General features: G+C 73.9%; 49 protein-coding genes (1 of these 49 only partly in view). 27 read left to right on the forward strand and 22 right to left on the reverse strand.

Features of this window, described 5'->3' with window-relative positions; translation table 11 throughout:
* Positions 1–155: 155 nt before the first annotated feature.
* The 5 genes from folK to K7787_RS22535 all read right to left on the reverse strand — a co-directional run bounded on the left by folK (position 156) and on the right by K7787_RS22535 (position 5,332).
* Entirely contained in the window at positions 156–767 is a 612-nt protein-coding gene (gene folK / locus K7787_RS22515; protein WP_019982533.1) for a 2-amino-4-hydroxy-6-hydroxymethyldihydropteridine diphosphokinase, read from the reverse strand.
* Complete coding sequence (gene folB / locus K7787_RS22520; protein WP_019982532.1) at positions 764–1,123, reverse strand: dihydroneopterin aldolase; 360 nt, start codon at positions 1,121–1,123, stop codon at positions 764–766. The genes folK and folB overlap by 4 nt, the downstream gene beginning before the upstream one ends.
* Positions 1,124–1,383: 260 nt before the next feature.
* The gene (locus K7787_RS22525; protein ID WP_009189877.1) at positions 1,384–1,887 is read right to left on the reverse strand and encodes a nuclear transport factor 2 family protein; all 504 of its coding nucleotides are present in this window, start codon (positions 1,885–1,887) and stop codon (positions 1,384–1,386) included.
* Positions 1,884–2,864 (reverse strand): dihydropteroate synthase, encoded by a 981-nt coding sequence (gene folP, locus K7787_RS22530; RefSeq protein WP_223002720.1) that lies wholly within the window; start codon positions 2,862–2,864, stop codon positions 1,884–1,886. Before folP ends, K7787_RS22525 begins: the two co-directional genes overlap by 4 nt.
* A gap of 656 nt (positions 2,865–3,520) precedes the next feature.
* Positions 3,521–5,332, reverse strand: a complete 1,812-nt coding sequence (locus tag K7787_RS22535; protein WP_223002721.1) for a phosphatidylglycerol lysyltransferase domain-containing protein — start codon at positions 5,330–5,332, stop codon at positions 3,521–3,523.
* Positions 5,333–5,561: 229 nt separating this feature from the next.
* Here K7787_RS22535 and K7787_RS22540 point away from each other — a divergent pair, with 229 nt between their 5' ends.
* Entirely contained in the window at positions 5,562–6,689 is a 1,128-nt protein-coding gene (locus K7787_RS22540; protein WP_169439765.1) for an alpha/beta hydrolase, read from the forward strand.
* A 233-nt stretch (positions 6,690–6,922) separates the two neighbouring features.
* Positions 6,923–8,536: a hypothetical protein gene (locus K7787_RS22545; protein ID WP_223002722.1), complete on the forward strand. Its 1,614-nt coding sequence runs from the start codon at positions 6,923–6,925 to the stop codon at positions 8,534–8,536.
* A gap of 384 nt (positions 8,537–8,920) precedes the next feature.
* Here the strand turns inward: K7787_RS22545 and K7787_RS22550 are convergent, their stop codons facing one another.
* Together K7787_RS22550 and K7787_RS22555 are read right to left on the reverse strand one after the other, a co-directional pair.
* Complete coding sequence (locus tag K7787_RS22550; protein ID WP_308036434.1) at positions 8,921–10,291, reverse strand: PH domain-containing protein; 1,371 nt, start codon at positions 10,289–10,291, stop codon at positions 8,921–8,923.
* Positions 10,292–10,542: 251 nt separating this feature from the next.
* Complete coding sequence (locus K7787_RS22555; protein ID WP_169439768.1) at positions 10,543–11,046, reverse strand: PH domain-containing protein; 504 nt, start codon at positions 11,044–11,046, stop codon at positions 10,543–10,545.
* A 31-nt stretch (positions 11,047–11,077) separates the two neighbouring features.
* Between K7787_RS22555 and K7787_RS22560 the strand changes: the two genes are divergently transcribed.
* Positions 11,078–12,229, forward strand: coding sequence for an NADH-quinone oxidoreductase subunit D (locus K7787_RS22560; protein ID WP_009189884.1), 1,152 nt, complete (start codon positions 11,078–11,080; stop codon positions 12,227–12,229).
* Here the strand turns inward: K7787_RS22560 and K7787_RS22565 are convergent.
* Complete coding sequence (locus tag K7787_RS22565) at positions 12,194–13,267, reverse strand: SAM-dependent methyltransferase (protein WP_247721180.1); 1,074 nt, start codon at positions 13,265–13,267, stop codon at positions 12,194–12,196. The two genes, K7787_RS22560 and K7787_RS22565, sit on opposite strands and share 36 nt — an antisense overlap.
* Positions 13,268–13,607: 340 nt before the next feature.
* Between K7787_RS22565 and K7787_RS22570 the strand changes: the two genes are divergently transcribed.
* The 3 genes from K7787_RS22570 (at position 13,608) to K7787_RS22580 (ending at position 16,229) form a co-directional block, all read left to right on the forward strand.
* The gene (locus tag K7787_RS22570) at positions 13,608–14,813 is read left to right on the forward strand and encodes a sensor histidine kinase (RefSeq protein WP_009189886.1); all 1,206 of its coding nucleotides are present in this window, start codon (positions 13,608–13,610) and stop codon (positions 14,811–14,813) included.
* Between the two features lie 63 nt (positions 14,814–14,876).
* Entirely contained in the window at positions 14,877–15,548 is a 672-nt protein-coding gene (locus tag K7787_RS22575) for a response regulator (protein ID WP_009189887.1), read from the forward strand.
* Between the two features lie 48 nt (positions 15,549–15,596).
* Positions 15,597–16,229 (forward strand): AAA family ATPase, encoded by a 633-nt coding sequence (locus K7787_RS22580; RefSeq protein WP_164390963.1) that lies wholly within the window; start codon positions 15,597–15,599, stop codon positions 16,227–16,229.
* A gap of 126 nt (positions 16,230–16,355) precedes the next feature.
* Here the strand turns inward: K7787_RS22580 and K7787_RS22585 are convergent, their stop codons facing one another.
* A complete protein-coding gene (locus K7787_RS22585) occupies positions 16,356–17,462 on the reverse strand; it encodes a DUF5937 family protein (RefSeq protein ID WP_223002725.1) in 1,107 nt (368 codons plus the stop codon).
* A 252-nt stretch (positions 17,463–17,714) separates the two neighbouring features.
* On the opposite strand from K7787_RS22585, the gene K7787_RS22590 reads away from it, so the two are divergent.
* Positions 17,715–17,954 (forward strand): hypothetical protein, encoded by a 240-nt coding sequence (locus K7787_RS22590; RefSeq protein ID WP_223002726.1) that lies wholly within the window; start codon positions 17,715–17,717, stop codon positions 17,952–17,954.
* A gap of 122 nt (positions 17,955–18,076) precedes the next feature.
* On the opposite strand, the gene K7787_RS22595 is transcribed toward K7787_RS22590, so the two are convergent.
* A complete protein-coding gene (locus tag K7787_RS22595) occupies positions 18,077–19,303 on the reverse strand; it encodes a threonine aldolase family protein (RefSeq protein WP_223002727.1) in 1,227 nt (408 codons plus the stop codon).
* A gap of 173 nt (positions 19,304–19,476) precedes the next feature.
* Here K7787_RS22595 and K7787_RS22600 point away from each other — a divergent pair, with 173 nt between their 5' ends.
* From K7787_RS22600 to K7787_RS22645, 10 genes are all read left to right on the forward strand, one after another.
* Positions 19,477–20,502 (forward strand): Rossmann-like and DUF2520 domain-containing protein, encoded by a 1,026-nt coding sequence (locus K7787_RS22600; RefSeq protein ID WP_164390969.1) that lies wholly within the window; start codon positions 19,477–19,479, stop codon positions 20,500–20,502.
* A gap of 211 nt (positions 20,503–20,713) precedes the next feature.
* Entirely contained in the window at positions 20,714–21,805 is a 1,092-nt protein-coding gene (gene panC / locus K7787_RS22605; protein WP_223002728.1) for a pantoate--beta-alanine ligase, read from the forward strand.
* Positions 21,802–23,535 (forward strand): L-aspartate oxidase, encoded by a 1,734-nt coding sequence (locus K7787_RS22610; protein WP_223002729.1) that lies wholly within the window; start codon positions 21,802–21,804, stop codon positions 23,533–23,535. The genes panC and K7787_RS22610 overlap by 4 nt, the downstream gene beginning before the upstream one ends.
* Positions 23,536–23,540: 5 nt before the next feature.
* On the forward strand, positions 23,541–24,518 hold the full coding sequence (nadC, locus tag K7787_RS22615; RefSeq protein ID WP_043261126.1) for a carboxylating nicotinate-nucleotide diphosphorylase: 978 nt from the start codon (positions 23,541–23,543) through the stop codon (positions 24,516–24,518).
* A 7-nt stretch (positions 24,519–24,525) separates the two neighbouring features.
* Positions 24,526–25,323, forward strand: a complete 798-nt coding sequence (locus K7787_RS22620) for a type III pantothenate kinase (RefSeq protein WP_009189896.1) — start codon at positions 24,526–24,528, stop codon at positions 25,321–25,323.
* A 509-nt stretch (positions 25,324–25,832) separates the two neighbouring features.
* Entirely contained in the window at positions 25,833–26,534 is a 702-nt protein-coding gene (locus K7787_RS22625; RefSeq protein ID WP_223002730.1) for a serine/threonine-protein kinase, read from the forward strand.
* 54 nt (positions 26,535–26,588) lie between these two features.
* The gene (locus K7787_RS22630; protein ID WP_169439781.1) at positions 26,589–26,765 is read left to right on the forward strand and encodes a hypothetical protein; all 177 of its coding nucleotides are present in this window, start codon (positions 26,589–26,591) and stop codon (positions 26,763–26,765) included.
* 308 nt (positions 26,766–27,073) lie between these two features.
* The gene (locus tag K7787_RS22635; RefSeq protein ID WP_233359823.1) at positions 27,074–27,523 is read left to right on the forward strand and encodes a BlaI/MecI/CopY family transcriptional regulator; all 450 of its coding nucleotides are present in this window, start codon (positions 27,074–27,076) and stop codon (positions 27,521–27,523) included.
* Between the two features lie 9 nt (positions 27,524–27,532).
* Positions 27,533–28,066 carry an amino-acid N-acetyltransferase gene (locus K7787_RS22640; protein WP_009189900.1) on the forward strand — a complete coding sequence of 178 codons (534 nt, stop codon included), beginning with the start codon at positions 27,533–27,535 and terminating at the stop codon, positions 28,064–28,066.
* Between the two features lie 212 nt (positions 28,067–28,278).
* Complete coding sequence (locus tag K7787_RS22645; RefSeq protein WP_009189901.1) at positions 28,279–28,614, forward strand: histone-like nucleoid-structuring protein Lsr2; 336 nt, start codon at positions 28,279–28,281, stop codon at positions 28,612–28,614.
* 217 nt (positions 28,615–28,831) lie between these two features.
* On the opposite strand, the gene K7787_RS22650 is transcribed toward K7787_RS22645, so the two are convergent.
* Positions 28,832–29,650, reverse strand: coding sequence for an SCO3374 family protein (locus tag K7787_RS22650; protein ID WP_223002731.1), 819 nt, complete (start codon positions 29,648–29,650; stop codon positions 28,832–28,834).
* A gap of 442 nt (positions 29,651–30,092) precedes the next feature.
* Here K7787_RS22650 and K7787_RS22655 point away from each other — a divergent pair, with 442 nt between their 5' ends.
* Positions 30,093–32,618: an ATP-dependent Clp protease ATP-binding subunit gene (locus K7787_RS22655; RefSeq protein ID WP_009189903.1), complete on the forward strand. Its 2,526-nt coding sequence runs from the start codon at positions 30,093–30,095 to the stop codon at positions 32,616–32,618.
* Between the two features lie 85 nt (positions 32,619–32,703).
* On the opposite strand, the gene K7787_RS22660 is transcribed toward K7787_RS22655, so the two are convergent.
* Positions 32,704–33,390 carry an HAD family acid phosphatase gene (locus K7787_RS22660; RefSeq protein WP_223002732.1) on the reverse strand — a complete coding sequence of 229 codons (687 nt, stop codon included), beginning with the start codon at positions 33,388–33,390 and terminating at the stop codon, positions 32,704–32,706.
* A gap of 447 nt (positions 33,391–33,837) precedes the next feature.
* On the opposite strand from K7787_RS22660, the gene K7787_RS22665 reads away from it, so the two are divergent.
* Entirely contained in the window at positions 33,838–34,419 is a 582-nt protein-coding gene (locus tag K7787_RS22665) for a M23 family metallopeptidase (RefSeq protein WP_009189905.1), read from the forward strand.
* Between the two features lie 245 nt (positions 34,420–34,664).
* Here the strand turns inward: K7787_RS22665 and K7787_RS22670 are convergent, their stop codons facing one another.
* Positions 34,665–35,261, reverse strand: a complete 597-nt coding sequence (locus tag K7787_RS22670; RefSeq protein WP_164388965.1) for a TetR/AcrR family transcriptional regulator — start codon at positions 35,259–35,261, stop codon at positions 34,665–34,667.
* 151 nt (positions 35,262–35,412) lie between these two features.
* On the opposite strand from K7787_RS22670, the gene K7787_RS22675 reads away from it, so the two are divergent.
* On the forward strand, positions 35,413–37,002 hold the full coding sequence (locus K7787_RS22675) for an MDR family MFS transporter (protein WP_009189907.1): 1,590 nt from the start codon (positions 35,413–35,415) through the stop codon (positions 37,000–37,002).
* Between the two features lie 62 nt (positions 37,003–37,064).
* Here K7787_RS22675 and cseC read toward each other — a convergent pair whose 3' ends face one another.
* The 5 genes from cseC to K7787_RS22700 form a co-directional block, all read right to left on the reverse strand.
* On the reverse strand, positions 37,065–38,426 hold the full coding sequence (gene cseC, locus K7787_RS22680) for a two-component system sensor histidine kinase CseC (protein ID WP_009189908.1): 1,362 nt from the start codon (positions 38,424–38,426) through the stop codon (positions 37,065–37,067).
* Between the two features lie 11 nt (positions 38,427–38,437).
* Positions 38,438–39,139 (reverse strand): two-component system response regulator CseB, encoded by a 702-nt coding sequence (cseB, locus tag K7787_RS22685; RefSeq protein WP_009189909.1) that lies wholly within the window; start codon positions 39,137–39,139, stop codon positions 38,438–38,440.
* A 276-nt stretch (positions 39,140–39,415) separates the two neighbouring features.
* Complete coding sequence (locus K7787_RS22690; protein ID WP_019982503.1) at positions 39,416–40,111, reverse strand: hypothetical protein; 696 nt, start codon at positions 40,109–40,111, stop codon at positions 39,416–39,418.
* The gene (locus K7787_RS22695) at positions 40,099–40,638 is read right to left on the reverse strand and encodes a SigE family RNA polymerase sigma factor (RefSeq protein WP_019982502.1); all 540 of its coding nucleotides are present in this window, start codon (positions 40,636–40,638) and stop codon (positions 40,099–40,101) included. Before K7787_RS22695 ends, K7787_RS22690 begins: the two co-directional genes overlap by 13 nt.
* 468 nt (positions 40,639–41,106) lie before the next feature.
* A complete protein-coding gene (locus K7787_RS22700) occupies positions 41,107–42,069 on the reverse strand; it encodes an iron-sulfur binding domain-containing protein (protein ID WP_043261128.1) in 963 nt (320 codons plus the stop codon).
* 679 nt (positions 42,070–42,748) lie between these two features.
* Between K7787_RS22700 and K7787_RS22705 the strand changes: the two genes are divergently transcribed.
* On the forward strand, positions 42,749–43,573 hold the full coding sequence (locus K7787_RS22705; protein ID WP_223002733.1) for a hypothetical protein: 825 nt from the start codon (positions 42,749–42,751) through the stop codon (positions 43,571–43,573).
* A gap of 227 nt (positions 43,574–43,800) precedes the next feature.
* Here the strand turns inward: K7787_RS22705 and disA are convergent, their stop codons facing one another.
* Both disA and radA read right to left on the reverse strand, forming a co-directional pair.
* Entirely contained in the window at positions 43,801–44,925 is a 1,125-nt protein-coding gene (gene disA / locus K7787_RS22710; RefSeq protein ID WP_009189914.1) for a DNA integrity scanning diadenylate cyclase DisA, read from the reverse strand.
* 82 nt (positions 44,926–45,007) lie between these two features.
* Complete coding sequence (gene radA / locus K7787_RS22715) at positions 45,008–46,420, reverse strand: DNA repair protein RadA (protein WP_009189915.1); 1,413 nt, start codon at positions 46,418–46,420, stop codon at positions 45,008–45,010.
* A gap of 243 nt (positions 46,421–46,663) precedes the next feature.
* Here radA and K7787_RS22720 point away from each other — a divergent pair, with 243 nt between their 5' ends.
* A complete protein-coding gene (locus tag K7787_RS22720) occupies positions 46,664–48,370 on the forward strand; it encodes a BACON domain-containing protein (protein WP_223002734.1) in 1,707 nt (568 codons plus the stop codon).
* Between the two features lie 276 nt (positions 48,371–48,646).
* Here the strand turns inward: K7787_RS22720 and K7787_RS22725 are convergent, their stop codons facing one another.
* Positions 48,647–49,489, reverse strand: coding sequence for a DUF3109 family protein (locus tag K7787_RS22725; protein WP_372456678.1), 843 nt, complete (start codon positions 49,487–49,489; stop codon positions 48,647–48,649).
* Between the two features lie 127 nt (positions 49,490–49,616).
* Between K7787_RS22725 and K7787_RS22730 the strand changes: the two genes are divergently transcribed.
* From K7787_RS22730 to ilvD, 3 genes are all read left to right on the forward strand, one after another.
* A complete protein-coding gene (locus K7787_RS22730; RefSeq protein ID WP_169439788.1) occupies positions 49,617–50,549 on the forward strand; it encodes a Ppx/GppA family phosphatase in 933 nt (310 codons plus the stop codon).
* Between the two features lie 231 nt (positions 50,550–50,780).
* A complete protein-coding gene (locus K7787_RS22735) occupies positions 50,781–51,605 on the forward strand; it encodes a sugar phosphate isomerase/epimerase family protein (protein ID WP_009189919.1) in 825 nt (274 codons plus the stop codon).
* Positions 51,606–51,814: 209 nt separating this feature from the next.
* Positions 51,815–53,668 carry a dihydroxy-acid dehydratase gene (gene ilvD / locus K7787_RS22740; protein ID WP_223002735.1) on the forward strand — a complete coding sequence of 618 codons (1,854 nt, stop codon included), beginning with the start codon at positions 51,815–51,817 and terminating at the stop codon, positions 53,666–53,668.
* 375 nt (positions 53,669–54,043) lie between these two features.
* Here the strand turns inward: ilvD and K7787_RS22745 are convergent, their stop codons facing one another.
* Complete coding sequence (locus K7787_RS22745; RefSeq protein WP_223002736.1) at positions 54,044–56,194, reverse strand: serine/threonine-protein kinase; 2,151 nt, start codon at positions 56,192–56,194, stop codon at positions 54,044–54,046.
* Positions 56,195–56,377: 183 nt separating this feature from the next.
* On the opposite strand from K7787_RS22745, the gene K7787_RS22750 reads away from it, so the two are divergent.
* Together K7787_RS22750 and K7787_RS22755 are read left to right on the forward strand one after the other, a co-directional pair.
* A complete protein-coding gene (locus K7787_RS22750) occupies positions 56,378–56,701 on the forward strand; it encodes an SH3 domain-containing protein (RefSeq protein ID WP_009189922.1) in 324 nt (107 codons plus the stop codon).
* 114 nt (positions 56,702–56,815) lie between these two features.
* On the forward strand, positions 56,816–57,165 hold the 5' portion of the coding sequence (locus K7787_RS22755) for a hypothetical protein (RefSeq protein WP_009189923.1). Its footprint extends 157 nt past the window's final position; the window shows 350 of its 507 coding nt (coding positions 1–350); its start codon is at positions 56,816–56,818; its stop codon lies beyond the right edge, outside the window.

Raw genomic sequence — 57,165 nt, forward strand, 5'->3', positions numbered from 1 at the left:
CCCGCCACGACGAACACGCCGACCAGCACCCTGATGCGCAGCTCTTTCACGGTGTCCCTTCAGCTCCCCCGGACCGTGGTCGGGCGTGGGCGGCTCCCCGGCCGGACCCGCTCGCCGGGTCCGGCCGCGGCCGTACGTCGTCTAGACCTTAACGACTACTCGGGCAGCCGGAGTTCCAGGTCCGCGCGCGGTTCGACGCCCGCACGGGTGAGGGAGGCCAGCAGAGCGGCGACCGGGCCGCGGCCCGGGAGCTGCGCCTCGGGGTCCACGTCGTGCCACGGGGCGAGGACGAAGGCCCGCTCGTGGGCGCGCGGGTGCGGCAGCGTCAGCCGCGGGTCGTCGGAGACGACGTCGGCGTAGGCGACGATGTCGACGTCGATCGTGCGCGGCCCCCAGCGCTCGTCCCGCACCCGGTTGAACGCCTCCTCGACGGCGTGGGCGCGCTCCAGCAGGGAGGACGGCGGCAGCGTCGTCTTCAGGACCACCACCGCGTTGAAGTACGACGGCTGGGAGCCGGGCTCGACGCCCCACGGCTCGGTCTCGTAGACGGGGGAGACCGCCTTGATGCGCACGCCGGGCGTGTCCTCCAGGGCGTCGACAGCGCCCTGGAGGGTCTCCAGGCGGTTGCCGAGGTTGGAGCCGAGGGAGATGACGGCTCGTTTCGGGTTGCTCAGGGTGGTGTCGGCGGCGTCGACCTGTTCGACGACCGAGGCGGGCACCGGCTGGACGGTCGGGTCGCTGTGACCCTGGAGGAAAGGTCGGGTCATACTCGGCTCCGGGTGATGGTGACGGTCACGTCGTCGAAGGGAACGGTGATCGGGGCGTCCGGCTTGTGGACGCAGACCTCGACCTGTTCCACTCCCTCGTGCTTCAGACAGACCTGCGCGATGCGCTCGGCGAGCGTCTCGATCAGGTTCACCGGCTCGCCCTCCACCACGGCCACGACCTCCTCGGCCACGATGCCGTAGTGCACGGTCTTCGCCAGGTCGTCGTCGGCGGCGGCCGGCCGGGTGTCCACACCCAGGACGAGGTCGACGAGGAAGGTCTGGCCCTCCTCACGCTCCTTGGGGAACACTCCGTGGTGCCCGCGGGCCTTCAGGCCGCGCAGCGCGACACGATCCACGCGAATCACTCCTGCAGTCGTCGGTGACGGCCGGTGCGTGCCGCGTGCGGGCGGCACACCGGTCTCGGACGAATCTACCCGCGGGCACCGACAGCACCGGGCGGCGGGGACGGGTGCGGCGCCCGGAGCGGGAGGGTTTCACCGGGTGTTTCCCCTGGCGAACCCGCCTGCTCACGGGTCGGAGGGCCGCCCGGGTCCCCGCGGTCGTGATTCCGGCCACTCGTGGCGTCCGCCGTCGTTCCTGCGGTGCCCCTACCCACTCAGGCGGGCGTGTCGTCGTCCTCGTCGCCGTTGTTTTCGGCCAGAACCGGGGAGGCGTGGTGGGACCAGAGCTTCCAGCCGAGCGGGGTGCGCCGGAACACGTTCGTGGCGACCACGAGCTGTCCGACCAGCGGCCCCAGCTCATCCCCGCCCTCGGGGGCGGGGCCGCCGCTGAGGATGTTCTCGGTGCAGGTCACCAGGGCCGTGTCGCCGGTGACGGAGACGTGCACGTCGGTCAGGAAGAACTGGATGTAGTCGGTGTTCGCCATGATCAGCGCGTACGACCGCAGCACCTCGCCGCGGCCGGTCAGCGCCGGCCAGCCCGGGTGCACGCAGGAGATCACGCCGGCGTCGGCCGGGTCGTGGTACTCCTCGTCGACGCCCAGGTCGGAGGGGGTGAGCCAGAGCGAGGTCAGCTCTTCGAAGTCGCCGCGCTCCAGTGACTCGTAGTAGGCGGTGTTGGCGGCCTCGACCTGTTCGACATCGGTGTGGGGCGCGCTCACCGGGCTCCTTCGGCCGAGCGGTCCGCGCGGTCTGCGCGGTCCGCGCGCGCGGGGGCCGCGGAGGCCTCGGTGCCGCCGGGCGCGCCGTCGCCGGGCGTGGCGGCGGCCGGGGCGGCGGCGCGGGCCTGCTCCACGGCGCGGGCGACCCGTACGGCGTCGGCGGTGGCGCGTACCTCGTGCACGCGCACCGCCCACGCGCCGGCGTGCGCCGCGAGCGCGGAGACGGCGGCCGTGGCGGCGTCGCGCTCCCGCGCGGGCGGCGGCGCGCCCTCGGGGCCGGCCAGCACCCGGCCGAGGAACCGCTTGCGGGAGGCGGCGACCAGCACCGGGTGGCCGAGCCCCAGCAGCCGGTCGAGGCGGGCCAGCAGGGCGAGGTCGTGCTCGGCGTCCTTGGAGAAGCCGAGACCCGGGTCGACGACGACGCGGTCGGGGGCGACGCCGCCCTCCAGAACGGCCTCCACGCGCGCGTGCAGCTCGTCGGCGACCTCGGTGACGACGTCGGCGTAGACGCCCCGGACGTTGCCGCCCTCAAGGAAGCCGCGCCAGTGCATGACGACGAACGGTGCGCCGGTGGCCGCGACCACGGGGATCATGTCGGGGTCGGCGAGGCCGCCGCTGACGTCGTTGACGAGGGCCGCGCCGGCGGCGAGGGCCTGCTCGGCGACGCGGGCGCGCATGGTGTCGACCGAGATGGTGACGCCCTCGGCGGCGAGTTGGCGGACGACCGGGACGACCCGTCGCAGCTCCTCGGCCTCGTCCACACGGGTGGCGCCCGGGCGGGTGGACTCGCCGCCGACGTCCACCAGGTCGGCGCCCTGCGCGACCAGGTCGAGACCGTGCTTGACGGCGGTGGTCGTGTCGAACCAGCGGCCGCCGTCGGAGAAGGAGTCGGGGGTCACGTTCACGACCCCCATGACCGCGCAGCGGTCCCATACCGGAAGGCCCGCGACTCGCCCGCGCCCGCTCTGGTTGCTCATACGTTCAGCCTAGGGCCAGAAAGCGAGACAAGTTGCCCCCGGCCCGGGCCGGGGGCAGTCGCCCGCGGCCCGCCGCGCGGGCGCCGGTCCCGGGGGCGGGGCGTGGAGGGGAACGGGCGGTACCCGGCTGTTGTGCGAAGCGTGAACCCGGGCGCCGGGGCAGGACGGTTCCGGAGGGTTGCGGCGCGGGCGCCGGACCGGCGGTACGCGGACGGCGCCAGCCGGGGGCACGGGGCGAAGCCGCCCACGGCTCAGGTGCCGGACGGGCGTCCGGCGGTTCGCGGGGGGGGCGCACCGGGCCAGCAGGACCGTGGTCCGGGGCGCCTGGGGCGCGCCTGGGGCGTCCGGGGCGTCCGGGCGGAGGTGGGCAGGAGGTCCGGGGAGGCCGGCCGGTGTCCGGGCGGAGGTGGGCAGGGGGCCGGGGGAGCCCGGCCGGTGTCCGGGCGGAGGTGGGCAGGAGGGCGGGGGAGCCCGGCCGGTGTCCGGGCGGGGGCCGGGCGACTCCGGGCGGTGCCGGCGTGTCCGCGCCCGGCGGGAACCCGGCGCCGGAGGGGCGAGTCATGCGGCGTGGCCCCGCACCAGGGGTGCGGGGCCACGCCGTTGCTCCTGGGGGAGCGGGCCGAGCCCACCGGCTCCAGGGCCGGCCGGGGGTCGGGTCACGCCGCGCGCATGTCCCGTTCCGCGACCGCGTGCGCGCACGGGCGTTCGGTAGACCGGCGGCGGCGCAGGAAGCGGGGCAGCGGCAGCGCGAGGTTGACGAAGCCCTCCGCCTGCATGGTGGCGAAGCCGATCCGCGGCAGGTCCGAGGAGGCGCGGTAGACGATGTACCGCGGCTCCCAGCGGGGCTGGAACTTGGCGTTGAACTTGTACAGCGACTCGATCTGGAACCAGCGCGACAGGAACACCAGCAGCCCGCGCCAGGCCCGCAGCACCGGACCCGCGCCGATCTTCTCGCCGCGCGCCAGCGCGGAGCGGAACATCGCGAAGTTCAGCGAGATCCGCTCGATGCCGAGCTTCGGGGCGGCCTGGAGCGTGGCGACGATCAGCAGTTCGTTCATGCCGGGGTCGGCCGAGCGGTCGCGCCGCATCAGCTCCAGGGACGCGCCGTCCGGACCCCAGGGCACGAAGTGGATGATCGCCTTCAGGTCGCCGAACTCGCCGGGCTCGTCGTCCTGCTTGTGCGCGGTCGCTATCAGGCAGTCCCCGTCCGAGGGGTCGCCGATCCGGCCGAGCGCCATGGAGAAGCCGCGCTCGGTGTCGGTGCCGCGCCAGTCCTCGGCGGCCCGCCGGACCCGCTCCAGCTCGGCGTCGCTCAGGTCACGGATGCGCCGTACGCGGGTTTCGTAGCCGGCCCGCTCGATGCGCTTGACCATCTGGCGGACGTTGCGCATCGCGCGTCCGGCGAGCGAGAAATCCGCGACGTCGACCACCGCCTCGTCGCCGAGTTCCAGCGCGTCCAGCCCGGTCTCGCGGGTCCACACCTCGCCGCCGGTCTCGGAGCAGCCCACCACGGCGGGCGTCCAGGAGTGGGCCTTGGCCTCGTCCATGAAGCGCTCGATGGCGCCGGGCCAGGCCTCGACGTCGCCGATCGGGTCGCCGCTGGCGAGCATCACGCCGGAGACGACGCGGTAGGTGACCGCGGCCTTGCCGCTGGGGGAGAAGACGACCGCCTTGTCGCGGCGCAGCGCGAAGTGGCCGAGCGAGTCGCGGCGGCCGTGCTTGGCCAGCAGCGCGCGCAGCTTGCCCTCGTCCTCCTCCGACAGCCGGGCGGCCGGGTGTTCGGGGCGGAAGGCGAGGTAGGCGGTGGTGGCCGCGGTGATCCAGCCGAGGGCGCCGAGGGAGTAGGCGACGGTCCAGGAGGTGTTGCCCTGGTAGTCGACGGGCCCCTCGAAGCCGACCAGGCCGTACAGGACGTGGGTCAGCCGGTCGGCCAGGCTGGGGTCGCCGACCACGCGGTGCGGGTGGGTGCTGACGATCAGCATGCCCAGCGCCACCGAACCGGCGCTCATCAGCACGAAGTTGGTCAGCGCCCGCCACCTGCTGCGCGGGTCGGGCAGGGCCGAGAACTCCTTGCGGTGGAGCACCAGCGGCGCCAGCAGCGCGAGGGAGATGACGGCGCCGACGACGGAGTGCCGGTAGCCGAACTCGGCCGCCGCGCCCGCCGGGAGCAGCACCACGGCGGCCCGCCAGGCCCGCCGCTTGCGCCGCTTCAGGCCGTGCGCGAGCAGCAGCAGCAGGACGCCCGCGCTGAGCGAGAGCGCCGCGACGAACGGCCCGAACGACCCCGGCAGCACCTCGACCATGGCGTGCATCCGGCTGTGCCGGAAGCGCGGGAAGACGGCCGCGGCGATGTCGAGGAGACCGACGAGCGCGCAGGCCCTGCCGATGAACACGGGGACGGTCTCCGGGCGGGGGCCGCGGAGTATGCGACGCACCCGACCTGAGCGGCTCGGAACCCCGTCCGACATTTCCCCATCTACCCTGACAGACATCGCATCCCGTAGTTCTGCGAGAGACCTTGAATCCGGTGCCGATCGGGCATCCGGCGACATTGCGCCCTCTAGGACGGTGTCTAGGGGAGAGAGGTTCACTCCCCGCCGGAACTCCCGGTCGAAGTCCGGGGAAAGCCCGGGGCAAGTCCGCGCCAAGAGGCGGGGGCGGGCTCAGGGCGCGGAGCAGAGGCAGGAAAGAGCGCCCATGGGTCTCACGAGCAAGAAGGTGCTGGTACTGGCGGTCGTGTTCGCCGTACTGCTGTTCGTCGCCACGGTGTGGCTGTGGCCACGCCTGGCCCGCCGCAACTGGCTGGCCGTCAGCGGGCGCGTCGGCATCCTGCTGGCCACCCAGACGGCGATCTTCGCCTGCGTCGGGCTCGCCGCCAACCAGGCCTTCGGCTTCTACGCCAGCTGGGCGGACCTGTTCGGGCAGGAGACCGACCAGGGCGTCGTCATGGACCACGCCCCGGACGGCGGCCCCGCCGGCCCGCTCCAGGTGGTCGGCACCCAGCAGGTGCAGGCGGCGAACGGGACGCGGCCCCAACTGACGGGCCAGATCCAGAAGGTGGACATCGTGGGCCGGACGACCCACATCGCCTCGCCCGCGTTCATATACCTGCCGCCGGAGTACTTCCAGCCGCAGTACCGCACGCGTACGTTCCCGGCGACCGTCGTCCTCACCGGCTATCCGGGCACCGCGCAGGCGCTGATCAGCAAGCTGGACTATCCGCGTACGGCGCAGAGCCTGGCCAAGAAGGGCCGGATGCAGCCGATGATCCTGGTGATGCTGCGGCCGACCGTGGCGCCGCCGCGCGACACGGAGTGCGTGGACATCCCGGGCGGGCCGCAGACCGAGTCGTTCTTCGCCAAGGATCTGCCCGACGCCGTGCACGCCCACTACCGGGTCGGCAACCGGGGCAGCAGCTGGGGCATCGTCGGCGACTCCACGGGCGGTTACTGCGCGCTGAAGATCGCGATGCACCACCCGGAGGTGTACGCGGCGGGCGCGGGACTGTCGCCGTACTTCAAGGCGCCGATCGACCCGACGACGGGCGATCTCTTCCACGGCCAGGAGAATCTGAAGAATCGCGCCGACCTGATGTGGGCCGTCAAGCACCTGCCGGCGCCCGACACTTCGCTGCTCGTCACCAGCAGTCGGCAGGGCGAGAAGGACTACAAGAACACCCTGAAGTTCATCGACGCGGTCAAGGCGACGAACAAGACCCGTATCTCGTCGATCATCCTCGACAGCGGCGGCCACAACTTCAACACCTGGAAGCGCGAGATCCCGGGGACGCTGGAGTGGCTGAGCCAGCGGCTGTCCGAGCGCTGAAAATGATCTTGAAGGAGATCGCGACGGGAAAAGCAGCGGAACTCGGGGGGAACTCGGGCAGGCCGGCGGCCCGTAAGTCGGGAGCGTGCGGGGCGGGAAGTCGGGCGTCCGCGCGGGATCGGTGGAGGCGGTAGTGGAGGCGGAACTCCTCATGGCCGGCGAAGATTTCGGTATGGCCGCCTTTTTGCGGGGCGGGCGCCCATGTTTCGCCTACGCGCGGTAAGTTTCTGGCCATGCCACGTGGACGTCACCGCCATTCCCCTCCTTTGCACAGGCTGTTGCCGCCCTCGGCGATCGCCGGCGTCTCCCTCGTCTGCGCCCTGGGCCCCTGGGTGTTCACCGCGCCCGCCCTGCTGCGGTCCCTCGCGGCGGCGGCCGCGGTGACGGCGATCGGCGGCGCGTTCGTCATGCGCCGCTGGGACGCCCAGGCGGGCCGTCAGGTCGCCGACCTCACGCGCGCGCGGGCGAGCGACGAGTGGCGCTTCGAGGAACGGGTCGCCGAACTCGAGTCCGATCTCGAGGAGTCGCGGGAGCTGCGCGTCCGTCTCGAACAGAAGCTGCGGGCCAAGCGGACCGAACTCGCGGGCCTGCGCAACGAGCACGCGGCGCTGCTGCGGCGGTACGCCACGGCGGAGACCGAGCGGGCGAGCGCCCTGGAGGGACGCCGCCTGCTGGAGATCGAGGCGGCGCCGGACACCCGGGCCCTGCCCGCGGCACCGACGGCACCCGCGGCGCCGACTGCCCCCGTGGCGCCCGGGGCGTCTGGCGCGGCTACGGTGCCCGCGTCCGGGGCTGGTGCCTCCGGTCCGGCTACGGTGCCCGCGTCCGGGGTGGTTGCCTCCGGGGCGGTTACGGCGCCTGGGTCCGCGGCGGCGGCCGTGTCCGGTACGTCTGCGGCACCCGCCGCGTCGGCGGTGGCTGGCGACGCGGCGGCCGAGGAGACCGGGAAGCCGGCGGGCGTGGCTCCCGCCGTGTTCTCGCCCGAGGGCTCCCGGCTGTTCCGGGCGGCGGGGGTCGCGCTGGCGCGGCTGGCGAAGGACGAGGAGCCCGCGCCGGGTACGGCCGCCGAGCCGGCCCCGGAGCCCTCCGACGCCGCGGGGGCAGAGCCGACGGCCGAGCCCTCCGATGCCGCGGACGCGGACGCGGAGCCGGCGGCCGATGCGGCCGACGACGTGAGCGCCGAGCCCTCCGACGACGCGAGCGCCGAGCAGGCCGCCGAGGCGAGCGGGGACGCGGCCCCTGCCGCACCCGAGACGCCCACCGGGCCGCCCACCGGGCCGACCGGCGGGCCGACCACGGGGCCGTCCGGCGGTGTGCCCGCCGAGGCGACTGCGGCTCCCGGGACCGACATCGATGCCGAGGTATCTCCCGCGCGGGGCGACGACGTCGCCGAAGCGGCCGAGGGGCGGCCCGAGACGGCCGACGGGCACGAGCCGACCGCCGCCGCACCGGCCGAGGAGCCGACCGGCCGGGGCGGCGAAGCCGCCGACGCGGCCGTGCCGCAGGCGGGCGCCCGTCCCGCGCAGCGGCCCGCGGGGCACTTCACGGTGCCGACCGCCGTGGCCGTGGTGCCGCCCGCGCCCGTACGGCGCCCGGCGGTCGAAGGCGGGTTCGACTTCTTCGGCACGAAGAAGGGCGCGCCGCCCGCCGCGCTGGAGGCCGTGCAGAACGAGGACCTGGCGGACGTCGTGGGCCAGGAGGCCCTGGCCCTGCACAAGGCCGAGGCCGAGTCGCAGTACCGTCCGGCCGACGCCGGGACGCACGCCGTGGGCCAGGTCATCGACCTGACGGCGCACGACGAGACGGAGCAGATCGACGTCCAGAACCTGCGGAGCGCCGCGTCCTGACGACGGGATGGGGCCCGCGAGCGGGCGGCAAGACATGAGGGGCGCGGCACACGAGTGCCGCGCCCCTCGCTGCTGCGCCGCCTTGCGTCTCGCGCCGCGTTGCGGCACGGCGCTGTGCGGCAGCGTCTCCGCCGGCCGGCAGCGGCTCCGCCGGGACGGACGCCCCGCCGGGGGCGGCTCCGGGGCTCTGCTGCTCAGTCCCACGGACCGCGCCCGGCCGCGTCACCGCACCCGGCGGCCCCCGCCGAACCGGACGGCGTTCCCGCCCGCCGGCGGCTCTCCTCACCCTCGCTCCGACACCCCCGAACGGCTCCCCTCACCCCCGTTCCGACACCCCCGAGCGGCTCTCCTCACCCCCGTTCCGACACCCCCGAGCGGCTCCCCTCACCCCCGTTCCGGCGTCCCGGAGTGGCTCTGCTGAGCCGTCTCGGAGTGGTCCTGCTCCGTCGCCGCCGTCGAGGTGGCCTTCGTCATCCAGCGGTCCGGGGTGGCGCGGTGGCGGCCCGTGCGGGAGTGGTCGGCCTGGGTGTGGAGGAGGCGGGCCGCCTCCTCGGCGTCGCGCAGGCGGGCCGTGACCGTCTTGTTCGCCCCCGTGTCCACGTGCACGTCGGCGACCCGCCACGCCCGCAGCCACGGCCCCTGGGTGAGCCGTACGCTCTGCACCTTCGCGTGCGGCACCAGCGCGAGCCGGCGGCGCAGCAGCCCGTGCCGGGCGGCGAACACCGTGTCGGTCACGGCGATCCCGTGCCCCCGCCACCACACCGGCACGCACCACCGGGCGCGCCGCGGCGGCCGGGCCAGCGCGGCGTCCTCGGGCACCGTCACCCCGGGCAGCACCCGGGCGACCACCGCCTCGGCGATCTCGCGCGGCGCGACCGGCAGCAGCACCGAGTTCGAGGACCCGGCCACGTCCAGTTCGACCCGGACCCAGCCGCGCCGCCGCCACAGCAGCGGCTCCACGATCCGTACGGTCTGCACCCGGCCGGGCGGGACCGTCTCGTGGGTGCGGTCCAGCAGACCGCGGTCGATGCGCAGCCCGTCGGGCGACTCGCTCAGCGTCCAGTCGTAGGCGCCGAGGAAGCGCCCGACGCTGCTGGTCACGGCCCCGCCGACCAGCGGCACGGCGGCGGCGAGCACCGTCCACAGGCTGTGCGTGGCCAGCCACAGCAGCGGCGGCACCACGACGGCCGTCAGCAGCGAGCCCCAGGTCGCGCCGATCAGCAGCAGCGAGAGCGCGATCACGCGCGCGGGGACGCGGACCAGTTCCCGCGCGGGCGCCTCGCCGACCTCCTGCGCGGTCTCGGGCGCGAACCCGGCGGCGCGGGCGAGCAGTTCGGCGCGCAGCGCGCGGGCGTCGTCCTCGCCGAGGAAGGCGAGTTCGTCCTTCTTGTCGGCCCCTATGACGTCCAGCTTCAGCTTGGCCACGCCCGCGACCCGGGCGAGCAGCGGCCGGGTGACGTCCACGGCCTGGATGCGCTCCAGCCGGATGTGCGCGGTGCGCCGGAACAACAGGCCGGTGCGGATGCGCAGTTCGGAGTCGGTGACCGCGTAGTGCGTGAACCACCAGGACAGGAAGCCGTACAGCGCGGCGGCCGGGATCAGTACCGCGATGCCGAGCAGCAGCGTGGTCGTCGTCAGCCGGGTCAGCTGCCGCTGCGCCTGGTCGGGGTCGTGCACGGCCCAGCCGGCGAGGACGGTGACCGGCGCCCAGGCCCGCCGCAGCGGGGTGACGGGATGCAGCCGCCGCTCGGCCACGCCGGCCGCCGGTTCCTTCGCGGGATGCTCCCTCGCGGAGTGCTCCTTCCCGGCATGCTCGTCCGGAGCCGCCCCGTCGCCCGAAGCCACCCCGTCACCTGGAGCCGCCCCGTCGTCCGAAGCCACCCCGTCGGCCCGAGCCGCCCCGTCGCCCGAAGCCACCCCGTCGGCCCGAGCCGCCCCGTCGCCCGAAGCCACCCCGTCGTCCGGAGCCGCCCCGTCGCCCGGAGCCGTCCCGTCGTGCGCCGCCGTCACAGCCCCGCCGATCGTGCCTCGCCCAGCTCGGTGAGCCGGTCGCGCAGGCGCTCCGCCTCGGCCGGGTCCAGGCCGGGGATGGTCGCGTCGGTCGCGGCGGCTGCCGTGTGCAGCTGCACGGTGGCCAGCCCGAACCGCCGTTCCACCGGCCCGGAGGTCACCTCGACCAACTGCATCCGCCCGTACGGCACGACGGTCTCCTCGTGCCACAGCACCCCCCGGCTGATCAGCAGGTCGTCGGCGCGCTCGGCGTACCGCCAGGAGCGCCAGTTGCGCCCGAGCACCCGCCAGCCCCACACCGCCCCCGCCACCGGCAGCAGCGCGAACGCCGACCAGAGCGGCCCGGCGGTCAGCCCGAGCACCACTCCCGCGGCCACGGCGATCAGCCCCAGCCACACCACCAGCAACAGCCGTCTCAGCCGCAGCAGGCCGGGCCGCAGTGCGGTCCACACCGGCTCGCCCCCCGCCGTCGTGCCCTCTTCCGGGCTCCCCGTTTCCATGGGGCAAGCGTACGTAGGGGAAACTGGGCCCATGACTCCCAGGACGGAGACCACGGTCGGGGTCGGCGGCGCCGCGGAGAGCACCGACATGGTGCTCAACATCGGCCCCCAGCACCCCTCCACGCACGGCGTGCTGCGGCTGAAGCTGGTGCTGGACGGCGAGCGCATCACGCGCGCGGAGCCGGTGATCGGCTATATGCACCGCGGCGCGGAGAAGCTGTTCGAGGCGCGTGACTACCGGCAGATCATCATGCTGGCCAACCGCCACGACTGGCTGTCGGCGTTCTCCAACGAGCTGGGCGTGGTCCTGGCCGTGGAGCGGATGCTCGGCATGGAGGTCCCCGAGCGCGCGGTGTGGACGCGCACCCTGCTCGCGGAGCTGAACCGGGTCCTCAACCACCTGATGTTCCTCGGCTCCTATCCGCTGGAGCTGGGCGGCATCACCCCGGTCTTCTACGCCTTCCGGGAGCGTGAGGTCCTCCAGAACGTGATGGAGGAGGTCTCCGGCGGCCGGATGCACTACATGTTCAACCGGGTCGGCGGCCTCAAGGAGGACCTGCCGGCGGGCTGGTCCACGCGCGCGCGTGCCGCCGTCGCCGCCGTGCGCTCCCGGATGGACGTCTTCGACGACCTGGTGCTCGGCAACGAGATCTTCCGGGGGCGCACCCGGGGCGTGGGCGCGCTCTCGCCGCGCGCCGTGCACGCCTACGGTGTGAGCGGGCCGATCGCGCGCGCGTCCGGCGTCGACTTCGACCTGCGGCGCGACGAGCCGTATCTCGCGTACGGGGAGCTGGGCGACGTCCTGAAGGTGGTCACCCGGCGGGAGGGCGACTGCCTGGCCCGCTTCGAGTGCCTGCTGGAGCAGACGCACAACGCGCTCGCCCTCGCCGACGCGTGTCTGGACCGGCTGGCCGAGCTGCCGCCGGGCCCGGTCAACCAGCGGCTGCCCAAGGTCCTCAAGGCGCCCGAGGGGCACACCTACGCCTGGACCGAGAACCCGCTCGGCATCAACGGCTACTACCTGGTCAGCAAGGGCGAGAAGACCCCGTACCGGCTGAAGCTGCGGTCCGCGTCGTACAACAACATCCAGGCCCTGGCCGAGCTGCTGCCGGGGACGCTGGTGGCGGACATGGTGGCGATCCTCGGCTCAATGTTCTTCGTGGTCGGGGACATCGACAAGTAGGCCCGGCGCGCGCGGGGACGGCTCCGGGGGCGCGCCCGCGGACGGCTCGGCTGACAGCTCCGGCGCGTCCGGGAACAGCTCCCGCGGCTCCAGGAGGTCCGCCTGTGCCGGTCCGGCCGGCTGGAGCAACCAGCCGAAGTTGCCGAGGCCCCCGGGCGCGGTCAGCTCGGCGGCCTCCCCGGCGCGCGCGAGGGCGCGCACGTACCGCGCGGGATCGCTGGAGGCGAGCGTGAGCGGGGGGCGTACGCCGGTGATCCCGAGGGCGTGCAGGGCCGCGCGCTGGGTCAGGACGCGGGCGCGCGCCGGGGCGGGACCGGAGGCGGCGCACGCGTCCAGGGCGACGTGCGCCGTGAGGTCGCAGGACCCGTCGGGCACGGGCGCCGTCTCGCGCCCGTCCCGGAACCCGGTGAGCGTCCCGAAGGGCGGCCGGTCCGCGGCGGTGTGCGCGTAGTCGACGGCGACCGCGAGCCCGCGCCGCAGCCGGGACACGGCACCGGCCCAGGCGGTGTCCCGGGGCAGCCCGATCTCCGCGCGCAGCCCCGGCTCGCCCGGCAGCGGCCACCACCGCGCCAGCCACTCGGCCTCCGCCCCGCCGACCGGCTCCCCGAGCCGTTCGGCGCCGTCGCGCCGGACGAGCACGCGCCGGGGGACGCCCTCGGGGTCCACCTCGGCGACCTCGACCGGGACGTTGTCCAGCCACTCGTTGGCGAACAGCAGTCCGGTGAGCCCGTCCGGGGGTTCGGGCAGCCAGGCGATCCGGTCGTCGAGGCCGTCCGGGCGGCCGGCGATCTCGACGGCGTGCACGCGCGCGCGTGCGGCCACCTCGGCGGGCAGCGCGCCGAGCACCCCGGCCGCCAGCTCGCCCCGCCCGGCCGCCATGTCCACGAAGTCGAGCCGCGCGGGCCGCCCCAGCGCCTCGTCCACCCGGCACAGCAGCCGCGCCACGGCCGTCGCGAACAGCGGCGAGGCGTGCACGGACGTACGAAAGTGCCCCGCCGGACCCTCGGGCCGCCGGTAGAAGCCGGCGGGCCCGTACAGCGCGTCCCGCGCCGCCGCCCGCCAGCCGAGCCACCCCCCGGCGGCCCCGCCGCCCCCACCGCCTCGACCTCCACCGGCTCGACCGGATCCACCGGCTCCACCGGCTCGACCGGATCCACCGGCTCGACCGGATCCACCGGCTCGACCGGCTCCACCGGCCGTCGCGGCCCCACCGGCCGTCCCGGTCGCCGGTCCGCCCTCGTCCGCAGTGTCGTTCGCCACGTCGTCAGCGTAGGCGGACAAGTGATCACTGCCTCCACCTTGGGGAGTACGAGGGGCGGGCGGGGATCGCCCCTCCGGTTGACCCCTGCACCTATCCGGTGTCCCTACTCTGGGTTACGTGCAGCGTCTCTATGACTTCCTCCGCAGACACCCGATGTGGGTCGACGGCTTCTGGGCCCTTGTCCTGCTCGGGCTCTCCAGCGTGAGCGCGGTGGCCGTCGAAGGGACGCCGGACCACCACGGATCGCTCGGCGCCGCGCTGGCGGTGTCCGTCGTCCTGTGCGTGACCGTCGCGCTGCGCCGCCGGATGCCGGAGAAGATGGTGCTGCTCGCGGCGGCGGCGGGCTTGGCGCAGTTGATCGGCAACGTCGAGACGCTGGTCGCCGACTTCGCCATGCTGGTGATCGTCTACACGGTCGCGGCGATCGGCGCCCGGTGGGCCTCCCGGTTCGCGCTGGCCGGCGGGATGTGCGCGGCGACCTTGGCGCAGATCCGCTGGCCGGAGGAGCGGGCGAGCGCCTGGGGCCAGATCGCGCTGGCCGTCTTCCAGACGGTGCCGTTCGCGCTGGCCTGGGTGCTCGGCGACTCCATGCGCACCCGGCGCGCCTACTTCGCGCAGCTGGAGGAGCGCGCGGCCCGGCTGGAGAAGGAGCGCGAGGCGCAGGCGCAGGTCGCGGTCGCCGCCGAGCGCGCCCGGATCGCGCGCGAGCTGCACGACGTCGTCGCGCACAACGTCTCGGTGATGGTGGTGCAGGCCGACGGTGCCGCCTACGTCCTCGACGCCGCCCCCGACCAGGCGAAGAAGGCCCTGGAGACGATCTCCTCCACCGGCCGCCAGGCGCTGGCCGAGATGCGCCGCCTGCTGGGCGTGCTGCGCACCGGCGAGCACCAGGAGGGCGGCGAGTACGTCCCGCAGCCCGACGTCGAGCAGATCGAGGACCTGGTCGAGCAGTGCCGGGAGTCCGGTCTGCCGGTCGACTTCCGGATCGAGGGCACCCCGCGCCCGCTGCCCAGCGGCGTCGAGCTGACCGCGTACCGGATCGTGCAGGAGGCGCTCACCAACACGCGCAAGCACGGCGGACCGAACGCGGGCGCCAGCGTGCGCCTGGTGTACTTCGACGACGGTCTCGGCCTGCTCGTCGAGGACGACGGCAAGGGCGCCCCGCACGAGCTGTACGAGGACGGCGGCGTCGACGGACAGGGGCACGGCCTGATCGGCATGCGGGAGCGGGTCGGTATGGTCGGCGGCACGCTGGACGCGGGACCGCGCCCGGGCGGAGGCTTCCGCATCAGCGCCCTGCTGCCGCTCAAACCGGCGCACTGACCGCCACCGCACGCCCCCTGTTGACACCTGTCACGCCCCCACGGAAGACGGAAGAGGACCCCGATGACGATCCGCGTGATGCTCGTGGACGACCAGGTGCTGCTGCGCACCGGATTCGGCATGGTGCTCGCCGCCCAGCCGGACATGGAGGTCGTCGCCGAGGCGGGCGACGGCGTCGAGGCCCTCCAGGTGCTGCGGGAGACCCCCGTCGACGTGGTGCTGATGGACGTGCGCATGCCGAAGCTGGACGGGGTGGAGACCACCCGCCGCATCTGCGCCGGGCCGAACCCGCCCAAGGTGCTGATCCTGACCACCTTCGACCTGGACGAGTACGCCTTCTCCGGGCTGAAGGCGGGCGCGTCCGGCTTCATGCTCAAGGACGTGCCGCCCGGTGATCTGCTCACCGCGATCCGCGCCGTGCACAGCGGCGACGCCGTCGTCGCCCCGTCCACCACGCGCCGGCTGCTCGACCGGTTCGCGCCGATGCTGCCCACCGCCGGGCAGGGCCCGCAGCACAAGGAGCTGCAGCGGCTCACCGAGCGCGAGCGCGAGGTGATGACCCTGGTCGCGCAGGGCCTGTCGAACGGCGAGATCGCCGCCCGGCTGGTGCTGTCGGAGGCCACCGTGAAGACGCACGTGGGCCGCATCCTGACCAAGCTCGGCCTGCGCGACCGGGTGCAGGTCGTGGTCCTCGCCTACGAGACGGGGCTCGTCCGCGCGGGCGGCCGCGGCTGAGGAGCGAAGCGGGGACGTGCGGCTCCGCCAGGGTCTACAGTCGCCCGCATGCTGCTGTGGATCAACGGCCCCTTCGGGGGCGGCAAGACGCAGACCGCGCACGAGCTGCGGCGCCGACTGCCGGGCAGCGTGATCTGCGATCCCGAGCACGCCGGCTTCGGGCTGCGCCGGATGTTCCCGCCGGAACTGCGCGGTGACTTCCGCGAGTTGGCCGCCTGGCGGCAGGGCGTGACCGAGGTCCTCGACCAGGTCCTCGCCCGGCACGACGGCGACGTGATCGTCCCGATGACCGTGACCGACCCCGGCCACTTCGCCGAGACCGTCGGCCGGCTGCGCGAACGCGGACACGACGTACGGCACTTCACCCTCCTCGCACAGCGCGAGACCGTACTGCGGCGGCTGCGCGAGCGCGGCTTCGGACGCGTTCTGCGGTACGCCGCAGGCAAGCGATCGGGTCCGGCCAGGGAGAGCTGGGCCGTGGAACAGCTCGACCACTGCCTTGAGCGGCTCGCCGAACCGGAGTTCGCCGAGCATCTGTGGACCGACCACTCGACCGTGCCGCGGACCGCCGAGCGGATCGCGGTCCTGTCCGGGCTGACCCTGCGGCCCAACACGGAGGGCGCGCTGCGGACCCGGCTGCGGCAGGCGGGCGTGGGCATCCGGCACATCCGCCTCGACTGACCGGGGGGCGCCGAACGCAGGGGGCCGCTGAACGCAGAGGGGCCGCCGACCGCGGCGCACCGCGCCGCCCCCGGCGCAGGGCGCTCGCCGAGAAGCCCCTGCCGCAGGGCGCTTCCCAGGAAACCCCTACCGCAGCACGCTCTCCAGGAAGTCGCTGCCCAGCCGGGCCACCGTCGTCACGTCCAGCTGGTGGTAGACGTACCGGCCGCGGCGTCGGGTGGTGACCAGGCCCGCCTTCTTCAGCACGCTCAGGTGCCGGGATATCTCGGGCGCGGACATGCCGTGCGCGTGGGTCAGCTCGCTGGTGGTGAACGCGCTGCGGGCCAGGCTCCGGCACAGCCGCATCCGCACCGGATGGGACAGCGCGGACATCCGCAGGGTCAGCTGCTCCACCGAGAGCGGCGCGGCCAGCTCCGCCGGGCCGACCGGGTAGTGCAGCACGGGGTGCCAGCCGTAGCGGTGCAGGACCATCAGATGCGGCCGGCCCAGGCTGGTCGGCACCAGCAGCAGGCCGCCGGCCCTGGTCGCCGTACGCCCCTCGCCGAGCTTGTCGACGGTGATCCGGCCCGCCGTGTCGTCCAGCGCCAGGGCGGGCGAGACCGCGGCCAGCGCCTCGGCCAGGCCCTTGTGCCGCAGCAGCTCCGTCTTGTGCCGGGCGTCGGCGGCCAGTTGGTGGCGCAGCCGGGACCAGGTCTCCGCGAAGAAGGCCTCGTCGCAGTCCGTGAGGAACTGCCGCAGCCAGGCCCGGATGCGCGGCGGGTCGGTCAGCAGCCGCTCGGTGAAACGCACCTGCTGCGGCCCGCGCGCGGCGGCCAGCTCCAGGGCGCGGCGGCGCAGGGCCGTATCGGAGAGCGGGCCCGGACCGGGGTGGCTGTAGGGCAGGGCGCAGGTGAACTCCAGGGCCGCGTCCACGAACTGCTCGTCGGAGAGCTTGTCCAGCAGATCCAGCTCTTCGGCGAGGGTCGCGCCGGGCAGCGCGGTGGCGCCGGGGATGCCCGCGTACGGCAGGAACAGGTCGGAGAACGTCGTCCGCCACAGGAAGTCGGCCTCGCACATCCGGTCCGCCAGGTGCGAGTCGAGCCGGGCGGTGACGCCCGTGACCCAGCCCTGGAGCCCCGGGTGGTGCTGCGGCTCGGACAGCGTGTGCAGCGCCATGCCCAGCTCGGCCAGGGGGGAGGGCACGACGGCGACCTGGTCCGGCCGCAGTCCCGCGATGTCGATGCGCACGCTCATGAACCCATGGTGCACGCCCCCACTGACAACGCCGCCCCGATTGACGGCCCCCGTCAATCGGGGCGACTCGGACCGGCCCACGGGCGCAGGCTGGGACCACCGGGGCGGCCGGCGAGACCCCCCGCCCCCGGACTTCCCTTCCCGTGCCCTCCCGCGGCCCGAGACCTGCGACGCACCGGTCGCCGTCCCGTGGTCCCGTCGCCCCGCGGTCCGCCCGGGCACCCGTCCTCCACCCCCGGAAGAGGCTTCGGCATGAGCATCACCCAGCAGTACGCCCTCGACGTGTACCGCGCCCGGCAGCACGGCGAGCCGCTCCCGCCCGCTCCGGGCCGCCACGACTGGCAGGTCGTGCGCGAACTCGGCGAGTACCGGCGGTTCCGCGCGGTCCTGGCGGGCCGCCCCGCCCACGGCCGGCTGCGGCGACCGCGGGCCGGGCGGCTGCGGGGCCTGTGGTCCAGGTGGGCCCACCCGCACCCGCGCTCGCCCCGCTGACCCCCGGCCCGCGCCTGCGCTCGCCCCGCTGACCCCGCCCCGCACCCGCGTTCGCCCCGCTGCTCCCGGCCCACACCCCGCCGGAACCGCCCGCCGGAACCGGCCGCCGGGCGACGGCCCGCCTACGCGCCGCCCGCGCGCCCCGTCTCCTCCACCAGCCGGGCGGTGAACTCGGCGACCGCCGCCCGTACGTCGTCCGCCGTCCACTCCAAACCGGCCGCGCGCACGGAGACCTCGGTGCGGGCCAGTCCCGGGCCGCCGGGTTCCCAGGCGTCGGCGAACAGCATCGTCCCGGTCTCCTCGGCCGTCCGGACCGCCGCCCTCGCGACCACGTCCGGTTCGTACGGCAGCCAGAGCTGGAACTCGTGGGTGTGCGGGACCTCGGGGTGCACCCGCGCCCAGGGCAGGCCGGCCGCCGCGAACCCCTCGCGCAGCGCGGCGGCCACCACGCGCGCGTGCCGCACGTACTCCGGCAGCCGGGGCAGCTCCTCGGCGAGGCCGATCAGCGCCGACAGGGCCGTCGGGAACTGCTGGAACACCGCCCCGCCGTACCGGTGCCGCCAGGCCCTGGCCTCCTCGGCCAGTTCCGCGGGACCGGCGAGGGCCGCGCCGCCGTAGCCGCCGAGGGACTTGTAGAACGACACGTAGACGCTGTCGGCCAGGTCCGCGATCTCCGTCAGCGGACGGCCGAAGTGCACGGTGGACTCCCACAGGCGCGCGCCGTCGAAGTGCACCACCGCCTCGCGCTCGCGCGCCGCCTCGACCACCTCGGTCAGCTCCTCCCAGGCGGGCAGGAGGAAACCGGCGTCCCGCAGCGGCAGCTCCAGCATCAGCGCGCCGAACGGCTCGTCCAGGCCGCGCACCTCGGCGGCGGTCGGCAGCCGGGACTCCCCGGTCACCCGCACCGGGCGCAGCCCGCCGACCTGGCTCAGCGCGTGCCGTTCGTGCACCTCGGGGTGGGACAGGGCGTGCAGCGCCACGGCCGGGTTCCCGGTCCGGGCCGCCCAGCAGCGCAGGGCGACCTGCTGCGCCATCGTGCCGGTCGGGAAGAAGACGGCGGCCTCCTTGCCGAGCAGTCCGGCGACCTTCTCCTCCAGGGCGGCGACGACCCCGCCGCCGTACATGTCGGACGCCTCGTCGAGGTCGTACACCTCCGCCGCCCGGTCCAGCAGCGCGATCCGCTCCCGGAGCGTGCCGAGGAACCCGGGGCGCGAGAGCACCCGCTCCGCACTCCGGGACGCGCCCACGCGCCGGTCCCGGAGCCGCTTGCGCCGCTCCTCGTCCGACGGCCGCTCCGCGTCGTCCGTCCGGTCGTCCTGCTCGGGGTCTTGTTCCGCCGTGTCGTCCATACCCCGGATCATCCCGCGCGCCGGCGTACGCGGGCACCCGCATTTCCGCGCCCGCGCAGCGTGCCGAAGCCCACAGCCTGTGGACGGCCGGACGCCCGCGGACCCGATAGCGTTAACATGACGAGAAATCGTCCGGTACCCGGAGCGGACTGGAACGGGAAGGCCACCGTCGCGTGAGTAGCAGCCAACAGCCAGATCCCAGGGACCGCCCCGCGCGGCTCACCGTCGGCGTCGTCGGCGCCGGCCGGGTGGGGCCCGCGCTCGCCGCGTCCCTCCAGCTCGCCGGGCACCGCCCGGTGGCCGTCTCGGGCGTCTCCGACGCCTCCCGGCGGCGCGCCGAACTGATGCTCCCCGACGTGCCCCTGGTGTCGCCCGCCGAGGTCCTGGACCGCGCCGAGCTGGTGCTCCTGACCGTCCCCGACGACGCCCTGCCCGGCCTGGTCGCGGGCCTCGCCGAGACCGGCGCCGTACGGCCCGGCCAGCTGCTCGTGCACACCTCCGGGCGGTACGGCGCGAGGGTGCTCGACCCCGCCCTGCGCGCGGGCGCGCTGCCGCTGGCCCTGCACCCGGCGATGACCTTCACGGGCACCCCCGTGGACGTGCAGCGGCTGGCCGGCTGCTCCTTCGGCGTCACCGCCCCCGAGGAGCTGCGCATGGCCGCCGAGGCCCTGGTCATCGAGATGGGCGGCGAACCGGAGTGGATCGCCGAGGACCGGCGCCCGCTGTACCACGCGGCGCTCGCCCTGGGCGCCAACCACCTGGTCACCCTGGTCGCGCAGGCCATGGAGCTGCTGCGCGAGGCAGGCGTCGAGGCCCCCGACCGGATGCTCGGCCCGCTGCTCGGCGCCGCCCTGGACAACTCCCTGCGCTCCGGCGACGCCGCCCTCACCGGCCCCGTCGCGCGCGGTGACGCGGGCACGGTCGCCGCGCACGTCGCCGAACTGCGCCGGTACGCCCCGCAGACCCTCGCCGGCTACCTGGCGATGGCCCGCGCCACCGCCGACCGCGCCCTCGCCGCCGGCCTGCTCAAGCCCGAACTGGCCGAGGACCTGCTGGAGGTCCTCGCCGACGGCACGACCGGCGGCCCGGGCACGGGCGGCCCGGACACCGCCGGCCGCGACTTCGACGGTCCGGACGGCCCGGACGGCGACGGTCCTGACAGCGACGGCCCGGACGCCGGTCAGGGGGGTACCCGATGACCCGCGCGGGGCACTCGGCAGGCACCGGCGGCCGTACGGGACGCCCGACGGGCCCCGGCCGCCGCCGCGCGGGAGCCGCCGCCCCGACCCGCACCGCCCCGACCCGCACCGCCGCTCCCGCGCCGACCGCGTACGCGACGGCCCGGACGGCGCCCGAGAACGCAGCGCAGGGCCGCCCGGCGACACCGGCGCCCGAGAACGGAGACGCCCGATGACCACGACCCTGCTGCGCACCGCCGAGGAGCTGCACGCGCGCGTGCGCCGAGGCCGCCGGGCCGTCGTGATGACGATGGGCGCCCTGCACGAGGGCCACGCCACCCTGGTCCGGGCCGCCCGGGAGATCGCCGGGAGCGACGGCGAGGTCGTCGTGACCGTCTTCGTCAACCCGTTGCAGTTCGGCGCGGGCGAGGACCTGGACCGCTACCCGCGCACCCTGGACGCCGACCTCAAGGTGGCCGAGCAGGCGGGCGCCGACATCGTGTTCGCGCCCTCGGCGGACGAGGTCTACCCGGGCGGCGAACCGCAGGTCCGGATCACCGCGGGACCCATGGGGGAGCGCCTGGAGGGCGCCTCGCGGCCCGGCCACTTCGACGGCATGCTCACCGTCGTCGGCAAGCTGCTGCACCTCACCCGCCCCGACGTCGCCCTCTACGGTCAGAAGGACGCCCAGCAGCTCGCCCTGATCCGGCGCATGGTGCGCGATCTGAACTTCGGCGTGGAGATCGTCGGCGTGCCGACCGTGCGGGAGGCCGACGGCCTGGCCCTGTCCAGCCGCAACCGCTACCTCTCCGCGGCCGAGCGGCGCACCGCGCTCGCCCTGTCCCAGGCGCTGTTCGCCGGCCGCGACCGGCACGCCGCGCAGGAGGCGCTGCGCGCGCGGGCCCGCGAGGTGCCCGCCACGCGCGCGCGTGCCGAGGCGCTGAGCGCGCTCGGGGAGTCCCGCGCGGCGGCCGACGCCGCCGCCGTGGCCAAGGCCACCCCGGGCGCGGCCGCCGCCGTGCGGGCCGCCGCCCGGCTGGTCCTGGACGAGGCCGCCCGGCTGGACCCGCCGCTCGAACTGGACTACCTGGCCCTGGTCGACCCGTCCGACTTCACCGAGATCGACGACGACTTCACCGGCGAGGCCGTCCTCGCCGTCGCCGCCCGGGTCGGCGCGACCCGGCTGATCGACAACCTGCCCCTCGCCTTCGGCACGGGCGAAGCCCCCGGGACCCGGGAGGCGCACACGGCCTCCGGGCCCGGCTCCGCCCCCGTACCCCCCGTGTCCCCCGCGACCCACGAATCCCCCGGAGCCGCCTCGTGACCAGCACAGGCATACGACTGCACGCGCCCGAGCCCGGGTGGTCCATCGACGCGGACGTCGTGGTCGTCGGCTCCGGCGTGGCCGGCCTCACCGCGGCCCTGCGCTGCGCGGCGAGCGGCCTGGACACGGTCGTCGTCACCAAGGCCCGCCTGGACGACGGCTCCACGCGCTGGGCGCAGGGCGGCATCGCGGCGGCCCTCGGCGAGGGCGACACCCCCGAACAGCACCTGGACGACACCCTGGTCGCGGGCGTCGGCCTGTGCGACGAGGAGGCCGTACGGGTTCTCGTCACCGAGGGCCCCGACGCGGTACGGCGGCTGATCTCCACCGGCGCGCACTTCGACACCGACGACGCCGGCTCCATCCAGCTCACCCGCGAGGGCGGCCACCACCGCCGCCGGATCGCCCACGCGGGCGGCGACGCGACCGGCGCCGAGGTCTCCCGGGCGCTGGTGGAGGCGGTCCGCGCGCGCGGGCTGCGCACGATCGAGAACGCGCTCGTCCTCGACCTGCTCACCGACGCCGACGGCCGCACCGCCGGAGTGACCCTGCACGTCATGGGCGAGGGCCAGCACGACGGCGTGGGCGCCGTGCACGCGCCCGTGGTGGTGCTGGCGACCGGCGGCATGGGCCAGGTGTTCTCCGCGACCACCAACCCGTCCGTGTCCACCGGCGACGGCGTCGCGCTCGCCCTGCGCGCGGGCGCCGAGGTGTCCGACCTGGAGTTCGTGCAGTTCCACCCGACCGTGCTCTTCCTCGGCCCGGACGCCGAGGGCCAGCAGCCGCTCGTCTCGGAGGCCGTGCGCGGCGAGGGCGCCCACCTGGTGGACGCCGACGGCGTGCGCTTCATGGTGGGCCAGCACGAACTGGCCGAGCTGGCGCCGCGCGACATCGTCGCCAAGGGCATCACTCGGCGGATGCTGGAACAGGGCGCCGAACACATGCTCCTGGACGCCCGGCACTTCGGCGCCGAGATGTGGGAGCACCGCTTCCCGACGATCCTGGCCGCCTGCCGGGCGCACGGCATCGACCCGGTCACCGAGCCCATCCCGGTCGCCCCGGCCGCCCACTACGCCTCCGGCGGCGTGCGCACCGACTCCCAGGGCCGCACCACCGTGCCCGGCCTGTACGCGTGCGGGGAGGTCGCCTGCACCGGCGTGCACGGCGCCAACCGGCTCGCCTCCAACTCCCTGCTCGAAGGGCTCGTCTACGCCGAGCGGATCGCCGCCGACATCGCGCGCGAGCGCGCCGCGGGCGCCCTGCACGCGCGCGTGCCGCAGCCCGCCCCGCGCGCCGAGCGGCCCGCGCACCCGCTGCTCGCCCCGGAGACCCGGTTCGCGATCCAGCGGATCATGACCGAGGGCGCGGGCGTCCTGCGCTCCGCCGCCTCCCTGGCCGGCGCCGCCGACCGGCTCGACGAGCTGTACGCACAGGCGCGCGGCTCCCTCGCCGAGGACGGCAAGACCGCCGAGCCCGGCGTCGACACCTGGGAGGCCACCAACCTCCTGTGCGTGGCCCGCGTCCTGGTCGCCGCCGCCCGGCTGCGCGAGGAGACCCGCGGCTGCCACTGGCGCGAGGACCGCCCCGAGCGCGACGACGCGCACTGGCGCCGCCACATCGTCGTACGGCTGAACGCGGACCGGACGCCCGACGTGCACACCACCGACACGGCAGACTTCCCCCCGACCCGCCCCGCGGCCCCCGCGGCCCGCCGTCCCCAGGAGCAGTGACCCAAGTGAGCACCGAAGACCTTCCCCTCGCCCCCGCCGGCGGCTGCGGCGACGGCTGTGCCTGCGGCGCGGACGCCGACGAGGAGTACGCGGAGTGCGGGCTCGACCCCGCGCTCGCCCAGCTGCTGATCGACGCCGGACTCGACCCGATCGAGGTCGAGGACGTCGCCAACGTCGCCATCCAGGAAGACCTGGCGCACGGGGAGGACGTGACGACCGTCGCGACCATCCCCGAGGACGCCGTGGCCACCGGCGACTTCACCGCGCGCGAGGCCGGCGTGGTGGCCGGCCTGCGGGTCGCCGAGGCGGTCCTGTCGGTGGTGTGCACCGACGAGTTCGAGGTCGAGCGGCACGTCGAGGACGGCGACCGCGTCGAGGCCGGCCAGAAGCTGCTGTCGGTCACCACGCGCACCCGCGACCTGCTGACCGCCGAGCGCAGCGCGCTGAACCTGCTGTGCCGCCTGTCCGGCATCGCCACCGCCACGCGCGCGTGGGCGGACGTCCTGGAGGGCACCAAGGCGAAGGTGCGCGACACCCGCAAGACCACGCCGGGCCTCAGGTCGCTGGAGAAGTTCGCCGTCCGCTGCGGCGGCGGCGTCAACCACCGCATGTCGCTGTCGGACGCCGCGCTGGTCAAGGACAACCACGTGATCGCCGCCGGCGGCGTCGCGGCCGCCTTCAAGGCCGTGCGCGAGGCCTTCCCGGAGGTGCCGATCGAGGTCGAGGTCGACACCCTGCACCAGCTGCGCGAGGTCGTGGACGCCGGCGCCGACCTGATCCTGCTGGACAACTTCACGCCCGGCGAGTGCGAGGAGGCCGTGGCCGTCGTCGACGGCCGGGCGCTGCTGGAGGCGTCGGGCCGGCTCGCCCTGGACAACGCCCGGGCGTACGCGGAGACCGGCGTCGACTTCCTGGCCGTGGGCTCCCTGACGCACTCCTCGCCGATCCTGGACATCGGCCTGGACCTGCGCGAGGCGGAGTAGGGCGGCCATGCTCCTGACGATCGACGTAGGCAACACGCACACCGTCCTCGGGCTGTTCGACGGGGAGGACATCGTCGAGCACTGGCGCATCTCCACCGACGCCCGCCGCACCGCCGACGAACTGGCGGTGCTGCTCCAGGGCCTGATGGGCATGCACCCGCTGCTCGGCGAGGAACTCGGCGACGGCATCGACGGCATCGCGATCTGCGCCACCGTCCCGTCGGTGCTGCACGAACTGCGCGAGGTGACGCGCCGCTACTACGGCGACGTGCCGGCCGTCCTGGTCGAGCCGGGCGTCAAGACGGGCGTGCCGATCCTGTTCGACAACCCCAAGGAGGTCGGCGCCGACCGCATCATCAACGCGGTCGCCGCCAACGAGCTGTACGGCGGCCCGGCGATCGTCGTGGACTTCGGCACGGCGACCACCTTCGACGCGGTCTCCGCGCGCGGGGAGTACGTCGGCGGGGTCATCGCCCCCGGCATCGAGATCTCCGTCGAGGCCCTCGGCGTCCGGGCGGCGATGCTGCGCAAGATCGAGGTGGCCCGGCCGCGCAGCGTCATCGGCAAGAACACGGTCGAGGCGATGCAGGCGGGCATCGTCTACGGCTTCGCCGGCCAGGTCGACGGGGTGGTGAGCCGCATGGCCCGCGAACTCGCCGACGACCCGGACGACGTCACCGTGATCGCGACCGGCGGCCTGGCGCCGATGGTCCTCGGCGAGTCCACGGCCATCGACGAACACGAACCCTGGCTGACCCTGATCGGCCTCCGCCTGGTCTACGAACGCAACGTCTCCCGCACCTGACCACCACCCTCGGCCCACCGCCGTCGGCCCACCCGCCCTCGGCCCACCCGCCCTCGGCCCCGCACCCCTCGGGGCGGGACCGAGGGCGCCCCGGCGGTCACGCCCGCGCGCCCGGCACACGAGGCCGCCGTCCTGTGACCGGTCGCCCGGCCACGGGAGGCGGCATGCACGCACGCGTGGGAGGCGATCCGCGGCGACAGCCGCCATGCCGCGCCGGTGACCCCGCCGGCCGCGTCCGCGAGGCCGACGGCGGACGGCGCACCCGCGCGCGAGGCGGCCCCGGTCTCCCGCCCGCCGCCGCGGTGCAGGCCCGCCGCCCGCCGCCGACCTCAGGGCATCTGGCGGCGGCCCCCAGCGCGTCCACCGGACCGTCGTCCGAGGGCGCTCGCGCTTTCCCGGCGGCCCGGCGGGGACACCCGCGCAGGGGGACGTGGACCGCACGTGTCATAGTCGCGCGCCACGTTCGTCGCTTATGTCGAATTTGTCTGATTAGCGCGTATGGTCGGCCCATGCCCACGCCATACGGAACCCGCGGCAGCATCGCCTTCGGCGCGGAGGAGCTGCGTGTGCTCCGCCGCGCCCTGGCCGTCGCCCTTCATCTGCGTCCCGCCCGCGCCGAGGACCTGCAGGACTGTCTCCGCCTCGCCGAGTCGCTCGACGAGGCGATGCGCGAGGGCGCCCGGCTGCGCGCGTTCCTGTTGGCCGACCTGGCCCGCTACCGCGCCGCCCTGCCCGGCACGGCCGTCGGGTACTTCGCCCTGCTGCGGGAGGCGCTGGACGCCGGTCACCGGCCCGGCCCCGACGACCTCGCCGCCCTGCGCGCCCTGCGCGGCAACCCGACCGCCGCCGCCCTCCTGCGCCGCTGCGGCGCGTGGACCGGCGGCCCCTCGGTCCCGGCCTCCCGCAGCCCCCTGCGCCCCGCCCCGGCGCCCGACGCGGCGCGCACCCCCACCCGTGCCCCGGCCCGCTCGCCGCTCGCGGTCCTGCCCGCCGCCCGGGCCGGCCGGAGCGGCGGCGAGCCCGCCAAGAAGCCCGCGCCGAAGCCCGCCGAGCGCCCCGCCCGGCCCGCTCCCGCCCCGCCCGGCCCCACGCCCGCCCCCGGCGGCCCGCAGCCGGGACGCCGCCCCGTGCCCACGCCGGGCGAGGTCTTCCCGCGCCGCAAGCCGTCCCCGCCCGCCGGCGAGCCGCAGCAGCGGCTCGCCGCGGTGTGACGCCGAGGGCCACCCCGCCCCTGTTTGTCCGGTAGGCGTGGCTACCCTGGTGCCATGGACTACGTCGCCGCACTCGTTCCGCCGGTCGTCATGGCCGTGTTCTTCATCGCGCTGGTCCGGGTGATCGTGAAGACCCAGGGCGGTGCCGCCAAGGCCAAGGAGGACGCGGCCGTCGACGCCGCCCTCGCGCGTACGCAGGCCGGCCAGGGCGCCGCCTCCACCGAGGCCTGACACAGCGGCGCACCGCACCGCCGGGACCGCCGTACGGCCGGCCGGATCGCCGCACGGCCGGTCCGGCGGTGAGCGTATGCATGCACGCGCATGCCCGCACACGCCGTGCCCGCCCGCACACGCCGTGCCCGCCCGCACATGCACGCACGCGTGCGCACGTCCCGCCCCCCTGCACGCCCTCGCACCCCGACCCGCGACCTTTTTGTCCGTGTCTGCCGACAAGCTGCACGTCCGGCACGCCATGGGACGGTTTTCCTACTAAGGTCGGAGTCGTGCCTCGCCCATTGGGAGAACTCGAGAACGCGGTCATGACGCGGGTGTGGAAGTGGAACCGCCCGGTGACCGTTCGAGAAGTCCTGGAAGACCTCCAACAGGAACGGTCGATCGCGTACACCACGGTGATGACCGTTTTGGACAATCTCCATCAGAAGGGCTGGGTGCGCCGCGAGGCCGAGGGGCGCGCCTATAGATATGAGGCGGTGTCCACTCGGGCCGCCTACGCCGCCGCACTGATGAACGACGCCTGGTCGCAGAGTGACAACGCCGCCGCCGCTCTCGTCGCCTTCTTCGGCATGATGAGCGAGGAACAGCGACGGGCCCTGCGCGACGCCGTAAGGATCGTCGAGGGCACCACGGAAGCCGAGGCGGAGCCCCCCGCCGAAGTCACGGGCGGAGTTCCGGATACCGCCCCGGCCGCGGACGTCTCCGAAACCGGCGGACAGAACCCCGGCTCGGCGCCCGGCGACGGCGGGCGATAGCGTCCGCTCATGTCCGCAGAGCGTTCCGAAGTCTCCGCAAAAGCCATCACCGTACGGCGGGCCCGCACCGGCGATGTCCCGGCCGTACGCCGACTCCTGGACGACTACACCCGGGACCGCATCCTGCTCGACAAAGCGACCGTCACGCTTTACGAGGACATCCAGGAGTTCTGGGTCGCCGAACGGGACGACAACGCGGAGGTCGTCGGCTGCGGCGCACTGCACGTGATGTGGGAGGACCTGGCGGAAGTGCGCACGCTCGCCGTCCAGCCGGGACTGCGGGGCGCCGGCGTCGGGCACCGGCTGCTGGAGAAGTTGCTCCAGACCGCGCGTTGGCTCGGCGTTCGCCGCGTATTCTGCCTGACCTTCGAAGTCGAGTTCTTCGGCAAGCACGGCTTCGTGGAGATCGGTGAGACGCCCGTCGACACCGATGTCTACGCGGAGCTGCTGCGTTCCTATGACGAGGGCGTCGCGGAGTTCCTCGGTCTCGAACGAGTGAAACCGAACACCCTGGGCAACAGCCGGATGCTTCTGCATCTGTAGATCGGCAAGGCGGCCCGAAGGGTGTCTATGTCCGAAACGCGCATGTTTCCGGGTGTAGTCGGGGGGTCGGGTCTTCCCCAGGGGTTTGTGTTTTTTCCGCAAACGCGGTTTGCTTTCCGGCGTAGTGCAGTACTGCATATAACAAGGGGCAGTGGCTAAACGGCGGACGCCGACCAACCCCGGCCCGCACGTTATGGATGAAAGGAAATCCGGTGGCACAGAAGGTTCAGGTCCTTCTTGTCGACGACCTCGACGGCGGCGAGGCGGACGAGACCGTGACGTTCGCGCTGGACGGCAAGACGTACGAGATTGATCTCACCACCGCCAATGCGGACAAGCTCCGTGGCCTTCTCGAGCCCTACCTGAAGAACGGCCGGCGTACCGGTGGCCGTGCTTCGGGCGGCCGTGGAAAGGCGCGCGCCGCGTCCGGCAGCAGCCAGGACACCGCGCAGATCCGCGCCTGGGCGAAGGAGAACGGCCTGGAGGTCAACGACCGCGGCCGTGTTCCCGCGAGCATCCGCGAGGCCTACGAGAAGGCCAACGGCTGATCCCGCCCCTCTTGGACAGGCCCGACGGCCGGCGCCGGCCCACCGAGGGACCGGAGGGCGCCGGCCCGCCCGACGACCGGCCACGGATCCGCCGTCGTACGACGGCCACGACGGCCACGACGACGTCCCGCAGGCCGTAGCCCGCCCGCCGGGCGGGTCCGGGCCGGGTGCCCTCCCGGCCCGAGAGCCCACGGGCGGTGGAGCGGGTACGGGGGAGTCAGGTCCGTACCGGCCGTCGTCCGGCCGCCTCGCGCAGGCGGAGGCGGTGGCACTCCGTGGCCAGTGTGGTCACCAGGCGGACGAGGTCGGGGGCCTCTCCGCCGCCCCCCAGGGCCGACAGCGCCGGCAGCGACGGCTCGACCGCGCGGCCGGGCACCGGGGGCCGCACCCACACGGCGGCCCCCCGCCGCCCCGCGAACAGCACCCCGGAACCCACCGACGGCGCACCCACCACCGGTCCGGGCCCCTGCGCCCGCGACGCCTCCGCCGACGACCCGCCTCCGGGCGACCGCCGCGCCTCCGCCGGCAACCCGCGCCCCTGTGCCGGCAACGCACCCACGGATGTCCCGCCCCCGGCCAACGGCCGCGCACCCAGCAGCAGCCCGCCCCCCAGCGACGGCGGCGGCGCACCCACCGGCGCCCCGGCCCCCGGCGGCATGGGCGCGTCCATCAGCGTGCCGGCGCCCAGTCCCACCACCCCGGGGTCGAGCGCACCCCACTCCAGCCACTCCAGCAGCCCGGGCAGCTCCTCCGCGGCGCCCACCGCGACGGGCAGCCGCATCCGGTCGCCCTGCACGGCCGCCGGGGACCCGGGACCCAGATGGCGCAGCGCCGCGAGGCCCGCCTCCAGCGGCACGTCCAGCACGTCGAAGCGGTCGCCCACCACCAGCCGCACCGGAGAGCCGGGGGCGGTCGCCCAGCCCAGCGCTTCCTCGTACCAGCGGCGCACCCCGGCGTCGCCGTGCCCGGCGTCGGAGTCGGGCGGCCGACGGGGCGGCGGGAGCGGAACGGGGACCGTGGAAGGGCTGCCGACCATGCCGGGTGCAACCCCCGGGGCGGGTGAAAGTTACGCTGGGTGTCACACCGTGCGCGTATCGTGTCGAACGGGAAGGGGCGTGCGGCGCGGTCGGGGCGCAAAGTTGTTCGCCCATAGCGGAGGGGGAACCGGCGTGCGCCGCATGGAGTGTCAGTCCCAGCGGGTAAGAGATGCCTAGTGGGAGGGGGCGACACGCAGGACGCACCCGGGAAAAGGAGTCTCACGTTCGCCATCGGCGTACTGGCGACTGGGGTAACTGCCTGGCCTGCGGGAACATCGTCTCGCACCATCGGGTTGGGACATATGTCGGCGTTCGGGGTCAGGAGGCCATCGACGGTGTCGGCAGTTGGAATGAGCGGTCCCCGCTTGCGGGACTAAGCTGCGGAAGGACAGGGAGGGGAAGTTCCCCCCACTGCCTGACCGCTCTGAGGAGCGATTAACGATGTTCGAGAGGTTCACCGACCGCGCGCGGCGGGTTGTCGTCCTGGCTCAGGAAGAAGCCCGGATGCTCAACCACAACTACATCGGCACCGAGCACATCCTCCTGGGCCTGATCCACGAGGGTGAGGGTGTCGCCGCCAAGGCCCTTGAGAGCCTCGGGATTTCGCTCGAGGCGGTCCGCCAGCAGGTGGAGGAGATCATCGGCCAGGGCCAGCAGGCGCCCTCGGGCCACATCCCCTTCACCCCCCGTGCCAAGAAGGTCCTGGAGCTGTCGCTCCGCGAGGCCCTTCAGCTGGGTCACAACTACATCGGCACGGAGCACATCCTGCTCGGCCTGATCCGTGAGGGCGAGGGCGTCGCCGCCCAGGTCCTGGTCAAGCTGGGCGCCGATCTCAACCGGGTGCGGCAGCAGGTGATCCAGCTGCTCTCCGGTTACCAGGGCAAGGAGACCGCCACCGCCGGCGGCCCTGCCGAGGGCACCCCCTCGACGTCCCTGGTCCTCGACCAGTTCGGCCGGAACCTCACCCAGGCCGCTCGCGAGTCCAAGCTCGACCCGGTGATCGGGCGCGAGAAGGAGATCGAGCGGGTCATGCAGGTGCTGTCCCGCCGTACCAAGAACAACCCGGTGCTGATCGGCGAGCCCGGCGTCGGCAAGACCGCCGTCGTCGAGGGGCTGGCCCAGGCCATCGTCAAGGGCGAGGTGCCCGAGACCCTCAAGGACAAGCACCTCTACACCCTGGACCTCGGCGCCCTGGTCGCCGGCTCCCGCTACCGCGGTGACTTCGAGGAGCGCCTGAAGAAGGTGCTCAAGGAGATCCGCACCCGCGGCGACATCATCCTGTTCATCGACGAGCTGCACACGCTGGTCGGTGCGGGCGCCGCCGAGGGCGCGATCGACGCCGCCTCGATCCTGAAGCCGATGCTGGCCCGCGGTGAGCTGCAGACCATCGGCGCCACCACGCTGGACGAGTACCGCAAGCACCTGGAGAAGGACGCGGCCCTGGAGCGCCGCTTCCAGCCCATCCAGGTCGCCGAGCCGTCCCTGCCGCACACCATCGAGATCCTCAAGGGCCTGCGCGACCGGTACGAGGCGCACCACCGTGTCTCGATCACCGACGAGGCGCTGGTCCAGGCCGCCACCCTGGCCGACCGGTACATCTCGGACCGCTTCCTGCCGGACAAGGCGATCGACCTGATCGACGAGGCCGGTTCCCGGATGCGCATCCGCCGGATGACCGCGCCGCCGGACCTGCGCGAGTTCGACGAGAAGATCGCCGGTGTCCGCCGGGACAAGGAGTCCGCGATCGACTCGCAGGACTTCGAGAAGGCCGCCTCCCTGCGCGACAAGGAGAAGCAGCTCCTGGCCGCCAAGGCCAAGCGGGAGAAGGAGTGGAAGGCCGGCGACATGGACGTCGTCGCCGAGGTCGACGGCGAGCTGATCGCCGAGGTCCTCGCCACGGCCACCGGCATCCCGGTCTTCAAGCTGACCGAGGAGGAGTCCAGCCGTCTGCTCCGCATGGAGGACGAGCTCCACAAGCGGGTCATCGGCCAGGTCGACGCCGTCAAGGCGCTGTCGAAGGCGATCCGCCGTACGCGCGCCGGTCTGAAGGACCCGAAGCGTCCCGGTGGCTCGTTCATCTTCGCCGGCCCGTCCGGCGTCGGTAAGACCGAGCTGTCCAAGGCGCTCGCGGAGTTCCTCTTCGGCGACGAGGACGCGCTGATCTCCCTCGACATGTCGGAGTTCAGCGAGAAGCACACGGTTTCGCGTCTCTTCGGTTCGCCCCCCGGCTACGTGGGCTACGAGGAGGGCGGCCAGCTGACGGAGAAGGTGCGCCGCAAGCCGTTCTCGGTCGTCCTGTTCGACGAGGTCGAGAAGGCCCACCCGGACATCTTCAACTCGCTGCTGCAGATCCTGGAGGACGGTCGCCTGACCGACTCCCAGGGCCGGGTCGTGGACTTCAAGAACACGGTCATCATCATGACGACCAACCTCGGCACCCGGGACATCTCCAAGGGCTTCAACCTGGGCTTCGCGGCCTCGGGCGACACGAAGACCAACTACGAGCGCATGAAGAACAAGGTCTCGGACGAGCTGAAGCAGCACTTCCGGCCCGAGTTCCTCAACCGCGTCGACGACGTGGTCGTCTTCCCGCAGCTCACGCAGGAGGACATCCTGCGGATCGTCGACCTGATGATCGGCAAGGTGGACGAGCGCCTCAAGGACCGGGACATGGGCATCGAGCTGTCCCAGTCCGCCAAGGAGCTGCTGGCCAAGAAGGGCTACGACCCCGTCCTGGGCGCCCGGCCGCTGCGCCGGACCATCCAGCGCGAGGTCGAGGACACGCTCTCGGAGAAGATCCTCTTCGGCGAGCTGCGCCCCGGTCACATCGTGGTCGTGGACACCGAGGGCGAGGGCGACGACAAGACCTTCACCTTCCGCGGTGAGGAGAAGTCGGCGCTGCCGGACGTGCCGCCGATCGAGCAGGCGGCCGGCGGAGCCGGTCCGAACCTGAGCAAGGACGCGTAAGCACGCGCCCGGCCTGAACGGCGAGAAGGGGCCTGCCCCGGGACTTCAAGTCCCGGGGCAGGCCCCTTTCGCATGCCGTGCCGGGTCAGGACAGCTGGCCGTCGTAGTCGGGCAGCTTGAACGTCTTCTCGGCGTGGCCGCCGGACAGGTCGGTCGGGCTGTTGCCGATGTTCGCGATGATCGTGTAGCCGTCCTTCTCGATGGCGGCGCGCTGGGCCGTCTTGTAGGCGGCGACGTCCTTGAAGAGGTCCAGCAGGCCGCGGACGCGCAGCCCGGCGACCCGGTAGCCGTCGTGCTCCAGGTTCCACTCGGTGGGGGCCGCGATGACGCCCGGACGGGCGGTCACGAAGAACAGCGCGACGCCGTGCTCCTGGGCGTAGCGGGCGGCCGTCAGCACGGGCTGGTTGGCCGGCTGCGGGAAGCTGAAGCCGAAGTCGGTCTCCAGGGCCGTGTTGTCGATGTCCAGCACGACGGCCTGCTTCTCGCCGGGCCGGGCGCTCGCGATCCGCTCCCGCAGATACGGCAGGGCCTGGTCCATCACGGCCCGGCAGTCCTGCTGCCAGGTGTCGTAGCCGACCTTCCCGGACGCGGCGGCGGCCTCGGCGGTGCTCGCCGGCGTGGTGCGCGCCGTGGCGGCCGCGGGGGCGGCCGCGGGGGCGGCGGCCGGGGCGTCCGTGGCCGCCTGCGCGCCCACGGGGACGGCCAGCGCGGTCACGGCGACGGTGGCGACGGCGGTCATACCGGTGCGGCGCGCCCAGGTGCCTGTGCTCATGGGGGTCCTCTCGCGTCCTGACGGGATTGTTGTGAGCATGCTCGTCGCACAGGGTGGCGGGAGGGCGACCGATTGATTACCAGTCGGTAACCCTGCTGAGACGGGCGCCACATGAAGCCCGTCACAGAAGAGGGGGGTTCCACCCCTCTCCGTGGTGACAAGCGGCACAAGCGCCCCTGGCCGTACTAGGCGGCTTAGTGGGGGACAGGAACTAATAAATCGGACACTTAGTCCATCGAAATGGGATGCCATGGGGTCTCTACAGGGCTTTTGTCCCAATTGGGTGGAGTGTCAAGAGATCTGCGCCACTGTCCCCGATTACTAGGTTTCGTCGTAGTAGGGGTGTTTGAGGGCGGCTCTCCGGCGGGGTTACCAAGGTGGAGCCCGCCCGACGAAGGCATCAGGTCTTCCGGGTGGTTCATCTGTCCCCCACCCGTAGAGGTTTCGATGTTCCAGCGCGCCACGTCCCGTTCCGCCCGTCCGGCCAAGCTCCGCACCCGTGCCGCCGTCCTGGCCGCCGGCCTGGGAGTCACCGCCGCGATGGGCGCGGGAGTAGCGTCCGCCGCCGAGACCGCGGCGGCCCCGACCGCCACCGTCGCCAAGTCGGCCGCCGCCTGGGTCGACCCGGTGAAGCACTACACCCTCACCGCCAGCTTCGACCAGGGCGGCAGCCACTGGATGCACAAGCACAGCGGCCAGGACTTCGCGGTGCCGGTCGGCACCGAGGTCGTCGCCGCGCACGGCGGCACCGTCGTCAAGGCCGGCCCCAACGGCGGCGGCGACGGCCCGGCGTACGGCAACGCCATCGTCATCAAGCACGGCAACGGCACGTACTCCCAGTACGCCCACCTCTCGCGCATCGACGTGAAGGTCGGCCAGGTCGTCGCCACCGGTCAGCACATAGCCCTGTCCGGCAACACCGGCAACACCACCGGTCCGCACCTGCACTTCGAGATCCGCACCACGCCGAACTACGGCTCCGCGGTCAACCCGGTCGTCTTCCTGCGCGCCCACGGCGTGAAGGTCTGACCCGACCGCCCCCCAACGGAACGCGGCCGACGGCCGGCCGGCTCACGCACCGGCCGACCGGCTGACCGGCCAAACGTTTCACCCCCGTACCGCCGTCTGCTGACCCCAGCAGGCGGCGGTACGGCGTTTCCGCCCCCGGGCCGGCTGCCGCGTTCCCGTCCCCTGCCATTGCCCGACGTCCCCCGCCATCGCCCGACGTCCCCTGCCGTCCCCTGCCGTCGCCCGACGGCCCCCGGCGGGCCCCGTCAGCCCCCGTGCGACCCCCGGTGGGCCTGGGTCACCAGGTCGATGGCGACCTCCAGGACGGCCTTGCGCTTGTCGTCGGGGTCGCCTTCGAGGTCCCGCATGACGAACATGCCGGCGTGCAGCGTGAACAGGGCGCTGATGCAGCGGACCTGGTCGGTCAGATCGGAGTCCGGGTCGATGATGATCTCGCGCAGACCGCTCATCCAGTCCTTGAAGGTCTCGCCGATCCGCAGTTCCCGCACCGTCGCCTGGTTCTCCTGCATGAAGCGGAACAGCGGGGCGGCCCCGGTGAGCGCCTCGTCGTAGCGGCGGACGATCTCCTGCTTGGTCTCCAGGGTGTGCGGCTGCTGACCGCCCCATTCGATCAGGTCCCTGATCGGCTGCGTCAGATCCTCGAAGAGACTGACGATGATCTCTTCCTTGGTCTTGAAGTGGTAGTAGAGCGCCGCCTTGGTGACGTCGAGGCGCTCGGCGATCTCTCGCAGGGATGTCTTCTCGTAGCCCTGCTCGGCGAAGAGTTCGAGGGCCACGTCCTGGATGCGCTGGCGGGTGTTTCCGCGGCGCTGCTGCTTGGTGCCGTCCATCGTGCCGCCCATCCTCGTACTCCTCGCGCTTACCGAAAACTTACCTGCCGGCCGGTCGGCGAAAACTTACTTGACGCCCGGCTAGTGAACCTCTACCTTCCAGAGTGTAGTAACTTGCCGGGCGGCAAGTAAGTACCAGGCCCAACTGGGGGAGCAGGGAACGATGGCGGACGCAGCGATAGCCGGGACGGACACCGCGCCGGCCGGGAAACAGCCGAAGAGTGTGCGGGTCGTCCTGCTCGCACTCATGATCGCGATGATGCTCGCGATGCTCGACAACATGATCGTGGGCACCGCGATGCCGACGATCGTGGGCGAGCTGGGCGGTCTGCAGCATCTGTCGTGGGTGGTGACCGCCTACACCCTGGCCACCGCCGCGGCCACGCCGCTGTGGGGCAAGCTCGGCGACATGTACGGGCGCAAGGGCGCCTTCATGACCTCGATCGTGCTCTTCCTGGTCGGCTCCGCGCTCAGCGGCATGGCGCAGGACATGGGCCAGCTGATCGGCTTCCGCGCGGTCCAGGGCCTGGGCGCCGGCGGTCTGATGGTGGGCGTCATGGCCATCATCGGCGACCTGATCCCGCCCCGGGAGCGGGGCAAGTACCAGGGCATGATGGCCGGCGTCATGGCGCTGGCGATGATCGGCGGTCCGCTGGTCGGCGGCACCATCACCGACAACTGGGGCTGGCGCTGGGCCTTCTACATCAACCTGCCGCTCGGCGCGGTGGCGCTCGTCGCGGTCAGCCTCGTCCTGCACCTGCCGAGGAAGCGCTCGCAGGCGCGGGTCGACTACCTCGGCGCCGCCCTGCTCACCCTCGGCATCAGCTCGATCGTCCTCGTCACCACCTGGGGCGGCACCGAGTACGCCTGGACCTCCGCGCGGATCATGGAGCTGATCGCGATCGGCGTGGTCGCGCTGGTCGGGTTCGTGTTCTGGCAGACCAAGGCCGCCGAGCCGATCGTGCCGTTGCACATCTTCCGCAGCCGCAACTTCACCCTGATGTCGCTGATCGGCTTCATCACCGGCTTCGTGATGTTCGGCGCGGTGCTGTTCCTGCCGCTGTACCAGCAGGCGGTGCAGGGCGCCTCCGCGACCAACTCCGGTCTGCTGCTGCTGCCCATGCTGGGCGCGATGCTGGTCGTGTCGATGATCGCGGGCCGGGTCACCACCAACAGCGGCCGCTACAAGATCTTCCCGATCGCCGGCGGCGTCCTGATGGTCGTGGGCCTCTACCTGCTGTCCCTCATGGACACCGACACCACCCGCCTCACCTCCGGCCTCTACATGGCGGTGCTCGGCGCGGGCATGGGCTGTCTGATGCAGATCACCATGCTGGTCGCGCAGAACAGCGTGGAGATGAAGGACATGGGCGTGGCGTCCTCGTCCACCACCCTCTTCCGCACCCTCGGCTCGTCCTTCGGCGTGGCGATCATGGGCGCGCTGTTCAACAACCGGGTCCAGCACGAGATGACCGAGCGGGCCGGCGCGCTGGGCTCCAAGATGACGGAGAAGTCCGCGCAGCTGGACGCCAAGAGCCTGGAGAAGCTGCCGGCCGTGGCCCGCGAGGCCTACCAGCACGCCGTCTCCGCCGGTACGCACTCCGCGTTCCTGCTCGGCTCGGCGATCGGAGTGATCGCGCTGGTCCTGGCGGTCTTCGTCAAGGAGGTCCCGCTCAAGGGCACCGGCCCCGCCCCGGCGAAGCCCCAGGACGGCGACACCGCGGCCCGCGAGGGCCTGGCCGAGACGGTCTGAGCCGCTCCCGCGTCCCTCCCGCCCGAAGGGCCCCCGGCACACCGCCGGGGGCCCTTCGCGCGTCAGCTGTTCTGCTGCTGCGGCAGCATCGGATAGCTGCCCGTGTTCGTCGGGGCGTGCTCCGGGAGCCACAGCACGGCGACCGCGCCCTCGGCCGGCACGCCCTCGGGCGCGCCCGCCGGGCGTACGTTGCGGAAGGTCAGCCGGGCGCCGAGGACGCGGGCCTGACCGGCCGCGATGGTCAGGCCGAGGCCATGGCCGCGCCCGGCCCGGTCCGCGCTGCCGGTGCGGAAACGGCTCGGCCCCTCGGCGAGCAGGGCCTCCGGGAAGCCCGGCCCGTGGTCGCGCACCCGGATCACCCGGCCCTCCACGGTCACCTCGATCGGCGGCCGGCCGTGCCGGGCGGCGTTGGCGAGCAGATTGAACAGCACCCGCTCCAGCCGCCGCGGATCGGTGGTGACCATCGACTCGTGCACCACCCGCACCTGGACGTCCGGGTCCTTGGCCGCCACCCGCCGGGCGACGAACTCGCCGAGCACGAGGTCCTGCAGTTCGGCCCGCTCGGAGGCGCCGTCGAGCCGGGCGACCTCCAGGACGTCCTCCACCAGCGTGCGCATCGCCTTGGCCCGGTCCAGGACCAGCTCCGTGGGCCGGCCCGGCGGCAGCAGCTCGGCGGCGGTCAGCAGCCCGGTCACCGGGGTGCGCAGCTCGTGCGCGATGTCGGCGGTGACCCGCCGCTCCGCCTCCAGCCGCTGCTGCAACGCGTCCGCCATCGCGTCCACCGCCCGCGCCAGATCGTCGGTCTCGTCGCGTACGACGCCGCCGATGGCGTCCCGGACCCGTACGTCCGGCTCGCCCTTGGCGACCTGGTTCGCGGCGGCGGCCGCCTTGCGCAGCCGGCCGGAGAGCTGGCCGCCGATCAGCACCCCGAGGGCGCTGCCGCCGAGGACGGCCGAGATCGAGCCGATCACCAGCGCCCGGTCGAGGTCCCGGAGGATGTTCGCGCTGCGGTCGGTGAACCGCGTGTGCAGGGAGAGCACGTGCCCGCCCTTGATCGGCATGGCCGCCCAGATGTCCGGGGCGCCGCCGGGACGGTCGGTGACGTAGGTGGCCCGCCGGCCCTCCTGGACCTTGCGCTGCAGCTCGGGCGGCAGCAGCGGGTCGTCGATCTTGAAGACGGAGGAGGCCGGGCGCCGGCCCGGCCGCTCGTAGATCGGCTGGGCGAGCGTGAGCCGGGTGTCGGCGAGATCGCGCGCGTTGTCGAGCATCGACACCCGGGCGGCGTCGTGCACGACCAGGCTCAGCGCGATCGCCACCAGCGCGCCCACCAGCGCGATGGCGGCGCTCAGCTTCCAGCGCAGCCCGGTACGGATGCCCGGCCGCCCCGCGCACTTCGGCAGCAGCCGCCGCGTGATCCCCCGCATGGCCGCCCCGCTCAGGCCTTCAGCTTGTAGCCGAAGCCGCGGACCGTCTCGATGCGGTCCTGGCCGATCTTCGTGCGCAGCCGCTGCACATGGACGTCCACGACCCGGGTGTCACCGCCCCAGCCGTAGTCCCACACCCGCTCCAGCAGCTTGTCGCGGGACAGGACGGTGCCCGGCGCGGAGGAGAACTCCAGCAGCAGCCGCATCTCGGTCGGGGTGAGCGCGACCGGCCGGCCGGCCCTTCGCACCTCCATCCCGTCGGTGTCGACCTCCAGATCGCCGAAGGTCAGCACCCCGCCGTCCACCTCGCCGGAGTCCGCGGCGGCCCGCGCGCCGCCCGCGTGCCCGAAGCGGCGCAGCACCGCGCGGATACGGGCCACCAGCACCGCCCCGTCGAACGGCTTGGTCACGTAGTCGTCGGCGCCGGCCTCCAGACCGAGGACGACGTCGATGGAGTCGGCGCGCGCCGACAGCATGATCACCGGGACCGTCGACTCGTCGCGGATGCGGCGGCACAGGCTGACGCCGTCGAGGCCGGGGACCATCACGTCCAGCAGCGCGATGTCGGGACGGTCCGCCCGGAACGCCTCCAGCCCCGACAGCCCGTCGGGCATCGCGGTGACCGCGAAGCCGTCCCGCTCCAGGGCGAGCTGCGTGGCCTCGCGGATGACGTCGTCGTCCTCCACGAACAGGACGTGGGTCTGCTCTGCCATCCCGGTGCTCTCAGTCCTCGTCTGCTTCGAATGGTGCTCACTGTGTGGACGCGTCGGGCGCGCGCCGCGTTCATCCCGCCCCGCGTGCGCCGCGTACGGGCGTACGGGCCGCGGCCCGGCCGGGTACGAGGCCGCAGCCCGTACGAACGTCCTCGGGTCCGAAACGCCGTCCACCAGCACATCGGACCGGGGGCCCCGATCGGTTCACGCCGGTCCACGGCTTCGGCCATCCGGCCGTCCGTCCGGCCGGATCGCGTCACCGGCATTGTCCCGCGGTCAGCTGTCCGGGACGGGTACCGGGGCCGGGGCCTGGGTCGCGGTCGCGCCGCCGACGGCCTTGCTGTACTCGTTGCGGGTGCTGAACGCCTTGGTGAACGCCCGGCCCGACCAGCGGTAGGTGATCACGTCCTCGCCGGACGGATTCGACACCGGGTCGCCCTTCTCGTACACCTGTTTGGTGACCACGAGGTCGCCGCGGTCGATCTCGGCATAGACCGGAGGCTCCTCGGTCGCGAACACGTTCTCGTACCGATCGCCCCGGCCACGGTACACATACGCGCCGATGCCGACCGCGTCTCCGCAGGTCAGCACGTTCACCACGATGTCGTCGGCGGAGCCGCCGGTCAGCTTGCCGTAGGACACGTCGACCGGGTACTCGTCGCCCGAGCACGGCTTGAGACCGTGCTTGACCGTCGCCGAGACCTTCGGGTCGTCCTTGAGCAGCCGGACCGGGTCCACCGCCGGCTGCGGAGTGTCGCTCGCGGCCGGAGCGGCGGAGGCCACCGCGCCCGCCGCCGAGCTGCCGGTGTGGGCGGGGCCCTCGTCACGGGCGCCCGTGCCCCCCGTACCGCAGGCGGACACCAAAAGGCCGAGGGCGGCGAGCACGGACACCGCCGTGAACGCCGCCTGCAAGGTGCCCCGCGCCTCGTCGGACTCCGGTTCGGCACCGGCCTCGCCGGTCAGGCCGCGCAACGCTCCCGCTCCTCACGCTCCAGCGCGCGTGCGTCCAGATCGCGGGCCTCCAGCTCCTCGCGGAGCCGGGCGAGCGCCCGGTGCAGCGTGCTCTTGACCGTACCCGCGGACATGCCGAGGGCCGCGGCCGTCTCCTCCGTGGACATCTGCTCCCAGTGTCGCAGCACGACGACGCTGCGCTGCTTGGGAGCCAGAACTTTCATGATGTCCATCAGCAGCGCGCGGTCGGCGTGCTGCTCGGTGGAGTCGTCGACGCACGCGTCCGGGAGCTGCTCGGTGGGGACCTCCTCCAGCTTCCGGGCCCGCCACCACTCGGTCCGCGTGTTGATCATGACGCGGCGCAGATAGGCGTCCGCGAGGCGCTTGTCGGCGATGCCGTCCCAGCGGCCGTACGTCCGCACCAGCGCCGTCTGCAGCAGGTCCTGCGCGTCGATCGGGTCGGGCACCAGACGGCGCGCGCTGCGCAGCAGCGCGTCCTGCCGGGTGCGCACGTACTCCTCGAACTCGAGCACCTCGCTCTGCGCCATGATCAACCGCCTCCGCTTCCCCGTGTCCCGGCCCGTGTTCCGCCGGATCTCAAGCCGTGCCGCGGACGAGCTGTGGTCGGCAGCCGTCCGGTGCCCGTCGGGCACGCAACTGAAGGTACGGAGGGGTTGTCACGGCGCTGTCCGAAGCAGCCTGCGGTCAGCCCTCGGCTGTGCGTCGGTTGTGTAACGGACGACGTGACGGGGTAGAGGGGCGGCCCTGATTGGCCCTTTTTTGGGGTGATTTGCCCCCTCACGACACGGTGAAACAGCGCGCGTTCCTGTGACACGAAGCCCCCGCGCCGCCCCACCGCCTGTCATCGACCTGTGTGCTGACGGGGTGTCAGGCGTGGGCCGGACCGGCTGGAGCGGGGGTGCGCGAGGGCTTCGTATCGGAAGAGCGGATCAGGGGCGACGATTGGGCCGGTGCGGGCCGGGTCGGTGCGGGTCGGGTCGGTCGGTTCGGTCGGTTCAGGTCAGGGGCAGTCGGTAGAGGCCGCCCGGCAGCGGTTCCACCAGACCGTCGGCGACCAGCCCGTCCAAGGCGCGGGCCCGCTGGACCGGCTCGTGCCACACCCGGTCGAGCACCGTCTGCGGGACCGGCGTGTGGGCCTCCCGCAGCACGGCGAGCAGCTTGCCGCGCACCTGCCGGTCCGTACCGGCGTACGTCTGGCCCCGGCGCGGCGGGCCGTCGTGCTCCGGCTTGCCGGCCAGCCGCCAGGCGCAGTGCCCGGAGATCGGGCACCGGTGGCAGGACTCGTTCTTCGCCGTGCACACCAGCGCGCCCAGTTCCATGGAGGCGGCGGCCCAGCGGGCGGCGGTCCGCTCGTCCTCGGGCAGCAGGGCGCGGGCGAGGCGGCGTTCGGCGGCGGTGGTGGCGTTCGGCGGGTACTGCACACCGGTGACCGCGCGCGCCAGGACGCGCCGGACGTTGGTGTCGAGCACGGCGTGCCGCTGCCCGTAGGCGAAGGAGGCGACCGCGGCGGCCGTGTACTCGCCGATCCCGGGCAGGGCGAGGAGTTGCGCGTGCTCGGTCGGCACGTCGCCGCCGTGCCGTTCCGTTATGGCGACCGCGGCGCCGTGCAGGCGCAGGGCGCGGCGCGGGTATCCGAGCCGGCCCCAGGCGCGGACGGCCTCGCCGGGGGCCTCCTTGGCGAGGTCGGCGGGGCGCGGCCAGCGTTCGAGCCACTGTTCGTAGACGGGCAGCACGCGGTTGACGGGCGTCTGCTGGAGCATGAACTCGCTGACCATCACGCCCCAGGCGCCGGCGTCGGCGCGCCGCCAGGGCAGGTCTCGGGCGTTGCCGTCGAACCAGGTGATGACCTGGGTGTGCAGGGTCTCGCCGAGCGGGACGCCGGGGGCGTCGGCGGGGCCGTCGGTGGCGGGGGCCGGGGCAGTGGGGCTGCTGTGCGGGGGCAGTGTGGGCGCAGTCATGACCCTTCCGATCCTGCCACGTGTCGGCGCGCGGCCGTGTGAGGTGAGGCCGGGCGGTGGGTCGCCCCTGGCGGGGGGCGGGGAGACCGGTGGGTCGCCCTGGGCGGCGGGGGAGGGGCGACGGGTTCCTTCGGCGAGGCGGTGCGGGTGCGGGGGCCGGGCGGGGAGGGGGCGGCGGCGCCCGCTGGGTGGGCGGGGCGGCGAGACCGGTGCAGAGGCCGGCGTACGGGTCGGGCGGGAGAGGCGAGATCCGCGTACGGGTCGGGCGGGGGCACCTGTGTTCGTACGGAGGTGAGAGGCGCCCCCGCGCACGGCGGCGGGCGTTAGGGCCGACGGGGCGCGCGGCGCGGCTGGAGGCGTCGCACCCGCCCGGGCTTCGCCCGGGCTCCGCCCGAGCCTCCGTCCCGGCGGCGACACGCGGCACCGGCCGCGGCACCCGCGCCCGAAGCAGATCCACGGAACTCCCCGCGCACGAAGCCCACTTCACGCGCCCCACGCGACGCGCCGTCACCGACCGTACCGGCGGCGCGAATTCGCTTACGCAGTGCGACCGGCGGGCGGCGCGGCCCACCGGGATCGGCGAGTTGCGGAAGGTTTCCGGAATGATGATCCGGAAAAGTTGTGGTCGGCGCGGCGGGTGGCGCAGGGTAAGTCCTGGATCTCTCGTACAGTTTGGGCCGTGGGATCTCTGCGCAATCCGATCGGGCCGCTTCCCGCCTCCATCTACTGGCGACGGCGGGTGCTTCTGCTGTCCGCGGTCGCCCTGCTGGCCCTGCTGATCGTCTGGATCACCACCTCGGGCGGCGGGGGCGGACACCAGAACAACGGCGGCGGTTCCGACGGCAAGAATCCCAGCCCCTCCACCATCACGCCGGGCCCCTCCGAGTCGGGTCCCGCGATCAGCCAACGCCCCGGCGGACGCGACGAGTCCGGCGGTGGCGGCTCCACCGGATCCGGAAGCGGAACGGGTTCCGGCTCGGGTACGGGCGGTGACGCCGGTACGGGCGGCAGCGGAAACGGTTCCGGAGTCGGCGGCGGCACGGACGACGGCGCCCAGGGCGGCGGCACGGGCGGCGCCGTACTCCCGGCCGGCAGCTCGCTGCCCGACTGCACCACCGGCACGGTCCAGTTGAGCCTGCGCAGCGTGCGCAACTCCTACGGCCCCGGCGAGACGCCCACCTTCGAGCTGGTCGCGAAGAGCACCGCCGGCAAGGACTGCAAGGTGGACCTCGGTCCCAAGTCCGCCGTCCTGACCGTCACTCCGGCCAACAGCAGCGACGACTACTGGTCCTCGGCCGACTGCCCGAAGACCGCCGGGAGCCTGCTGTTCCGGGTGCCGGCGAAGGGCGCGATCACCCACACCGTGCGGTGGGACCGCAAGCCGAGCGCTCCCCAGTGCGCCACGCCCCCGGCGGGCACGGCCGCGCCGGGCACGTATCTGGTGCAGGCGAAGGTCCCGGGCTACGGCAAGCTCCAGACGTCCTTCGTCCTGTCGGCGGACTGACACCCTGTCGGCGGACTGACGTCCTGGCGGCGGACCGACCCCGCCGCCACCGGCCCCGACACCTCGGAAGGCCGGGCACTCACCCGGCTGTGAAGGCCCAGCGCCCCGGGGAGGAACACCCGAAGGCTCGGCGCCCGGAGGCGAAACACCCCGAAGGCTCAGCGCCCCGGAGACTGAGCGTCCCGCCCCGGAGGCTGAGCGTCCCGCCCCGGAACCGCCCCGCAGGGTCAGACGTACCGTTCCAGGATCGACGACTCCGCCAGCCGCGACAGTCCCTCGCGGACGCTGCGCGCCCGCGCCTCGCCGACGCCGTCCACCGTCTGGAGGTCGTCCACGCTGGCGGCGAGCAGCTTCTGCAGGCCGCCGAAGTGCTCGACCAGCCGGTCGATGATCGCGCCGGGCAGCCGCGGCACCTTGGCCAGCAGCCGGAAGCCGCGCGGGGAGACCGCGGAGTCCAGGGTCTCGGGCGAGCCGGTGTAGCCCAGCGCGCGGGCGACGGTGGACACCTCCAGCAGCTCGGCCTGGGAGAGCTTGTCGAGTTCGGCGAGCGCCTCGTCCACCGTGCGGGAGCGCTTGGCGGTGGGCTCGGGGACGTAGTCCCGGACGACGAGTTCCCGCTCGGGCTCCACGCCCGCGATCAACTCGTCCAGCTGGAGGGCGAGGAGACGCCCGTCGGTGCCCAGCTCCACCACGTACTCGGCGATCTCGGTGGCGATGCGGCGCACCATCTCCAGGCGCTGCGCGACCGCCGAGACGTCCCGGACCGTGACCAGGTCCTCGATCTCCAGCGCGGACAGCGTGCCCGCGACCTCGTCCAGGCGGAGCTTGTAGCGCTCCAGGGTGGCCAGGGCCTGGTTGGCGCGGGAGAGGATCGCCGCGGAGTCCTCCAGGACGCGGCGCTGCCCGTCGACGTAGAGGGCGATCAGCCGCATGGACTGGGAGACGGAGACCACCGGGTAGTTGACCTGCTTGCTGACCCGGTCCGCGGTGCGGTGCCGGGTGCCGGTCTCCTCGGTGGGAATCGTCGGGTCCGGCACCAGCTGCACGCCGGCCCGCAGGATCTTCGACAGGTCCGAGGACAGCACGATGCCGCCGTCCAGCTTGCACAGCTCCCGCAGCCGGGTCGCCGTGAACTCGACGTCCAGCACGAAGCCGCCCGTGCACATCGACTCGACCGTCTTGTCGGAGCCCAGCACGATCAGTCCGCCGGTGTTGCCGCGCAGGACCCGCTCCAGTCCGTCCCGCAGGGCGGTGCCGGGCGCCACGGCGCTCAGCGAGGCGCGCATCAGGCCATCGGCGCCGGAACTCCCACCGGACTTTCCGGGAGCTGCTGCCCGGTCGTTGGCTGCCACTGCACTCCTCCGGTCGCGGGTTCTTCAGGCGCTCCCGTTTCGCACACACGGTTCGTACGGACGGGCGAGACCAGGGCAAAGTCTACCGGCGGTCCTCCTGCTCCCGCGGGGCCTCTCGGCGACGGGAGCGGGGCAGCACCCGCAGCGCGTCCCCTATGTCGGCCACTTCCAGCACCTTCATCCCCGCCGGGATCTTCCCCGGGTCGCCCGGCACGAGCGCGTGCGTGAAGCCCAGGCGGTGCGCCTCCGAGAGCCGCCGCTGGACGCCGGTGACCCGTCTGACCTCGCCCGCCAGGCCCACCTCGCCGATCGCGACCAGGTTCTTCGGGAGCGGGGTGTCGCTGGCGGCGGAGGCCAGGGCGAGGGCGACGGCGAGGTCGGCGGCCGGCTCGGACAGCTTCACGCCGCCGACGGTGGCCGAGTAGATGTCCCGCTTGCCGAGCGCGCTGATCCGGCCCCGCTGCTCCAGCACGGCCAGCATCATCGACACCCGGGAGGTCTCCAGGCCCGAGGTGGTGCGGCGCGGGGAGGGGATCTGCGAGTCGACGGTGAGCGCCTGCACCTCGGCGACCAGCGGGCGGCGGCCCTCCAGGGTGACGGTGAGGCAGGTGCCGGGCACCGGCTCGGCGCGCCGGGTCAGGAACAGGCCGCTGGGGTCGGCGAGGCCCGTGATGCCCTCGTCGTGCAGTTCGAAGCAGCCGACCTCGTCCGTCGCGCCGTAACGGTTCTTGACGCCTCGGACCAGGCGCAGCCGCGCGTGCCGGTCGCCCTCGAAGTGCAGCACCACGTCCACCAGGTGCTCCAGCAGCCGGGGGCCGGCGATCGCGCCGTCCTTGGTGACATGGCCCACCAGCAGCGTGGACATGCCGCGCTCCTTGGAGGCGCGGATCAGCGCGCCGGCGACCTCGCGCACCTGCGCCATGCCGCCGGGCGCGCCGTCGATCTCGGGGGAGGCCACCGTCTGCACCGAGTCGAGGATCAGCAGCGAGGGCTTGACCGCGTCCAGATGGCCGAGGACGGCGGCGAGGTCGGTCTCGGCGGCGAGGTAGAGGTGGTCGTCGAGGGCGCCGATGCGGTCGGCGCGCAGCCTGACCTGGCTGGCGGACTCCTCGCCCGTGACGTACAGCGTGCGGTGCTCGTCGTCGGCGGCCTTGGCGGCCACGTCCAGCAGCAGCGTGGACTTGCCGACCCCGGGCTCGCCCGCGAGCAGGACGACCGCGCCGGGGACCAGTCCGCCGCCGAGCACCCGGTCCAGCTCGGGCACGCCGGTGGAGCGGGCGGTGGCCTGCCGGCCGTCGACCTGGCCGATGGGCAGGGCGGAGGTGGTGACCCGGCCGGGCGCGGTGGTGCGGACCGCGGGCGCGCTGCCGTACTCCTCGACCGTGCCCCAGGCCTGGCACTCGGGGCAGCGGCCGAGCCACTTGGCCGTCTGCCAGCCGCACTCGGTGCAGCGGTAGGACGGTCGGTCCTTGGTGGTCTTGGTACGGGCAGCCATGGGGGAAACCGTAGCGGCCGCCACTGACAACGCGTCCCCCCGTATTCGAACGAAATCGAACAGGGGCGTGGTGGGGTCGCGCCCGAGGCGTGGTCGAGCCGTGGCGGAGAGGTCGCGGAATGAACCCATCCGCTTATACGGAAGACGCCGCTCCTCTTTTGAGGGATCGTTTCACCCGTACGGATTAAAAGTGCGCAACGGGGGAGAACGGACGATCCCCGGCCGCCTACGGTCGCACGGGTGATGAGCAGCAGTCCGGAGACCTCGACCCGCACGACCGGTGCGCACCGGGCACACCGCGAGGCGCGCGACCGCGCCGCCGCGCGCACCCTGGCCGAGCACCCGCCCGCCTGCTACGAGCCCCACCTCGACGGCCTGTTCACCTACTGCCTGTCCGTCCTGTGCGACCACGAGGCGGCGACGGCCGCCCTCGGCGAGGCGCTCGCGTGCGCCGAGCGGCGCGGACAGCGCGGCCCGGAGAACGCGCCGGAGCGCAGGGCCTGGCTCTACGCGCTGGCCCGCTGGGCGTGCCTGCGCCGGCTCGCCGCCGCCCGGCAGCAGCGGCAGGCCACGCACGCCGCCGGCCGCCCCGGCGACCACCGCCGCCGCCCGGACCGCACCGCCGCGCCCGTCCCGGAGGAGGTCCAGGAGGTCCGGCGGCGCGAACTGGCCCTGCTGGCCTGGCCGGAGGCCGCCGGCACCACCCCGGAGCAGCGCGAGGCCCTGGAACTCGCCGTCCGCCACCGCCTGACCGCCCACGAGGTCGCCGCCGTCCTCGGCCTCGGCCTGGCCGCCGCCCGCGAACTGCTCGCCTCCGCCGCCTGCGAGGTCGAGCGCACCCGCGCCGCGCTCGCCGTGGTCGAGACGGGCGGCTGCCCGGGCGTGGCGGTGCTCGCCGGCCCCGACGGGTTCGTGCTCAGCACGGCGCTGCGGCGCGAACTCGTCCGGCACGTGGACGACTGTCCGCGCTGCCGCCGTACCGCCGAGCGCGCGGTCCCCGGCCGGTGGCCCGGCGCCTGCGTCACCCCCGCCGAACTGCCCGTGCTCACCGCGCCCCGCGCCGCCCTGCGCACCGCCATGGCGCACCACCCGCGCGCGCGGGGCGCGGCCCCGCGCTTCGACCGGCGCGGCTTCCCGATGGACCCCAAGGACCGCGCCGCCCGCCGGGACCGCCTCCGCGCGCGTGCCGTCACGACGACCGTCGTCGCCACCGTGGTCGCCGCGCCCGTGCTCGCTCTGTGGGCCGCCTACCGGGGCACCGCGACCGGCGAGGGTCCGGGCGGCCCGTCGGCCACCGCGCACGAGGCGGGCGATCCGGGCGCCCTGGCCGGCGCCACCCCGACCGGCGGCTACGTGAACACCGCCGACACCGACACCGACACCGGACCCGGCGGCGGCCCGCGCGCGAGCGGGCGCCCCGCCGTCTCGGTGAGCGTCGCCGGAACCGGCGGAACCGGTCACGCGGACGGCCGCCTCACCGTCGCCGCGGCGAGCACCGGCGACACCACGCTCGTCACCCTCACCGCGTCCGGCCCCGCCGAGGTCCACTGGACGGCGGCCGCCGACGCGCCCTGGCTCTACCTCAGCCGCTCCGCCGGGACGCTGCGGCCGGGGGAGACGGTGACGGTCAAGGTCTACGTCGACCACCTGCGCGAACCGTCCGGCCACTGGAGCGCCCGCGTCATGATCGCGCCCGCCCGCACGGTGGTCACCATCGACGGCTACGGCACCGCCCCGACCCCCTCCGCCACCGCCCCGGCCGACCCTTCCCCGTCGGGCGACCCGCACCCGACCCCGACCGCGACGACGAGCCCCGACCCGTCCCAGTCCCCGCCGACCACCTCGCCCAGCCCCACCCCGCCCCCTACGGACCCGCCCCCGACCACCCCGGACAGCCCGCCCCCGACGACCCCGGAGAACAGCACCGCCCCGAGCCCGTCGAACAGCTAGACGGGATCGGGGCGGGGAGGCGGGCCGGAGTCGGGGCGGGGGAGGCGGGCCGGACCGAAGATCACACGAGCGGGACCGGGCGCAACGCCGCCGGCCGGGACCAGGCCGCCCGGTCCAGGGGCCGCCGGGATCAGGGGCCGCCCGGTCCAGGGCTGCCGGGTCCAGGGCCGCCGGGATCAGGCCGATGCCGCCGGGATCAGGCCGACGCCACAGGGCGGGCCGATGCCACAGGGCGGTCCGATGCCACAAGGGCGGGGCGTCGCCGCAAGGACGGGGTCACGCCGGCGGGGCCGGGTCCGCCGGATGCGGGGCCAGCAGGGGCAGCTGACCGGCCAGCCGCACCTCGCACAGCTCCACCAGACGGTCGTAGCCGGCCTTGCCCATCAGCTCGGTCAGCTCCGCCCGGTACGAGACGTACACCGGGTCGCCCGCACCGTGCGCGGAGGTCGCCGACGTGCACCACCAGTGCAGGTCGTGACCGCCCGGACCCCAGCCCCGGCGGTCGTACTCGCCGATCGACACCTGCAGCACCCGCGTGTCGTCGGGGCGGTCGATCCACTCGAAGGTCCGCCGGATCGGCAGCTGCCAGCACACGTCCGGCTTGGTCTCCAGCGGCTCCCGGCCCTCCCGCAGCGCCAGGATGTGCAGCGAGCAGCCCATGCCGCCCGCGAACCCCGGCCGGTTCTGGAAGATGCACGACCCCTGGAAGGGACGCGTCTGCCGGGAGCCCTCCTCGTCCTCGGACACCCAGCCGTTGCGGGCGCCCTCCGCGTGGTTCTGCCAGATGTCCGGCGTCAGCCTCGCCACGTGCCCGGCGACCCGCTGCTCGTCCTCCTCGTCGGAGAAGTGGGCGCCCAGCGTGCAGCACCCGTCCTCCGCGCGGCCCTCCTGGATGCCCTGGCAGCCGCTGCCGAAGATGCAGTTCCAGCGGGAGGTCAGCCATGTCAGATCGCAGCGGAAGACCTGCTCGTCGTCCGCCGGGTCCGGGAACTCCACCCACGCGCGCGCGAAGTCGAGCCCCTTCTCGTCGGCTTCCGTCACCGAGCCCTTCCTCCCCGGCTTCGCCGCCTTCGCCGGGTCCGCCGATTTATCGGTCTTCGCCTTTTTCGTCTTTGGCACGCGTCCAGGGTAAGTCGCCCGGCCAGCACGCCGGGACCGCCGCGGACCGGGGACCGGCCGGGAGAGGAAACGGGCGATCCGGGCGACCGGGGCGGACGGCGGGCCGGGTGGCAGTAGCGTTCCCTACATGAGACTCGGTGTCCTCGACGTGGGTTCGAACACGGTGCATCTGCTGGTGGTCGACGCGCACCCCGGCGCGCGCCCGCTGCCCGCGCACTCGCACAAGGTGGAACTGCGCCTCGCCCAGCTCCTCGACGCGGACGGCTCCATCGGCGCCGAGGGCGTGGAGCGGCTGATCGCGGTCCTGCGGGACGCCCTCCAGGCCGCCGAGGACAAGGGCGTCGAGGACCTGCTGCCGTTCGCGACCTCCGCCGTGCGCGAGGCGGGCAACGCCGACGACGTCCTCGCGCGCGTGCGCGAGGAGACGGGCGTACGGCTCCAGGTGCTCAGCGGAGCGGAGGAGGCGCGCCTCACCTTCCTCGCCGCCCGCCGCTGGTTCGGCTGGTCGGCGGGCAAGCTGCTGGTCCTGGACATCGGCGGCGGCTCCCTGGAGATCGCCTACGGCATCGACGAGGAACCCGACGCGGCGGTGTCGCTGCCGCTCGGCGCGGGCCGCCTCACCGCGGGCTGGCTGCCCGGCGACCCGCCCGACCCCGAGGACGTCCGCGCCCTGCGGCGGCACGTCCGCACGGAGATCGCGCGCACGGTCGGCGAGTTCAGCCGCTTCGGGGCGCCCGACCACGTGGTCGCCACCTCGAAGACGTTCCGGCAGCTCGCCCGGATCGCCGGGGCGGCGCGGTCCGCCGACGGGCTGTACGTGCAGCGGGAACTGAAGCGGGAGTCGCTGGAGGCGTGGGTGCCGAGGCTCGCCGCGATGACGGCTCAGGAGCGGGCGGAGCTGCCCGGCGTCTCCGACGGCCGCGCCACCCAGCTGCTCGCCGGGGCGCTGGTCGCCGAGGGGGCGATGGATCTGTTCGGGGTGGAACGGCTGGAGATCTGCCCGTGGGCGCTGCGGGAGGGTGTGATCCTGCGGCGGCTGGATCACATGGGTTCGGCGTAGGGATGTCTCGGGGTGCGCCCGGGGGTTTTCGGGGGGCGCCTAAGGGGTGGGGGGCTTCTCTCGGCTTGGCGGGTGCGGGTGCGTCGTGGTCACCCGCGCAGTTCCCCGCGCCCCTTCGTGTGCGGGGCTGCGCCCCGCCCCTCCGCGCCCCGGCCGCCCCCCACATGACGAACCCCACAACCACCCCGAGCCGCCCCGCAGGGGCACACCGCACCCCGTAACCTGTCCCCCATGGCAGAGCCAGTCGTGCGCGTCCCGGATGCGAAGGTCGCCCTGTCGACGGCTTCCGTCTATCCGGAGTCGACGGCGACGGCCTTCGAGATCGCCGCGCGCCTCGGTTACGACGGCGTCGAGGTCATGGTGTGGACGGACCCGGTCAGCCAGGACATCGAAGCGCTGCGCAGACTCAGCGACTACCACGGGATACCCATCCTCGCCGTGCACGCGCCCTGTCTGCTGATCACGCAGCGGGTGTGGTCCACCGACCCCTGGGTCAAGCTCCAGCGGGCCCGCGCGGCGGCCGAGAAGCTCGGCGCGAGCACCGTCGTCGTCCACCCGCCCTTCCGCTGGCAGCGCCAGTACGCCCGGGACTTCGTGACCGGAATCTGGCGGATGGCGAACGAGACGGATGTGCGGTTCGCCGTCGAGAACATGTACCCCTGGCGCTACCGCGACCGCGAGATGCTCGCCTACGCCCCCGACTGGGACGTCACCAGGGACGACTACCGGCACTTCACGATCGACCTCAGCCACGCGGCGACCGCCCGTACCGACGCGCTGAAGATGGTGGACCGGATGGGCGACCGCCTCGGCCACGTCCACCTCGCCGACGGCAAGGGCTCCGCCAAGGACGAGCACCTGGTGCCCGGGCGCGGCAACCAGCCCTGCGCCGAACTGCTGGAACGTCTCGCCGGCTCCGGCTTCGACGGCCACGTCGTGATCGAGGTCAACACCCGTCGCGCCATGTCGAGCGCGGAGCGCGAGGCCGACCTCGCCGAGGCGCTGGCGTTCACCCGCCTCCACCTGGCGTCCTCGGTCCGCGTACCCCGCCACTGACCGTGCGCCGACCGCGGCGCGGGCGTGCGGCACGCGAGACACCCGTCCCGCATTCCGGACACCCCGTCCCGAACCCTGGATGACCGGCGTACGCTCGACCGAGTCAGAACTCTGCCACGATGCCACGGCCGACAACCGGCCGACACCGGCCGCCACCCGGCCGGTCCGGCAGAACTGCCCGGCAGAACTCTCCGAAGGAGCGAGCGACGATGCCCGAGCTGAGGTCCCGCACAGTCACCCACGGCCGCAACATGGCGGGCGCCCGCGCCCTTATGCGTGCCTCCGGTGTACCCGGTGCGGACATCGGCCGGAAGCCGATCATCGCCATCGCCAACAGCTTCACCGAGTTCGTCCCCGGCCACACCCACCTCGCGCCGGTCGGCCGGATCGTCAGCGAGGCGGTCCGCGAGGCGGGCGGCATCCCGCGCGAGTTCAACACCATCGCCGTGGACGACGGCATCGCGATGGGCCACGGCGGCATGCTCTACTCGCTGCCCTCGCGCGACCTGATCGCCGACAGCGTCGAATACATGGTCGAGGCGCACTGCGCCGACGCCCTGGTCTGCATCTCCAACTGCGACAAGATCACCCCGGGCATGCTGATGGCCGCGCTGCGCCTCAACATCCCGACGGTCTTCGTCTCCGGCGGCCCCATGGAAGCCGGCCGCGCCACCCTGGTCGACGGCACCGTCCGCACCCTGGACCTGATCGACGCCATCGCCGACGCCGCCAACGACAAGATCTCCGACGAGGACATCCTCCGTATCGAGGAGAACGCCTGTCCGACCTGCGGCAGCTGTTCCGGCATGTTCACCGCCAACTCGATGAACTGCCTCACCGAGGCCATCGGCCTCTCCCTGCCCGGCAACGGCTCGGTCCTCGCCACCCACACCGCCCGCCGCGCCCTGTACGAGGACGCGGCCCGCACGGTCATGGACATCACCCGCCGCTACTACGAGCAGGACGACGAGACGGTCCTGCCCCGCCACATCGCCACCTTCCAGGCGTTCGAGAACGCGATGGCCCTCGACATCGCGATGGGCGGCTCCACCAACACGATCCTGCACCTGCTGGCCGCCGCCCAGGAGGCGGGCGTCCCCTTCGGCCTGGAAGAGATCGACGCCGTCTCGCGCCGCGTGCCCTGCCTGGCCAAGGTCGCCCCGAACGTCGCCAAGGACCGCACGTACTACATGGAGGACGTGCACCGCGCCGGCGGCATCCCCGCCCTCCTCGGCGAACTGCACCGGGCCGGCCTGCTCAACGAGGACGTGCACGCCGTGCACAGCCCCTCCCTGGCCGACTGGCTCAAGACCTGGGACGTGCGCGGCGGCTCCCCCTCGCCCGAGGCGGTCGAGCTGTGGCACGCGGCCCCCGGCTGCGTCCGCTCCGCCGAGGCGTTCTCCCAGTCCGAGCGCTGGGAGGCCCTGGACACCGACGCCGAGGGCGGCTGCATCCGCTCCCTGGAGCACGCCTACTCCAAGGACGGCGGCCTCGCGGTCCTCAAGGGCAACCTCGCCGTCGACGGCTGCGTGGTGAAGACGGCCGGCGTGGACGAGTCGATCTGGACCTTCGAGGGCCCGGCCGTCGTCTGCGAGTCGCAGGAGGAGGCCGTCCAGAAGATCCTGACCCAGCAGATCAAGGAGGGCGACGTCGTCGTCATCCGCTACGAGGGCCCCAAGGGCGGCCCCGGCATGCAGGAGATGCTCTACCCGACCTCGTACCTGAAGGGCCGGGGCCTGGGCAAGAAGTGCGCCCTGATCACCGACGGCCGCTTCTCCGGCGGCACCTCGGGCCTGTCCATCGGCCACGCCTCCCCGGAGGCGGCCTCCGGCGGCGCCATCGCGCTCGTCGAGGACGGCGACCGCATCCGCATCGACATCCCGAACCGCACCATCGAACTCCTGGTGGACGAGACGGAGCTGGCCCGCCGCGAGCAGGCCCTGAACGGCGCGTACGCCCCGAAGAACCGCGACCGCAAGGTCACCGCCGCCCTGCGCGCCTACGCCGCGATGGCCACCAGCGCGGACAAGGGCGCCGTCCGCGACGTCTCGCGCCTCGGCTGACCCGCACGGTCTCGCGCCTCGGCTGACCCGCACGACACCCCGAGGGGCCGCCCCACCCGGGAGCGGCCCCTCGCCACGTCCCCGGCCGGGCACCGCCCTCACCGGCCGGCGAGGGCAGCCCCCCAGCCGGGGCCCGCGCCACCGCCCCCACGCCCGCCGCCGAGCAACCACCTGAACGCCCGGTGGCCACCCCACCACCGGCGATCGCCCGGCCGCCGGAAGCCCGCGCCCCGCGCCCCCCGCCCGCAGCTCGGCCCACAAGCCGCTCGGCCCACAAGCCGCCCGGCCCGCAGCCCGCCCCACGCAAGCCGCCCCGCCCGCAGCCCGCCTTACAAGCCGCCCGGCCACGCAAGCCGCCCCGCCCGGAGGGCCCCCTCACCACCCCGTCGGCTGCTCCCCGTCGACGGCGAACACCGTGCCGTCCGGCGCGCCCGCGTACACCCGGCCGCCCGCGAGCACCGGCGCGGCCAGCGTGCCCGCCAGGCCGCCGAGCCGGGGCGGGGTCTGCCCCACCAGCCGGCCCGTCCGCGCGTCCACGGCGAGCAGCCGCCCGTCCGCCGCGCTGACGTACACGTGCCGGGCGTCCGAGACCGGTGCCGAGCCGCGGCTCACGGCCGTCTCCACCTCCCACAGCTGCCGGCCCGCCGCCATGTCGACGGCCTCCAGGGTGCCGCCGGCCGCCAGCAGCCGGACCACGCCGTCCCGCACCTGCGCCTGCGCCTCCGGCCGGGGCACGGGCAGCGTCACCCGCCGCACCGCCTTGCTGCCCGGCGTGTACCGGACGACCGCCCGCGCGTCCCCGTACACCGGGTCCAGGCCGAGGAAGTACACCGAACCGCCCTCGGCGCCCACCGGCCGCAGCGAGCCCTTCAGCCGGGCCTCCCAGCGCACGGCCCCGGTGCCGGGCACCACCGCCACCACCCGCGTCCACGCCCCGTCGGCGGACGTGCTCGTCGCATAGGCCAGCGGGTCCCCGGGGAACGAGACGAACGACGGCGCGGTGTACCCGGGCACCGGACCGCTCCAGCGGGTGCGGCCCGAGGCGCTGTCCACACCGGTGACCGTCCCGTCCGCGCCGACGAGCAGCAGCGTGTCGCCCGCGAAGGCCCACCCGCCCTGCGCGGGCGCCTGCCGCAGCGCGCGCGTCCGGCCCATGGCGGGGTCGAGCGCGGCCAGCTGCCGGCCGTCCGCCGTGGGCACGTACACCAGTCCTCCCGAGAGGACCGGCGCGCCCGCACCCGTCTGCGCGACGGACCGCCGCCACCGCACCGCGCCGTCGGCCGGGGACAGGGCGTAGACCTCCCCGGACTGCGCGCAGAACAGCGCGCCCGCGCCGTACGAGCACTGCGGCGCCGCCTGCTTCCCGGCCACCGGCCGCACCGCCCACGCGTCGAACGCGGCCGCGCTGGTGCCCGCACTCGCGCTCACGGGCGCGGTGCCGTCGTCCGCGAACCACTGGAGCGAGGCGAACGTGCCGGCCGCGATCAGCCCGAGCGCCCCCGCCGCCGCGGCCGTCCGCCCGCGCGTCCGCCCGCCGAAGACGCGCCGCCTGCGCCGGCCGCCGTCCGCGCCCGCCCCCGCGTCCATGCGCTCCGCGTCCGGGCCGGACTCCGCGTCCGAGCCGGATCCCGCGGCGCCGTCCCTGCCGCCCGCGTCCTCCGCCCACCGGTCCGGTACGAACGCCTGCGTGTCGTACGAGGCCGCCGTGCTGCGCAGCTCGCGCATCAGCTCGTCGGGCGTCGGCCGGTCCTCGGGCTCCTTGGCCAGGCAGCGCAGCACCAGCGGGGCGAGATCCTCCGGTACCCCGGTCAGATCCGGTTCGTCGTGCACCACCTGATACGCGACGATGTACGGGCTGTCCGAGTCGAACGGCCCGCGCCCCGTCGCCGCGTGCACCAGCACGGACCCCAGCGCGAACACGTCCGCCGCCGGCCCCACCTCACGCGGCCGCCGGAACTGCTCGGGCGCCATGAACGGCGGCGTGCCGATCAACTTCCCCGTCTCGGTGCGCAGTTCGCTGTCCTTCGGCCGGGAGATGCCGAAGTCGATCACCTTCGGCCCGTCCTCGGCGAGCAGCACATTGCTCGGCTTGAGATCCCGGTGGACCACACCCACCCGGTGGATGTCCCGCAGCGCCTCGGCGAGCCCCGCCATCAGCCGCCGCACCTGCGCCGGAGACAGCGGACCGTGCCGCTTCACCTGCTCGGCCAGCGTCGGCCCCGGAATGAACAGCGTGGCCATCCACGGCCGTGCGGCCTCCGGATCGGCGTCGACGACCGACGCCGTGAACGCCCCGCTCACCCGGCGGGCGGCGGCCACTTCCTGCCGGAACCGCCCCCGGAACTCGGGGTCCTTGGCGAACTCGGCGTGCACCACCTTCACCGCGAGCTTCAGCCCCGAAGTGCTGCGGGCCAGATGCACCACGCCCATCCCGCCCGAGCCGAGACACGACTCGAGACGGTAGTGACCGGCGTACTCCGGAACGTCCGCCTCCGTGCCCGCTCCGGTGCTGCGCTGTGGCGTCATGGTCCACCCCCGTGCTGTTCCGCCGCGCGCGCGACGCACGGAGCCTAGTCGATGGCTCGGACAGGACCGAGGCGGCTTGCTAGCGTTCCCGTACGAATCACGCACAGACGTTCAAGGCGTGGTTCGCCGCAGTTCACAGGACCCCCACGGCAGCAGGCCCGGGGGACGACGGGGGAGGAACACATGTCTGTCGAACACACCGAAAGAGCCGAGGACGACGAGACGCGCGCCGCCACGGCCGGTCTCGCGGCGGCGACCGTCCGCTACTACGCGGTCGCCCCCGGCGTCCGCCTCAACGTCCGCAGCGGCCCCGGCACCGGCTACGCCCTGGTCCGCGTCCTGAACGAGGGCGCCCAGGTGCCGATCTACTGCCAGAGCCCCGGCACCACCGTCACCGGCCCCTACGGCACCTCGAACATCTGGGACAACATCGCGAGCGGCCAGTACGTCTCCGACGCCTACGTCCACACCGGCAGCGACGGCTACGTAGCCGCCCGCTGCTCCTAGTAGGGCCTCTCGTCCGGGCCGAGCCCGGCACCGCCCGGCACAGCCCGGCACGGCCCGGACGAGAGACCCCGATCCCACCCCGGGCCCGCGGCCGCCCCGCGCCATAATCGTCCCGTGAGCGACGACAACGGCACCCCGGAAGCGGCCGCGGCCCCCACCGGCGGCCCCCGGCCCGAACCCCTGCGCTTCTTCGGCACCACCTGGGTCGGCCACGACCACGGCTACGCCCTCCGCCGCGCCGGCGTCGCCGCCGGCTCGCTGCTCGCCGCCGCTGCCGCCTGCCTCGTCCTGCGCTTCGCCTACGAGGGCCTTCAGATCGCCGATTCGGGCGCCTTCGTCTCCCTCCTCGTCGTCGTGATGTTCGCCGTGTGCAGCGCGCTCGCCTTCCGCCACACCTGGGACGCCTTCACCAAGCGCCCCGACCCCGACCGCCAGGCCTCCCTGCGCGGCCTGCTCGCCATCGG

This window comes from Streptomyces sennicomposti, assembly GCF_019890635.1.
Taxonomy (GTDB): domain Bacteria; phylum Actinomycetota; class Actinomycetes; order Streptomycetales; family Streptomycetaceae; genus Streptomyces; species Streptomyces sennicomposti.

Bases quoted from the DNA above. Each gene is read 5' to 3' on its own strand.
- K7787_RS22730 (WP_169439788.1), top strand. From the start codon at position 49,617: ATGAGACTCGGTGTCCTCGACGTGGGTTCGAACACGGTGCATCTGCTG.
- cseC (WP_009189908.1), bottom strand. From the start codon at position 38,426: ATGCGGGGGATCACGCGGCGGCTGCTGCCGAAGTGCGCGGGGCGGCCG.
- K7787_RS22540 (WP_169439765.1), top strand. From the start codon at position 5,562: ATGGGTCTCACGAGCAAGAAGGTGCTGGTACTGGCGGTCGTGTTCGCC.
- K7787_RS22640 (WP_009189900.1), top strand. From the start codon at position 27,533: ATGTCCGCAGAGCGTTCCGAAGTCTCCGCAAAAGCCATCACCGTACGG.
- K7787_RS22695 (WP_019982502.1), bottom strand. From the start codon at position 40,638: ATGGCGCAGAGCGAGGTGCTCGAGTTCGAGGAGTACGTGCGCACCCGG.
- K7787_RS22650 (WP_223002731.1), bottom strand. From the start codon at position 29,650: ATGGTCGGCAGCCCTTCCACGGTCCCCGTTCCGCTCCCGCCGCCCCGT.
- K7787_RS22590 (WP_223002726.1), top strand. From the start codon at position 17,715: ATGAGCATCACCCAGCAGTACGCCCTCGACGTGTACCGCGCCCGGCAG.
- K7787_RS22625 (WP_223002730.1), top strand. From the start codon at position 25,833: ATGCCCACGCCATACGGAACCCGCGGCAGCATCGCCTTCGGCGCGGAG.
- panC (WP_223002728.1), top strand. From the start codon at position 20,714: ATGACCACGACCCTGCTGCGCACCGCCGAGGAGCTGCACGCGCGCGTG.
- K7787_RS22635 (WP_233359823.1), top strand. From the start codon at position 27,074: ATGACGCGGGTGTGGAAGTGGAACCGCCCGGTGACCGTTCGAGAAGTC.
- radA (WP_009189915.1), bottom strand. From the start codon at position 46,420: ATGGCTGCCCGTACCAAGACCACCAAGGACCGACCGTCCTACCGCTGC.
- K7787_RS22735 (WP_009189919.1), top strand. From the start codon at position 50,781: ATGGCAGAGCCAGTCGTGCGCGTCCCGGATGCGAAGGTCGCCCTGTCG.
- K7787_RS22555 (WP_169439768.1), bottom strand. From the start codon at position 11,046: ATGGAAACGGGGAGCCCGGAAGAGGGCACGACGGCGGGGGGCGAGCCG.
- K7787_RS22585 (WP_223002725.1), bottom strand. From the start codon at position 17,462: ATGAGCGTGCGCATCGACATCGCGGGACTGCGGCCGGACCAGGTCGCC.
- K7787_RS22575 (WP_009189887.1), top strand. From the start codon at position 14,877: ATGACGATCCGCGTGATGCTCGTGGACGACCAGGTGCTGCTGCGCACC.
- K7787_RS22750 (WP_009189922.1), top strand. From the start codon at position 56,378: ATGTCTGTCGAACACACCGAAAGAGCCGAGGACGACGAGACGCGCGCC.
- folK (WP_019982533.1), bottom strand. From the start codon at position 767: ATGACCCGACCTTTCCTCCAGGGTCACAGCGACCCGACCGTCCAGCCG.
- K7787_RS22560 (WP_009189884.1), top strand. From the start codon at position 11,078: ATGACTCCCAGGACGGAGACCACGGTCGGGGTCGGCGGCGCCGCGGAG.
- K7787_RS22745 (WP_223002736.1), bottom strand. From the start codon at position 56,194: ATGACGCCACAGCGCAGCACCGGAGCGGGCACGGAGGCGGACGTTCCG.
- K7787_RS22655 (WP_009189903.1), top strand. From the start codon at position 30,093: ATGTTCGAGAGGTTCACCGACCGCGCGCGGCGGGTTGTCGTCCTGGCT.
- ilvD (WP_223002735.1), top strand. From the start codon at position 51,815: ATGCCCGAGCTGAGGTCCCGCACAGTCACCCACGGCCGCAACATGGCG.
- K7787_RS22700 (WP_043261128.1), bottom strand. From the start codon at position 42,069: ATGACTGCGCCCACACTGCCCCCGCACAGCAGCCCCACTGCCCCGGCC.
- folP (WP_223002720.1), bottom strand. From the start codon at position 2,864: ATGAGCAACCAGAGCGGGCGCGGGCGAGTCGCGGGCCTTCCGGTATGG.
- K7787_RS22630 (WP_169439781.1), top strand. From the start codon at position 26,589: ATGGACTACGTCGCCGCACTCGTTCCGCCGGTCGTCATGGCCGTGTTC.
- K7787_RS22660 (WP_223002732.1), bottom strand. From the start codon at position 33,390: ATGAGCACAGGCACCTGGGCGCGCCGCACCGGTATGACCGCCGTCGCC.
- K7787_RS22580 (WP_164390963.1), top strand. From the start codon at position 15,597: ATGCTGCTGTGGATCAACGGCCCCTTCGGGGGCGGCAAGACGCAGACC.
- K7787_RS22720 (WP_223002734.1), top strand. From the start codon at position 46,664: ATGAGCAGCAGTCCGGAGACCTCGACCCGCACGACCGGTGCGCACCGG.
- cseB (WP_009189909.1), bottom strand. From the start codon at position 39,139: ATGGCAGAGCAGACCCACGTCCTGTTCGTGGAGGACGACGACGTCATC.
- K7787_RS22545 (WP_223002722.1), top strand. From the start codon at position 6,923: ATGCCACGTGGACGTCACCGCCATTCCCCTCCTTTGCACAGGCTGTTG.
- K7787_RS22675 (WP_009189907.1), top strand. From the start codon at position 35,413: ATGGCGGACGCAGCGATAGCCGGGACGGACACCGCGCCGGCCGGGAAA.
- K7787_RS22595 (WP_223002727.1), bottom strand. From the start codon at position 19,303: ATGGACGACACGGCGGAACAAGACCCCGAGCAGGACGACCGGACGGAC.
- K7787_RS22535 (WP_223002721.1), bottom strand. From the start codon at position 5,332: ATGTCGGACGGGGTTCCGAGCCGCTCAGGTCGGGTGCGTCGCATACTC.
- K7787_RS22620 (WP_009189896.1), top strand. From the start codon at position 24,526: ATGCTCCTGACGATCGACGTAGGCAACACGCACACCGTCCTCGGGCTG.
- K7787_RS22670 (WP_164388965.1), bottom strand. From the start codon at position 35,261: ATGGGCGGCACGATGGACGGCACCAAGCAGCAGCGCCGCGGAAACACC.
- K7787_RS22665 (WP_009189905.1), top strand. From the start codon at position 33,838: ATGTTCCAGCGCGCCACGTCCCGTTCCGCCCGTCCGGCCAAGCTCCGC.